Origin of the sequence: Shewanella indica, assembly GCF_002836975.1 — a bacterium.
Classification (GTDB): domain Bacteria; phylum Pseudomonadota; class Gammaproteobacteria; order Enterobacterales; family Shewanellaceae; genus Shewanella; species Shewanella indica.
In genome coordinates, this window is sequence record NZ_NIJK01000027.1 from 288,357 (window position 1) to 346,027 (window position 57,671).

The 57,671-nt window shown below is 52.5% G+C and carries 51 protein-coding genes and 1 riboswitch (2 of these 52 cut by a window edge); of the genes, 25 read left to right on the forward strand and 26 right to left on the reverse strand.

Going from position 1 to position 57,671, the window contains the following annotated elements; translation table 11 throughout:
* Positions 1-130, forward strand: partial view of a formate dehydrogenase subunit alpha gene (fdhF, locus tag CX650_RS08295; protein WP_101095544.1) — the end only. The gene continues 4,118 nt to the left of window position 1, outside the view; only the last 130 of its 4,248 coding nucleotides appear in the window; its start codon lies off the left edge, out of view; the stop codon is at positions 128-130.
* An 86-nt stretch (positions 131-216) separates the two neighbouring features.
* On the opposite strand, the gene CX650_RS08300 is transcribed toward fdhF, so the two are convergent.
* Positions 217-1,875: a methyl-accepting chemotaxis protein gene (locus tag CX650_RS08300; protein WP_101095545.1), complete on the reverse strand. Its 1,659-nt coding sequence runs from the start codon at positions 1,873-1,875 to the stop codon at positions 217-219.
* Positions 1,876-1,977: 102 nt separating this feature from the next.
* On the reverse strand, positions 1,978-3,126 hold the full coding sequence (gene chrA, locus CX650_RS08305; RefSeq protein WP_071476547.1) for a chromate efflux transporter: 1,149 nt from the start codon (positions 3,124-3,126) through the stop codon (positions 1,978-1,980).
* 617 nt (positions 3,127-3,743) lie between these two features.
* On the opposite strand from chrA, the gene CX650_RS08310 reads away from it, so the two are divergent.
* Genes CX650_RS08310 through CX650_RS08325 form a run of 4 tightly spaced genes read left to right on the forward strand, consistent with a single transcriptional unit; the run spans position 3,744 to position 6,874 of the window.
* Positions 3,744-4,595: a MipA/OmpV family protein gene (locus tag CX650_RS08310; RefSeq protein WP_101095546.1), complete on the forward strand. Its 852-nt coding sequence runs from the start codon at positions 3,744-3,746 to the stop codon at positions 4,593-4,595.
* A 7-nt stretch (positions 4,596-4,602) separates the two neighbouring features.
* Positions 4,603-4,977: a DUF3019 domain-containing protein gene (locus tag CX650_RS08315; RefSeq protein ID WP_037436155.1), complete on the forward strand. Its 375-nt coding sequence runs from the start codon at positions 4,603-4,605 to the stop codon at positions 4,975-4,977.
* Positions 4,974-5,684, forward strand: a complete 711-nt coding sequence (locus tag CX650_RS08320) for a winged helix-turn-helix domain-containing protein (RefSeq protein ID WP_101095547.1) — start codon at positions 4,974-4,976, stop codon at positions 5,682-5,684. Before CX650_RS08315 ends, CX650_RS08320 begins: the two co-directional genes overlap by 4 nt.
* Positions 5,681-6,874, forward strand: a complete 1,194-nt coding sequence (locus tag CX650_RS08325) for an ATP-binding protein (protein ID WP_101095548.1) — start codon at positions 5,681-5,683, stop codon at positions 6,872-6,874. The genes CX650_RS08320 and CX650_RS08325 overlap by 4 nt, the downstream gene beginning before the upstream one ends.
* A gap of 11 nt (positions 6,875-6,885) precedes the next feature.
* On the opposite strand, the gene rlmC is transcribed toward CX650_RS08325, so the two are convergent.
* The 3 genes from rlmC to ohrR all read right to left on the reverse strand — a co-directional run bounded on the left by rlmC (position 6,886) and on the right by ohrR (position 9,725).
* A complete protein-coding gene (rlmC, locus tag CX650_RS08330; protein ID WP_101095549.1) occupies positions 6,886-8,019 on the reverse strand; it encodes a 23S rRNA (uracil(747)-C(5))-methyltransferase RlmC in 1,134 nt (377 codons plus the stop codon).
* A gap of 73 nt (positions 8,020-8,092) precedes the next feature.
* Positions 8,093-9,280: an FAD-dependent oxidoreductase gene (locus tag CX650_RS08335; protein WP_096140974.1), complete on the reverse strand. Its 1,188-nt coding sequence runs from the start codon at positions 9,278-9,280 to the stop codon at positions 8,093-8,095.
* Between the two features lie 13 nt (positions 9,281-9,293).
* Positions 9,294-9,725, reverse strand: a complete 432-nt coding sequence (gene ohrR, locus CX650_RS08340; protein WP_101095550.1) for a transcriptional regulator OhrR — start codon at positions 9,723-9,725, stop codon at positions 9,294-9,296.
* 113 nt (positions 9,726-9,838) lie between these two features.
* On the opposite strand from ohrR, the gene CX650_RS08345 reads away from it, so the two are divergent.
* Positions 9,839-10,255 (forward strand): organic hydroperoxide resistance protein, encoded by a 417-nt coding sequence (locus tag CX650_RS08345; RefSeq protein ID WP_025008945.1) that lies wholly within the window; start codon positions 9,839-9,841, stop codon positions 10,253-10,255.
* Positions 10,256-10,851: 596 nt separating this feature from the next.
* Positions 10,852-11,271: an OmpA family protein gene (locus tag CX650_RS08350; RefSeq protein ID WP_044735148.1), complete on the forward strand. Its 420-nt coding sequence runs from the start codon at positions 10,852-10,854 to the stop codon at positions 11,269-11,271.
* A 119-nt stretch (positions 11,272-11,390) separates the two neighbouring features.
* Here CX650_RS08350 and CX650_RS08355 read toward each other — a convergent pair whose 3' ends face one another.
* Positions 11,391-13,283: a methyl-accepting chemotaxis protein gene (locus CX650_RS08355; RefSeq protein ID WP_101095551.1), complete on the reverse strand. Its 1,893-nt coding sequence runs from the start codon at positions 13,281-13,283 to the stop codon at positions 11,391-11,393.
* Positions 13,284-13,572: 289 nt separating this feature from the next.
* On the opposite strand from CX650_RS08355, the gene CX650_RS08360 reads away from it, so the two are divergent.
* Positions 13,573-14,973 carry a cytochrome C biosynthesis protein gene (locus tag CX650_RS08360; protein WP_101095552.1) on the forward strand — a complete coding sequence of 467 codons (1,401 nt, stop codon included), beginning with the start codon at positions 13,573-13,575 and terminating at the stop codon, positions 14,971-14,973.
* 165 nt (positions 14,974-15,138) lie between these two features.
* Positions 15,139-15,339 carry a hypothetical protein gene (locus CX650_RS08365; RefSeq protein ID WP_039035045.1) on the forward strand — a complete coding sequence of 67 codons (201 nt, stop codon included), beginning with the start codon at positions 15,139-15,141 and terminating at the stop codon, positions 15,337-15,339.
* A gap of 73 nt (positions 15,340-15,412) precedes the next feature.
* On the opposite strand, the gene ahpF is transcribed toward CX650_RS08365, so the two are convergent.
* From ahpF to CX650_RS08385, 4 genes are all read right to left on the reverse strand, one after another.
* On the reverse strand, positions 15,413-16,972 hold the full coding sequence (ahpF, locus tag CX650_RS08370; protein WP_071238453.1) for an alkyl hydroperoxide reductase subunit F: 1,560 nt from the start codon (positions 16,970-16,972) through the stop codon (positions 15,413-15,415).
* A gap of 104 nt (positions 16,973-17,076) precedes the next feature.
* Positions 17,077-17,646: an alkyl hydroperoxide reductase subunit C gene (gene ahpC, locus CX650_RS08375; protein WP_028779456.1), complete on the reverse strand. Its 570-nt coding sequence runs from the start codon at positions 17,644-17,646 to the stop codon at positions 17,077-17,079.
* 189 nt (positions 17,647-17,835) lie between these two features.
* Positions 17,836-19,374: a leucyl aminopeptidase gene (locus CX650_RS08380; RefSeq protein WP_101095553.1), complete on the reverse strand. Its 1,539-nt coding sequence runs from the start codon at positions 19,372-19,374 to the stop codon at positions 17,836-17,838.
* Positions 19,375-19,463: 89 nt separating this feature from the next.
* On the reverse strand, positions 19,464-20,207 hold the full coding sequence (locus CX650_RS08385; RefSeq protein ID WP_028779458.1) for a spermidine synthase: 744 nt from the start codon (positions 20,205-20,207) through the stop codon (positions 19,464-19,466).
* Between the two features lie 93 nt (positions 20,208-20,300).
* Here CX650_RS08385 and CX650_RS08390 point away from each other — a divergent pair, with 93 nt between their 5' ends.
* Positions 20,301-20,846, forward strand: coding sequence for a mechanosensitive ion channel family protein (locus CX650_RS08390; RefSeq protein WP_045283018.1), 546 nt, complete (start codon positions 20,301-20,303; stop codon positions 20,844-20,846).
* Here the strand turns inward: CX650_RS08390 and CX650_RS08395 are convergent.
* The 3 genes from CX650_RS08395 to fccA form a co-directional block, all read right to left on the reverse strand.
* On the reverse strand, positions 20,843-21,580 hold the full coding sequence (locus tag CX650_RS08395) for a dienelactone hydrolase family protein (RefSeq protein WP_101058615.1): 738 nt from the start codon (positions 21,578-21,580) through the stop codon (positions 20,843-20,845). The genes CX650_RS08390 and CX650_RS08395 overlap by 4 nt on opposite strands.
* Before the next feature lie 182 nt (positions 21,581-21,762).
* Positions 21,763-22,752, reverse strand: coding sequence for a 2-hydroxyacid dehydrogenase (locus CX650_RS08400; RefSeq protein ID WP_096140977.1), 990 nt, complete (start codon positions 22,750-22,752; stop codon positions 21,763-21,765).
* A 198-nt stretch (positions 22,753-22,950) separates the two neighbouring features.
* Complete coding sequence (gene fccA, locus CX650_RS08405) at positions 22,951-24,735, reverse strand: fumarate reductase flavoprotein subunit FccA (protein ID WP_101095554.1); 1,785 nt, start codon at positions 24,733-24,735, stop codon at positions 22,951-22,953.
* A gap of 397 nt (positions 24,736-25,132) precedes the next feature.
* On the opposite strand from fccA, the gene CX650_RS08410 reads away from it, so the two are divergent.
* The 3 genes from CX650_RS08410 to CX650_RS08420 are packed head-to-tail and all read left to right on the forward strand — an operon-like array spanning position 25,133 to position 26,382.
* Entirely contained in the window at positions 25,133-25,543 is a 411-nt protein-coding gene (locus CX650_RS08410) for a hypothetical protein (RefSeq protein WP_101095555.1), read from the forward strand.
* Entirely contained in the window at positions 25,540-26,058 is a 519-nt protein-coding gene (locus CX650_RS08415; protein ID WP_039035055.1) for a class I SAM-dependent methyltransferase, read from the forward strand. The genes CX650_RS08410 and CX650_RS08415 overlap by 4 nt, the downstream gene beginning before the upstream one ends.
* Positions 26,059-26,091: 33 nt before the next feature.
* The gene (locus CX650_RS08420; protein ID WP_028779462.1) at positions 26,092-26,382 is read left to right on the forward strand and encodes a hypothetical protein; all 291 of its coding nucleotides are present in this window, start codon (positions 26,092-26,094) and stop codon (positions 26,380-26,382) included.
* Between the two features lie 204 nt (positions 26,383-26,586).
* Here CX650_RS08420 and CX650_RS08425 read toward each other — a convergent pair whose 3' ends face one another.
* A complete protein-coding gene (locus CX650_RS08425) occupies positions 26,587-26,778 on the reverse strand; it encodes a hypothetical protein (protein ID WP_039035056.1) in 192 nt (63 codons plus the stop codon).
* A 184-nt stretch (positions 26,779-26,962) separates the two neighbouring features.
* Entirely contained in the window at positions 26,963-29,071 is a 2,109-nt protein-coding gene (locus tag CX650_RS08430; protein WP_101095556.1) for a winged helix-turn-helix domain-containing protein, read from the reverse strand.
* A 208-nt stretch (positions 29,072-29,279) separates the two neighbouring features.
* Here CX650_RS08430 and rluA point away from each other — a divergent pair, with 208 nt between their 5' ends.
* Positions 29,280-29,957 carry a bifunctional tRNA pseudouridine(32) synthase/23S rRNA pseudouridine(746) synthase RluA gene (rluA, locus tag CX650_RS08435; protein ID WP_039035058.1) on the forward strand — a complete coding sequence of 226 codons (678 nt, stop codon included), beginning with the start codon at positions 29,280-29,282 and terminating at the stop codon, positions 29,955-29,957.
* Between the two features lie 108 nt (positions 29,958-30,065).
* Positions 30,066-30,527 carry a transcriptional regulator AsnC gene (gene asnC, locus CX650_RS08440; RefSeq protein WP_039035065.1) on the forward strand — a complete coding sequence of 154 codons (462 nt, stop codon included), beginning with the start codon at positions 30,066-30,068 and terminating at the stop codon, positions 30,525-30,527.
* A gap of 161 nt (positions 30,528-30,688) precedes the next feature.
* Here the strand turns inward: asnC and CX650_RS20540 are convergent, their stop codons facing one another.
* The 4 genes from CX650_RS20540 to CX650_RS08460 form a co-directional block, all read right to left on the reverse strand.
* The gene (locus CX650_RS20540) at positions 30,689-34,558 is read right to left on the reverse strand and encodes a S8 family serine peptidase (RefSeq protein ID WP_101095557.1); all 3,870 of its coding nucleotides are present in this window, start codon (positions 34,556-34,558) and stop codon (positions 30,689-30,691) included.
* Between the two features lie 188 nt (positions 34,559-34,746).
* Positions 34,747-35,853: a succinylglutamate desuccinylase/aspartoacylase family protein gene (locus CX650_RS08450; RefSeq protein ID WP_101095558.1), complete on the reverse strand. Its 1,107-nt coding sequence runs from the start codon at positions 35,851-35,853 to the stop codon at positions 34,747-34,749.
* Positions 35,843-37,210 (reverse strand): lysine-sensitive aspartokinase 3, encoded by a 1,368-nt coding sequence (gene lysC / locus CX650_RS08455; RefSeq protein ID WP_039035541.1) that lies wholly within the window; start codon positions 37,208-37,210, stop codon positions 35,843-35,845. The genes CX650_RS08450 and lysC overlap by 11 nt, the downstream gene beginning before the upstream one ends.
* Before the next feature lie 136 nt (positions 37,211-37,346).
* A riboswitch (Lysine riboswitch) is annotated at positions 37,347-37,524 on the reverse strand.
* Between the two features lie 82 nt (positions 37,525-37,606).
* The gene (locus CX650_RS08460; RefSeq protein WP_101095559.1) at positions 37,607-38,041 is read right to left on the reverse strand and encodes a DUF3293 domain-containing protein; all 435 of its coding nucleotides are present in this window, start codon (positions 38,039-38,041) and stop codon (positions 37,607-37,609) included.
* A 560-nt stretch (positions 38,042-38,601) separates the two neighbouring features.
* Here CX650_RS08460 and arcA point away from each other — a divergent pair.
* Positions 38,602-39,318 (forward strand): two-component system response regulator ArcA, encoded by a 717-nt coding sequence (gene arcA, locus CX650_RS08465; protein ID WP_039035539.1) that lies wholly within the window; start codon positions 38,602-38,604, stop codon positions 39,316-39,318.
* Positions 39,319-39,655: 337 nt separating this feature from the next.
* Here the strand turns inward: arcA and fusA are convergent, their stop codons facing one another.
* From fusA to CX650_RS08480, 3 genes are all read right to left on the reverse strand, one after another.
* The gene (gene fusA / locus CX650_RS08470; RefSeq protein ID WP_039035538.1) at positions 39,656-41,746 is read right to left on the reverse strand and encodes an elongation factor G; all 2,091 of its coding nucleotides are present in this window, start codon (positions 41,744-41,746) and stop codon (positions 39,656-39,658) included.
* Between the two features lie 261 nt (positions 41,747-42,007).
* Entirely contained in the window at positions 42,008-43,441 is a 1,434-nt protein-coding gene (locus CX650_RS08475; protein WP_229799888.1) for a diguanylate cyclase, read from the reverse strand.
* 51 nt (positions 43,442-43,492) lie between these two features.
* Positions 43,493-43,678: a hypothetical protein gene (locus tag CX650_RS08480; RefSeq protein ID WP_101095561.1), complete on the reverse strand. Its 186-nt coding sequence runs from the start codon at positions 43,676-43,678 to the stop codon at positions 43,493-43,495.
* A 327-nt stretch (positions 43,679-44,005) separates the two neighbouring features.
* Between CX650_RS08480 and CX650_RS08485 the strand changes: the two genes are divergently transcribed.
* Entirely contained in the window at positions 44,006-45,913 is a 1,908-nt protein-coding gene (locus CX650_RS08485) for an ABC transporter ATP-binding protein (protein WP_101095562.1), read from the forward strand.
* Positions 45,914-45,957: 44 nt separating this feature from the next.
* Positions 45,958-46,410, forward strand: a complete 453-nt coding sequence (locus CX650_RS08490; protein ID WP_039035535.1) for a DUF2390 domain-containing protein — start codon at positions 45,958-45,960, stop codon at positions 46,408-46,410.
* Here CX650_RS08490 and CX650_RS08495 read toward each other — a convergent pair.
* Together CX650_RS08495 and CX650_RS08500 are read right to left on the reverse strand one after the other, a co-directional pair.
* Positions 46,370-47,983: a GMC family oxidoreductase gene (locus CX650_RS08495; RefSeq protein WP_101095563.1), complete on the reverse strand. Its 1,614-nt coding sequence runs from the start codon at positions 47,981-47,983 to the stop codon at positions 46,370-46,372. The genes CX650_RS08490 and CX650_RS08495 overlap by 41 nt on opposite strands.
* A gap of 19 nt (positions 47,984-48,002) precedes the next feature.
* Positions 48,003-48,509: a hypothetical protein gene (locus CX650_RS08500; RefSeq protein WP_039035533.1), complete on the reverse strand. Its 507-nt coding sequence runs from the start codon at positions 48,507-48,509 to the stop codon at positions 48,003-48,005.
* Positions 48,510-48,631: 122 nt separating this feature from the next.
* Here CX650_RS08500 and CX650_RS08505 point away from each other — a divergent pair, with 122 nt between their 5' ends.
* The 3 genes from CX650_RS08505 (at position 48,632) to CX650_RS08515 (ending at position 50,841) form a co-directional block, all read left to right on the forward strand.
* Positions 48,632-49,609 (forward strand): hydrolase, encoded by a 978-nt coding sequence (locus CX650_RS08505; protein ID WP_039035550.1) that lies wholly within the window; start codon positions 48,632-48,634, stop codon positions 49,607-49,609.
* Entirely contained in the window at positions 49,593-49,850 is a 258-nt protein-coding gene (locus CX650_RS08510; protein WP_039035532.1) for a YheU family protein, read from the forward strand. Before CX650_RS08505 ends, CX650_RS08510 begins: the two co-directional genes overlap by 17 nt.
* A 103-nt stretch (positions 49,851-49,953) precedes the next feature.
* On the forward strand, positions 49,954-50,841 hold the full coding sequence (locus CX650_RS08515; protein ID WP_039035531.1) for a phosphoribulokinase: 888 nt from the start codon (positions 49,954-49,956) through the stop codon (positions 50,839-50,841).
* 333 nt (positions 50,842-51,174) lie between these two features.
* Here CX650_RS08515 and CX650_RS08520 read toward each other — a convergent pair whose 3' ends face one another.
* Entirely contained in the window at positions 51,175-51,957 is a 783-nt protein-coding gene (locus CX650_RS08520; protein WP_039035549.1) for a tetratricopeptide repeat protein, read from the reverse strand.
* A 356-nt stretch (positions 51,958-52,313) separates the two neighbouring features.
* On the opposite strand from CX650_RS08520, the gene crp reads away from it, so the two are divergent.
* The 4 genes from crp (at position 52,314) to CX650_RS08540 (ending at position 55,367) form a co-directional block, all read left to right on the forward strand.
* Positions 52,314-52,949: a cAMP-activated global transcriptional regulator CRP gene (crp, locus tag CX650_RS08525; protein ID WP_025011303.1), complete on the forward strand. Its 636-nt coding sequence runs from the start codon at positions 52,314-52,316 to the stop codon at positions 52,947-52,949.
* 84 nt (positions 52,950-53,033) lie between these two features.
* The gene (locus CX650_RS08530) at positions 53,034-53,381 is read left to right on the forward strand and encodes a PepSY domain-containing protein (RefSeq protein WP_039035548.1); all 348 of its coding nucleotides are present in this window, start codon (positions 53,034-53,036) and stop codon (positions 53,379-53,381) included.
* Positions 53,362-54,036 (forward strand): response regulator transcription factor, encoded by a 675-nt coding sequence (locus CX650_RS08535; protein ID WP_039035530.1) that lies wholly within the window; start codon positions 53,362-53,364, stop codon positions 54,034-54,036. Before CX650_RS08530 ends, CX650_RS08535 begins: the two co-directional genes overlap by 20 nt.
* Positions 54,036-55,367, forward strand: coding sequence for an ATP-binding protein (locus tag CX650_RS08540; protein ID WP_101095565.1), 1,332 nt, complete (start codon positions 54,036-54,038; stop codon positions 55,365-55,367). Before CX650_RS08535 ends, CX650_RS08540 begins: the two co-directional genes overlap by 1 nt.
* Before the next feature lie 92 nt (positions 55,368-55,459).
* Here the strand turns inward: CX650_RS08540 and CX650_RS08545 are convergent, their stop codons facing one another.
* A protein-coding gene (locus tag CX650_RS08545) for a zinc-dependent metalloprotease (RefSeq protein WP_101095566.1) crosses the window boundary here: on the reverse strand, positions 55,460-57,671 show its 3' portion. It continues 1,247 nt past the right edge of the window; the window shows 2,212 of its 3,459 coding nt (coding positions 1,248-3,459); its start codon lies beyond the right edge, outside the window; the stop codon is at positions 55,460-55,462.

Here is a 57,671-nt window from a genome sequence, read left to right on the forward strand (position 1 = left end):
GCCATTCCATTTCGTGGAAGCCGCGGCCAACAAGCTAACCATCAATGCGCTGGATCCCGTGGCTCACATTCCCGAGTTCAAGGTATGTGCCGTCAAGGCTGAGCGCGCCGAGGCGCCTCCGGCAGCTTGAAACTGAGCAGTAAAAACGGCGCCTATATAGAGCGCCGTTTTTGTTTTCTTCTTTTCCCAATTATTGAGATTAGAGGGCTATAGGTATTAAACCCTGAATTGATTCACCAGTTGTCCCAGATTATCGCCACTGTGGGACACTGTCTGGCTGACTCTGGCCGCTTCTTCGCTGGAATGCAACAGCTCGGCGACTATCTCCTGAATCGCATAAACATTACGGTTAATCTCCTCAGTCACCGAACTCTGCTCTGTGGCAGCTGTGGCAATTTGGGTACTCATGTCATTGATGGAAGTAACTGAGCTGGTCACCGCCCCCAGACTTTCGGAAATCAGTCTGGAAGACTCGACACTGCGATGGCAGCTTTGCTGGCTCTCTTCCATGGCACTCACCGCCTGGCTTACCAGACGATGTAACTCACTGAGCATCTCGTTGATCTCCAATGTGCTGGCCTGAGTGCGGCTCGCAAGACTGCGTACCTCATCGGCGACCACGGCAAAGCCGCGCCCTTGCTCACCGGCACGAGCTGCTTCAATGGCAGCATTGAGTGCCAATAGATTGGTCTGCTCGGCTATGCCACCTATGACAGACAGCACGCTGTTAATTTTCTGCGACTGTTCGTTGAGCGACTGAATATGATCGGCGGCGCTGTTAATCTCTGCCATCAGGGTAGAGATTTCGGTCAGCGAAGTATCAACACACTCCTGGGCCTTAGCCACTTCATCGCTCGCCACATGGGTCGCCTCCGCCACCTGGGTGGTGTTCATCGCCACTTCCTGGGCAGTGGAAGACATCTCGGTAATAGCGGTCACCACCTGATCTGTTTCATTGTTATGGTTGGCCAACTGCGCCGCTATCGCCTGAGTCTGGGCATGAATAGAACCAGAGGCATCCTGCACCTCGTGGGTAGCGGTAGTCACGTCACGAATGATACGTTGCAACTTGTCGACAAAGCGGTTGAATGCCTGCCCTAACTGGGCAATCTCATCATCACCGCGCACCTGCAAACGCTTGGTTAAATCCCCTTCTCCCTGAGCGATATCGTTGAGGTTATCCAGCATGTGGCGAATAGGAGTCACTGTTCGCTGCGCAGCAAACAGAATAAGCATAGCGGTGATCAGGGTGATGATTATGACTATCATCAGCGTCAACCATAACTTTTCTTCCATATCTGCCAATGCCGTTTGCCGATACTCGGCTACAGAAGCCTCAATATCATCGACATAAGCGCCGGTACCTATGATCCAGTCGGTGCCTGGAACCATGGCGGCATAACCTATTTTTTCCACCAGTTCGTTGGTGCCGGGTTTTTGATAGTAATAAGTAAGGATACCGTCACTATTGCGGGCTGCATTCAGCAAGCCCACTATGATCTTGGTTCCCTTGGGATCTGTCATCCCTATCTGATCTGTCCCTTCCAGATTAGGCAGTAAGGCATGAAACAGGTTTTTACCTTTACCATCATAGACAAAGAAATAACCTGCGCTGCCAAAGCGAACATCCCGTAAGGCCGCCTTATAGTCTCCACCCTGACTGCGCTGAAAGCTGACAATCTCTTTGGCGACTTCGGTCACATGCATCAACTCCTGACGACGCTCGTTAAGCAGCTTTTCTCTGAAGTTGGTAATTTCGCTTTCAAGCGCATCCGATTCTACTGTCCAGGACGCCAGCATCAAAACAATGGAAACCGTCAACAATGGTAACAGAGCAAGTAAGAGTAACTTATTTCGTAAACTTAAACTGGACACTTAGGTTTTCCCCCAGGAAATGAAATCTCTACAAATTATAGTAACTTTGTTTACCTTAAGTTCGGATAAATAAATGCCCGAGATCAAAGTTAAACCATTTGCTTACATAAAGAGAGTCAAAACAGCACCCATAGCCGCAAAGCCGAATACCAAAAATACCAAAGATAACCGCCACAGTTTAAGCAGCATAAAGCCGGTCAACACCATGGCGATATCAACCGGACGGGTCACGGCACTGGTAAATACCGGCTGATAGAGAGCGCTCACCAGCAAACCTACGACTGTGGCATTAATCCCCATCACCATAGCCGCCATTTTCGGGCGTTCGGCAATTCCCTGCCAGCCGCGGATCACCGCCAGCAACAACAGGAAACCGGGCAGAAAAATGCCCAGCGTTGCCACCAAGGCGCCAATAAGGGCATTTTGCGGCCACAGTTCAGCCCCAAGATAAGCAGCCAAACTGAACATGGGACCGGGAAGAGCTTGCGCCAGGGCATAGCCTGTAAGGAACCTGTCATGATCTATGCTGTTTGCCAACTGACTCTCAAGCAAAGGCAGTACCACATGGCCGCCGCCGAATACCATAGCGCCGGTCTGATAAAACTGCTTAAAGAGTTCAGCCAAAGGGTGAGCAAGTAAGGGACCTGTAAGCAGCAATAAAAACAGAAATATCAATAAAGCACTCCAGTTTAGCTGCATGCTTCCCGGCTTGGCCGGCATTGGTGCATCACGATTGAGCCAGAACAATCCACTAATGGCACCGACAAACAGCAACAGCAACTGAGTCAAATTCCCCGGCCATAAAAGCAGGATCACTGTGCTCAACAAGGCCAATACCTGAGTGGTGCGGTTGCGACAAAATTGCTTGAACATCCCCCAGGCAGCATCGGCGACCACCACCACAGCCAATAACTTGAGCCCGGCAATAACCCCCTGAAATAAATCGCTGGAGAGATATTGATAGCTGCTGACAGCCAACAGAAACATCAATAGAAACGAGGGTAAAGTAAAGCCGATAAAGGCCAGTACCGCCCCGGGAAGGGCTCCGCGGCGGTAACCTATGGCAAAGCCGACCTGGCTGGACCCAGGGCCGGGCAGAAACTGACTCAAAGCCACCAAGGACGCATAATCTTTATCATCAAGCCAGCCCAACTCTTCGACAAAAGTCTTGCGAAAGTAACCTATATGCGCCGCTGGGCCACCAAAACTCACCAGTCCCAAAGAAAAGAAACGAACAAAAATCTGCCACATCTGTGTTAGCTCTATACTTGTTTGATCTGGCTCCATTGTATGACATAAGTGTGACACTTATCTTATATTCATAGGCTTAGTCTTTAGGCGTACGGCAAGACAAACAAATGAACAGGCAACTGAGAGTCAGCCATAGCCTCTCAACTAGCTGTATTTATGACAAAATAGCGGTAAATCCCCCCCTGAATCTCGACCTTCCCACACGCAGGCAAGTATATCCGTTCGGAATCAACCACAGTCTCTTGGCTGTCTTAACGCCATCGCCAGGCGCGGCCCAGCAACATAAGCAAAACATTTAATATTTATTCAATGACGGCTAACACCGAGTATGGCCATAAGCCCAAAGCTACTTGGCTAAAAATAAACCACAACAAAAACAACGACCAATAATAGTAATACCCACAGTAAACCAACCAGCATTGAGCTGACTACCAACACTTTTGACACCTGTCAATTTTAATTGCATAGATATTCACAAAAACATCAAATACAATCACCACAAAAGAACCAAAAACATAATACTTTTGTAGCATTTTGTAACTTGGTTAAATTTTTACAGACTTTTAACAATTGTTTATTTAGATTCAATGAAAGTTCGCAGGAAGTAGAAGTAAGCTATGAAGCTTTGGTGGTACGCGATATTGATGCTTGGCCTTCAGTTGCCCCTGACTGCAGCAGCTGAAGAAAATGCGGCGGAAACTGTCCCTGTGGATGAGTTCAGACTCGCCCTCGCCCTGGGATATGGTCGGCTGGACAATCCCAGAGTGCATGCCAAGCCGATAGAAACCTTCCTGCTGCCATCCTGGAGCTACTACTCAAAACGCTTCTATCTGGAAAACTTCACACTGGGCTACAGCCTTCATGAGTCGGACAACTTGCTATTCGACCTGCAAACCAAGCTCAATGAAGATGGATTCTTTTTCGAGTTTGATGGGCTTAACAAGTTGTTTTTAAGCGACATCATAGGCTTCTCTCCCCACAAGGGACAGGTCGTACGCCCCAACGGTAACAGCGAACCTATCCTTGACGAAATCCAGCGTCACATCTCCTATCTGGGCGGAGTTTCCGTCACTTGGGTCACGCCCTACACGGATATCAATCTGGGCTTGTTTCAGGACATTTCCGGGGTACATGACGGCAATGAGCTGCAGCTCAGATTGAAAAAGAGCCTGCTCTACTCCTGGGGTGCTTTAGGATTTGAGCTAGGCGCGATTCGCAAGAGTGAATCCCTGGTGCGTTACTACTATCAGCTTACGCCGGAAGAAAGCGGACCGCTGAGACTGAGTTACACCCCCTCGGCCAGTAGCAATTATCACGCCCGCCTGCTGGTTAATCTGCCACTGTGGCAGGATATCAACCTGGTGATGGTAACCGAATACACCTGGCTTGACTCGGGGATCACCAACAGTCCCATGATAGACAAGGATGGCTATCTCTCAGGTTTCATCGGTTTGAGTTATCGGTTTTGAGGGCTCTATGAATCGATGGCTACTGTGGTTACTCATGCTGATAAGTCCCTGGGCAAGCGCCTTGGGAGAAGAGCTTTGGCTGGCGCCGGATACCTGCGCCATGACCAATCAGGAATCGGAATGCAAGCTGCAACTGCAACTCGAGTTTCACAGCCAACAGCCTCGCTCTCTGTGCCTTTGGCTGGCCAACAGCGCAGCGCCTTTGACCTGTTTTCATCAACGCCGTGACTTCAGTTACAAGCTGCAATTAAGCCTGGTCAGGGATACGCTTATCGAGCTCAGGGATCAGCAAAACCGCACAGTTGCCAGCCGCTTGCTCAGAGTGGCTATCTACGAGCCCGTCAGTCGCAGACGGCGGGGCCTGAGTTGGGATCTGCTATGAAAGAAAAAATACTCCTGATTGAGGATGATCTGCCGCTGGCGGAACTTATTTGCACTTATCTGGCCAATGAAGGCTTCGAGCTGGTTCATCTGGACAATGCCGAAGCCGCGCTTGCCCGTCAGGACAGTGACAGTTTCAGCCTGATCCTCTGCGATGTGATGCTTCCCGGTGAAGATGGCTTTGGTATCTACCCCCGTTTGGCGGCCTGTTATCCCTGCCCGCTTATCTTCCTCACCGCCCGCGACAGTGAAGGCGATCAGATCCTGGGGTTGGAGCTGGGCGCCTGTGATTACCTGCTCAAGCCCGTGGTTCCCCCCTTGCTGCTGGCACGAATACGTACTCAACTTCGTAACAGGCAACAGCTGCCCGGACGCAAAACCTTGTGTCTGCACGATCTGCAGCTTGATCCCAATCAGCAGCAGGTGCTTCTGGCGGGCTCGGCATTGGCCTTTACCACCAAGGAGTTTGAACTCCTGTGGGTGTTTGTGCTCAACGCCGGGCGGGTATTGTCACGGGAGTATCTGTTCGAGCAGTTTATCGGCCGCGCCTATGATGGCCTGGACAGAGCCATAGATCTCAAGGTCAGCAGGCTGCGCAAACGCCTCGATGAGCTGGAGATAAGCGGCCTGCAGATCACCACAGTGCACGGCAAGGGCTATCTGTTCAACTACCAGCCCAATCAAGCCATGATCAGGATTCAGGCATGAAGTTTCAGTTTTACCGACTGTTTGGGTTTCTGCTGCTGTCCTGCTCCCTGCTGCTATGGAGCTTTGGCCAGTTAACAGAACAATACCGCAGCGAAGAGGCCAGCTATTTGATCTCGGTGGACGACTTATTGCAGACCCGGGGCCAGGGCGCGCATCTCTCAACTCTTGCCGCCGGCAGTCTGGCACTGCCCACTAGCCTGAGACAGCTACTCAATGAGGGGCAGACTTTAGCGCTGCGTCACTCCAGCGGCGAGCTCTATTACTACAAGCAAGTCTCAGGCACTGAGCTACTCAGATTTGGCCCGGTAACAGAGAAGCAAGACAGGGAGGATGTCACCAGTTTGATCTTGCTCGGTTTCTATTCCAGCCTGGCCCTGGTCGCCATCTTGCTTATCTGGCCTGTGTTTCGCGATCTCCATACCCTGCAACAGAGCGCCATTCGCTTTGGCCGTCAGCCTTCGCTGCAACCGCTGACCATACGTAAAAGCTCGGCTATCTTTCCGCTGGCTCAGGCGCTTTATAGCATGAGCCACCAGATAGTGAGTTTTGTCCAAATGCATAAAGAGTTATCCCATACCATCTCCCACGAAGTACGCACTCCGCTCGCGCGGATGCGCTTTGCCCTTGAGCTGAGCAAGCAGCAGATGGAGCCTCAATACGCAGCGCGCCTGGCCCAGGACATAGATGAGATAGAACAGTTGGCAGCCAACTATCTCTCTTTTGCCCGCCTGGAACATAAACAGGGAGAACTATGCCATTCGCCTCAATCCATCGCTGACTTTATTCAGGCGCTTGAGCAGAAATACAGCCTCTATAGCCGTGACTTCCAGATAGGATTTCACTCTGTGCCGGGCCAGGCACAATTCGATAAGACGGCAATGAATGTGGCCTGCCAGAACCTGATCCAAAATGCCATGCGTTTCGCCGAAAAAGAGATACAGGTGAGTTTCGAGCAAAGCGAAAGCCATAACTGCCTCAGAGTCGAGGATGATGGCCCGGGCTTTGAAGATAAAGGCAAAAAACTACTGGCGGCCTTTGCCAGAGATGCCAAACAGAGTGATGGCAGCGGCTTTGGCCTGGGACTTTATATAGTGCGCAAGATTGCCATCTGGCACGGCGGCAGGCTGGAGCTGAGCCACTCGCAAACTCTGGGCGGCGCCGCCATCAGTCTGTGTTGGCCAAGAGAATAAGCGCCACTGTCTTAGCCTCGACTCAGCAGTACCAATACCTCGTAGTGATCCGTGTGCGGAAACATATCGAACAGCTGCACCTTGCGCACACGATAACCACTGATGGCCGCCAGATCTTTGGCCAAAGATTCAGGGTTACAGCTGGAATAGAGCAGATGCGGCGGCGCAAAAGTCGAAATGGCCTGGCAAAGCTCGGCGCCTATGCCGCGTCTCGGCGGATTGACTATCATAAGATCCGGCACTTGTCCCGAGGACTGCGCCGCGGCAAAACTGCCCGAATCCAGCGCCTTGAAGTTCACCCGCTCAAGCCCCAGCTTTTCGGCGGATAACTTGGCGCAGGCGATGGCTTCAGCCTCGATTTCAATCCCTGTAAGCTCTGTGTCTTTATTGGCACAGTGCAGCCCAAAACCGCCGACACCACAGAAGAGATCCCAAATCGACTCAGGCTTCAGCTCACTGACCCAGTCTTTGGCGCTCTGATAAAGGGCTGCCGCCACTTGTGGGTTGGTTTGAAAGAAGCTCTTGGGGCGGATATAGAGAGGCACGCCATTGAAGGACTCCTCCAGACGCTGCGCCTCGGTAAGAAAAATCTCCTGCTCACCTTCGAGCCTGGCCATATGAACCGGCTGCAGATTCACAGATACCAGCTTGATGGCAGGAAACTCGGCCAGCAGCTTTGGCAGTTCACGCTCAATCCGTTCGATGGATTGCCTGGAGCGCAACACAAACCTGAGCATAAAGTCGCCGCTTGTCTCGGCGCGGGTCAACAACACAAACTTGAGTTCGCCCTTGGCCTTATCTACCCGATAGGGTGGGATCCCGGCCTGACGCACAAACAGCTCAAGCCGATGCAGCAAGGCCTGCATATCGGCAGGATAAAGAGGACAATCGCACAGGCTCACGGCCTCACCACTCGGGGAAACTATCCCCAGAATGGGTTGATGGGCGGCCCCGAGAGCCACCATCTTGGCCTTGTTGCGAAAACCCAGGGACGGCCCGCTGACAGGGGCCAAGAGTTCAAAGGGCGTAAAGGGGCTGAGCAACTGCGCCAACTGCTCACTCTTGGCGGCCAGTTGTTGCACCATTGGCGTTTCTATGTGAGTACAGGAGCGGCACTTGCCCTGCGCAAAAAAGTCACATCTCACTCTGATATATCCCAAGTTTCCAATTCAGCCCGGCGGCAAAAGCGGCACACTTTAGCCTGTTTCACCCTAAAAATCATCCCAGCATCAGCTTGTCGACATCCGCTTTGGGGCTGCGTTTGCCAAGTACCTTGCTTATCTCTGCCGTCACCGCCTTGGCAGTGGCACGAAAGGTGGTTAACTTGCCGCCGTAGAGCGTCAGCAACCTGGGATGGGAATAACGCTGGTACAACTGTACCTCCCGCGGCCGACCAAAGGCATCGCCATCGCCCTTGGGCAGCACCCGCATGCCACTGAAATGCGCCAATACCTTGGCTTCAAGCGCCTCTTTACTTACAGCACCCGTAAAACTGCCAGAGCCTCCAAAATAGTGCCGATAGATCCCCAGCAGATATGCAATCTCCTCTCGGGTGATCTGCGGAACCGGTCCCTGGCAGAGGGTTTCCGTGGTGCCTATCAGCGTCTTACCGTACCAAGGCATCACGAATACCACCCGCTCATCGAAGCAGGATTCCAGATAGAGCACCCCGGGCGGCGCTGGAATGTCCAGAAGCAAATGACTCCCCTGCACCCAGTCTATTGCCGTCTGGGCTATGGGCGGTGTCACCCGCGCCAGCAGTTCGTTGACAAAAGCGCCGGCGGCGTTGACCAGAAAGCGGCAGTGCAGCATTTTGTCGCCATCCGCATCCCGGTAACTCAGCTTACATCCCTGAGGCTCATGCTCTATTGTCAAACACTCGGCGCCCTCGCGGATATCGGCACCGAGCAGCCTGGCGCTGTCGGCCACCGCCTTGGTCAGCAAGGCATCATCCGTCTGGGCATCCCAGTATTGGAACATATGGGTCATTCCCGCCAGCTTGAGTCCGGGAAAGCTCCCCCAAGCCCTGGCGGGCAGGCTACGAAAGCGCCCCAGGCGGTCAAACTCGCTCAGCAAGCCGTAGAGGCTGAGGCCGGCCCTGAGGGTCAAGGCGCCGCGGCGACTGTCACGATAAACCGGGATAAAGAAAGGGACGGCCTTGACCAGTGTCGGCGCCAGACGCAATAACTCGCGCCGGGCCCGCAGCGATTCGCGCACCAGATCCAGTTGCCCGGATTCGAGATAACGTAAGCCGCCATGGATCAGTTTGCTGGACTGGGAGGAGGTGCCTGCCGCCAGAGTGGACTTTTCCAATAGCACCACGGAATAACCGGCTGCCGCCGCGCACTGCGCCACCGCCACGCCGGAGATGCCGCCACCTATGATTGCCAGATCGACCTGTTCCATCAGCCTCTTTCCATTAGCGTTGCAATTGCAGCCACAGGGTGTCACACAAGCTTTTCAGTTGTTGCAGCTCCGCCTGCGGCATGGCGCTGCGACACAGCATCTGCTCGGGCACATCGGCGGCGCGCGCTTGCAAAGCCAGCCCGGCATCGGTGAGCGTCAATACTCGCACCCGCTCGTCCTGTTCACTGCGGCCTCTTAACAGCAAGCCTTTAGTTTCCAGGCGTTTGAGCAAGGGTGTCAAGGTCCCTGAGTCCAGATGCAAACGCTCACCCAGCGCCTTGACACTGATGCCCTTGTGTTGCCAAAGCACCAGCATGGCCAGATATTGCGGATAGGTAAGATCCAGGGCATCCAGCACAGGCCGGTAGGCCCGCACCATAGCATTGGCGGCGCTGTATAGCGAAAAGCAAACCTGGTTTTCCAGGCACAGGGGCTCGTTTGACATATGCAAACCCTAAACACAATTTAATTGCGCACAATATACTTGCTTTTGTAACAAATATCGATCTATCATTGCCAGCAATTAGATTGCGCACAACTTAAATTAAGGAAACTACTATGCTCTATCACACTCAAGCCACAGCCAAAGCCGGCCGCAACGGCGAAGTAGCCACTCATGACGGTGCCCTGTCATTGACCCTAAGCTATCCCAAGGAGATGGGCGGGACAGGAGCCGGGGCCAATCCGGAACAGTTGTTTGCCGCCGGTTACGCCGCCTGTTTCTCCAACGCCATTTTACATGTGGCGCGCCTGGGCAAAATTAAGCTTGCCAGTGCGCCTGTCACCGCCGATGTCGGCTTGGTCAGTCAAGATGGTGGGTTTGCGCTGCAGGTATCTCTGGCTGTTACTCTGCCGCTTGCGCAGGCCGAGGCCGAAGCCTTGGTACTCAAGGCCCACAGTGTTTGCCCCTACTCCAATGCCACCCGCAACAACCTTGATGTGGGGCTCACTGTGAATGACATTAAGATCAACTGAAGCTCTGATATTATTTAGAGCTAAGGAAGGTGCGAACAAGTCCCATGTGTGCTCTGCGTCGGCTTACAGGCCTGGATGCAAGGCGTGATTCGCAGCAAATGGCTCTAGTCCTTTGCAAGAAGCACAACACAGCAGGCTGGCCCGTAAGCCACGCCCTTCGGGGCTTTCACAGCAACCGGCTCTCTGCGTTATCCGACTTCGACAGGCCCCGGCATGCCTTCAGTCAGATGCCTTGAATGCCAATTGCTGTGTAAGCCAGAGTGCCACGAGGACTTATTCGCACCTTCCCTAATATTCAGTCAATTTATTGGCAAGAATATAAANTGCCAATTGCTGTGTAAGCCAGAGTGCCACGAGGACTTATTCGCACCTTCCCTAATATTCAGTCAATTTATTGGCAAGAATATAAATAAATGTCGCAACAATTGAAATTATATTTGTTGCGACATTTTTCCGTCATTCATTCTGTATTATGACGCTGTCATTCAGCAAAGGTTGATATTCATATAAAATTGATTTTTCCTGGACAATCGATTAAATTTGCGCCTCAAAAGTGGACGTAAGCAATAATAAAGTCATAGTCAAAGGAGAATGATATGCGCGCCCTGATTCTGGGGTTACTGCTGTTTACCGGCGCGACCCAAGCCACCTGTGAGAAAAGCGTTTTGCTTGGCAATGTCGATTATGCCAAGAACAGCTCTTATTTCAGTACCCAGGATTCTTTGCAACTGGATAAAATTGTTGCTGATAATAGCGATAATTCAAGCGGCTATCTGTTATTGGAATTCAATATGGATAAGTCTATCGGCGATGAAGATTTACAAAAATATAATATGTGGCTTGCCAATAGACGAATTGAAAGGGTTAAAGAATATTTAACCGCAGCACACTTCTCTCACCCCATAGTCACTCGTATCCGCACGGCAACCCATAAAGACAATCGCGAAGTGAGTCTGCATTGGTGTAATAACCAACAGATGATGGCGACGATTGAAAAGCCAAGCGCCGCCGAATAACTAAGTACTTTCAAGATCCACAAATGAATGCCCCTTAGGGAAGGAGCGAAGTGGCTTACAGGCCCGTAAGCCGATGCAGGCACACATGGGACTTGTTCGCACCTTCCTTAGACATTGCGCTAGAGTTTAAAACGGCCGACTTCACGGCGCAGCGAATCTGACAACTCCGCCAACTCCTGCGCTTTGACAGTGGCGCTGTTGGCCTCCAGAGATAGGGTTTGAGAAACCTCACGAATCGACTCGGTATTACGGTTGATTTCGCTGGTGACAGAGGTTTGCTCTTCGGCCGCTGTAGCTATCTGGCTGGCCATATCGGATATCTGGGTGATCGCTTGGCTTATCTGCTCCAGACTGGCACTGGCCGATTCGGCATCCATCACACTGGTTTCGGCCATCTGATGACTCTGAGCCATGGAATTCACTGCCTTGGAAGCGGTTTTTTGCAAGGTCTCAATCATGGTCTGGATCTCTTGTGTCGACGCATGAGTGCGCTGCGACAGCACCCTGACTTCATCGGCCACCACGGCAAAGCCACGCCCCTGCTCACCGGCTCTGGCGGCTTCAATGGCGGCATTCAAAGCCAACAAATTGGTCTGCTCGGCAATACCGCTGATGGTCAGCAAAATGCTGTTGATCTTCTGTGAGTGCTCGTTGAGCTCGCCGATGATCTGACTGGCGGTATCCACTTCCTGCGCCAGGCTACGAATCGACTCCTGGCTCTGCAGCACCTGCTGTTGTCCACTGCCGGCCAGACCGACCGCCGACTGTGCCGTCTGTGCCGTCAGTTCGGCATTGCTGGCGATCTCCTCGGTGGCACTGGCCATTTCGGTCACAGCGGTTGCCACCATAGTGACTTCGTCCTGCTGCACTTCGATGCTCTGGCTGTTACTCTCGGCCGAATGGCGGGTCTCCTGTGCCTGGCCTCCCAACTGCTGGGCTATATCACTCATACGGGAAATCATGCCGTGCAGGCGTTCAACAAAACGATTAAAGCCGGCGGCGAGCATGCCTATCTCATCGTGCTGATTACGGGTCTCGATGCGAACTGTGAGGTCCCCCTCCCCTTCGGCAATATCGTTGAGCGCCTTGGCCAGACGTTCCAGATCGCGGAACTGGCTCTTGAACACCAATACCAGCAACAGACCAAAGCCCACCAAAAACAACACGCCCACCGCCGACATCCACCATGCCAGCTCAGTGGCCTCGGCCATGATGCTGGCCTTATCCATCACAAACATCAGAGCCCAATCTGTGTGAGGCACAGCCGCCAGGTAAAACAACTTGCTGCTGCCGTCGAATGCCATCTCATCCAGGGTATTGGCGCTGATCCTGGTGCTGAGCCACTGCGGATTGAAGGCACTGCCAAGACGGCTGAACTGCTGGCCGTTCAGCTCCTTGTCCGGATGGCTGATAATCAAGCCTGAGCGCTCAAGCATCACGGCATAGCCGTCACCCGGCACCTTGAGGGTTCGCACTGCATCTGTCAGTTGATCTATGGTGAGGTTAGCCGCTGCCACGCCCTGCAGGCGACCGCTGTTCATTACCGGCTCGGCTATGGTAACCACCAGCTTTTGCAATGTGGCACTGACATAAGGCGCCGTCATTATCATGGCTCCTTCCCGCTGGGCATCCTGATACCAAGGGCGAACCCGGGGATCATAACCAGCCGTATTCAGGTTGGGATCTTGACGATACATGTTGCCCTGCTCATCGCCGTAGTAGGTCAGCGCAAAACCGCTGGCCTCATGGACCTGCCTCAAAAAAGGGGTAATATTAATCTCAGGGTGCCTTTGCAGCGTGCCCTTGAGACTGCTGACCGCCTTTTGTCTATCATACATCCACAGCCCTATGCCGCTGGCAAAAGTGGTCGCCAGTTGATCGACCTCATGCTGGGTTCGCTGCATGGCATTTTCGCGAATAAAGGAAGAAGAAAGGCTAACCAGGGCGGCAACCGTAAGCAAAACGGCGCCCAAACTGACCAGCAGTAAGCGGGTTTTAAGCGTGAATTGCATAAGAGGTCCTATAAAAATTGTTATGGGCAATAAAAGTGTAGCGGCAAAAAAGTAAATTACTGAAGGCGCCAGGCGAGTTGGCATAATGCGAATGCGGTTTTATTACTCAATGCTTAACAAATGTCCATGTGTCTCACTTTAGGGACTTTTTCGAGTCTGCTAACAGTTTTGATGCTGCTTTTTCATGAATACCAAGGCCTTGGAGTAAAGTATTCCTAGGGCACTTGTAGCCTGAACCGGGCTATGGGTCATTCAGATACAATTTAATCCCTCTTGCACAGGTAAGCTTATGTTAAGAACCTTCTTTCTCTGCCTGTTACTGAGTTTCAGCGCAGGCCTTGCCGCAACCGAGAATTCGGCATCGCAGATCCAGTGGCAACAGGTGGATCAGCAAGGGCAGATCAAAATTCCTTTATATTTTGTCTGGTCCAAGACCTGCCCCCACTGCGCCGAAGCGCATCCATTCATCGACTCTCTACCGAAGCGCTATCCCTGGATAGAGCTGCACTCTGTGATGGTGGGCGCCGAAGGCACTCAGGATCTGTGGCAACAGCTGGCCACAGAGACAGGAACAGAAGCCCGCTCAGTGCCCTATATGGCTACCTGTGGCAAGGCGATAGTTGGTTATTCCAGTGAAGAGGTGACGGGCCAGTTCCTACTCAACCGCCTCAAAAACTGCTATCTGCAGGCGGGCGGCCAGTTGAGCCCGGAAGATATGCCGGGGCAAACAAGCACTCAGGCAAGCACAGGTTCACCCCAGGCGCCGCTGTTCGGCACCTGCGCCAATGACGGTGGCGACGGCACCTGTGATGCCACGGCTCTGGCGGCAGAGCCCGAAGTTCAGCCGGTAGAGTTGCCTCTGGTTGGGGTGGTGACACCTGAAACCATGTCGCTGCCAATCCTGACGCTGGTTCTGGCCGGTGTTGATGCCTTTAACCCCTGCGCCTTCTTTGTGCTTTTGTTCCTGCTGTCCATCATGGTCAATGCCAAGAGCCGCGGCCGTATGCTGCTGGTTGGTGGCATCTTCGTGTTCTTCTCGGGCTTTATTTACTTCCTGTTTATGACCGCCTGGCTCAACATCTTCCAGCTGTTGGGCGCCGGCAGTGATGGCGGGATGATTATTCTGGCGGCGGGGATCCTGGCACTGATAGCAGGCACTATCAACATCAAAGACTACTTCTTTACCAAGGGGGAAGTGACCCTCTCCATGTCGGCGGAAAACCGCAGCGGGCTTATCAAGCGCATGGGTAAGCTATCCAGCGCCTCCAGTTTGGCGACCATGATAGCCGGCACCACAGTACTGGCGATTCTGGCCAACGCCTATGAACTCTTGTGTACTGCGGGCTTCCCTATGATCTACACCAGTGTGCTCTCCATGCATAATCTGCCAAACTTTGAGCGCTATATGTACCTGGTGCTGTACAACATCGTCTACGTTATCCCACTGGCCATCATAGTGATCGCCTTCAGCATGACTCTCGGCAAGCGCAAGCTGACCGAGAAAGAAGGCCAGACCCTGAAGCTGATGTCCGGCATCATGATGTTGGGATTGGGCGGCACCCTGGCGGTCAACCCGGCGGCGCTGCAGAGCGTCAGCCTGGCATTGGGGCTGATTATCGGTGCCATAGTCGTCACCATACTGATTGTCAGCATTAGAAAACTGTTGGAGCGCCGCCGTAAGGCCGCTTGATAGGTCACTCCTTGAGGTATAGACCCGCAGCACAAAGCCGAGTCGCCCATTGGTGGCTTGGCTTTTTGCCCAACAAACGGGAATTAGGCTAAAGTCAAGGCTATTGACGCCGATAACAGTATCATGCCCGAGTCCCAACGTGACTCATTAACCCAGAGGAAAGCCATGACAGTTTCTCTCAACTCCCAGCCACTGCCGGTCAATATGGATACCGGCGCTGTCGGTGTTAAAGTCGCGCAACTGGCCAAACAGCAACAGGAAGCCGAAGGCGAAATCGCGCTGCAACTTATTCAGGCCGCCACACCGGCACAGGAACCAGCCGCTCCGGTTGGTAACATAGGCCACAACATCAATACCACAGCCTGATATTCCCAAGGTTCTGGCGATAAAAGCAAAAAACCGGCAAAGCCGGTTTTTTATCGTGCTGAACAATTACCCATCAAGCCGCTGCCGATTCATCCTCTGAATGGCGGATCAGGTAGTCAAAGGCTCCCAGAGAGGCGGTCGCACCGCTACCCATAGCGATGATGATCTGCTTGTAGGCCGAGTTAGTCACGTCACCAGCAGCAAACACTCCTGGCAGTGAAGTCTGACCGCGTTCATCGACAATGATTTCACCGCGCGGAGTCAACTCCACAGTACCACGCAACCATTCAGTGTTGGGCACCAGACCTATCTGCACAAAGATACCTGCCAGCGCAATATTATGCTGCTCGCCACTGGCTCTGTCCGTGTAGTTAAGGCCGATAACCCGACTGCCATCACCAAGGACTTCAGTCGTTTGCGCCTGGGTGATAATGGTGATGTTACCCATAGATTTGGCCTTGCGCTGCAGCACATCATCGGCGCGCAATTTACTGTCAAACTCAAGTACAGTCACATGCTCGACTATGTTGGCCAGATCGATAGCCGCCTCGATACCCGAGTTACCACCGCCGATCACCGCAACTCGTTTACCCTTGAACAGCGGGCCATCACAGTGAGGGCAATAAGCCACACCACGGCCACGATATTCCTGCTCACCGGGAACATTCATTTCCCGCCAGCGAGCCCCTGTGGCCAACAGGACAGTACGGCTCTTGAGTACGGCACCATTTTCCAGTTCTACTTCATAGAGACCATTGCTGCCAAGGCGAACCGCCTTCTGATTATCCATCACATCCACTTCATAGTCGCGAACATGCTCTTCCAGATTTGCCACCAACTTGGGGCCTTCAGTCGCCTTGACCGAAATAAAGTTTTCAATGCCTACGGTTTCGCTGACCTGACCACCGAACTTGTCGGCCAACAGCCCAGTGCGCAGTCCCTTACGGGCGGCATAGATGGCGGCTGATGCACCTGCAGGCCCGGCGCCAACCACCAGTACTTCGTAGGGCTTACGCTGGTTAAGGCTCTCGGCCTGGCGGGCAGAGGCATTGGTATCCAATTTACTGAGTATCTCTTTCAGGCTGATGCGGCCGGCAGAGAAAGGCTCGCCGTTCAGATAAACCGAAGGCACGGCCATGATGTTGCGCTGCTCAACCTCATCCTGGAACAGGGCACCATCTATCATGGTATTGCTGATCCGCGGGTTGATCGCCGCCATCATATTGAGCGCCTGCACCACATCCGGGCAGTTCTGGCAGCTCAGAGAAACAAAAGTTTCAAAATGATATTCCCCTGGCAGGCTGCGGATCTGCTCGATCAGCTCGGCCTCCAGCTTGATGGGATGCCCACCTGTGTGCAGCAGAGCCAGCACAAGTGAGGTAAATTCGTGCCCCATGGGCAAACCGGCAAAGCGTATGTCAGAACCCTTGATTGAGGTAACCTGCATCGCCGGGGTACGGGACAGTGACTGCTCGGTCACACTGACCAGGGAAGAGAGCGAGGCAATATCCTGTGCCAGAGCCAACAGCTCTTTGGACTTTGGGCTTTCATCTGCAGATACGACAAGTTCAACTGGTTGCTTGAGGTTCTGCAGATAGGTTTGCAGTTGATTTTTCAGATTCGCATCCAACATGATGACTCCAGAATCAGACTAAAGGAAAACAGAAACAGTGCGGGGAAAGAGGCTCCGAACCCTTGCAGGGGGAGGTTCGGAGCCTTCTGGGTCAGACTGGCAGTTTAGATTTTGCCAACCAGGTCCAGAGAAGGAGCCAGAGTTTCGTCGCCTGGCTGCCACTTGGCAGGGCAAACTTCGCCGTCGTGAGTGGCAACATATTGAGCAGCTTGGATCTTACGAACCAGCTCGCTGGCGCTACGTCCGATACCCAGGTCATGGATTTCCGCGACTTTGATTTCACCTTCAGGGTTGCTGACGAAAGTACCGCGCAGGGCGACACCGTCTTCCTCAACCAGCACGCCGAAGTTACGGCTGATTTCACCGGTTGGGTCACCTATCATTGGGAATTGGATCTTGTTGATGGTGTCGGAAGTATCGTGCCATGCCTTGTGAGTGAAGTGCTTGTCGGTAGACACAGAGTAAACTTCAACGCCCATGGCCTGCAGTTTTTCGTAGTGGTCAGCCATATCACCCAGTTCAGTTGGGCAAACGAAGGTAAAGTCGGCTGGATAGAAGAAAACTACAGACCACTTGCCCAGCAGATCCTGTTCGGTCAGCTCAACGAATTCACCTTTGTGGAAGGCGGTAGCTTTAAAGGGTTTGATTACAGAGTTGATGATTGACTGAGTCATTGTATGCTCCCATTTTCAGTTTGAATTGTCCGGGTCAACTTCATTGCTGCCCGTCGATGGAAGTCATATTAACCAAAGGGTTTAAAATAAGATAACGGATAAAAGCTGTTGCCTTAATCGGTTTTTCAGAGGAACTTGTGTCGGGAGCGAAAAAAGCGATTACCCTTCGCTCCCGGGCAAGTTATTGATCTATTGGTTCTCGCTGAACTTATGCTGTTCCAACCAATGGCTCAGCAGGCGTACACCATAACCGGTAGCACCGGCCGGAGCCAGCTGAGTGTCGCTCCTGACCAGGGCATTACCGGCAATGTCCAGATGAGCCCAGGGTTGATCACCGGCAAAACGCTTGAGAAACATCGCCGCCGAAGAAGCCCCGGCGCTACCTTCACGGCCTGTGTTGGTTAAGTCCGCTATGCTGGAATGCAGCTCTTCGCCGTAGGCCGGATCCAGCGGCAGGCGCCACAGCTTTTCCCCCACCTGCTGTCCCGCGTATGTCAGTTGCTGCACCAAAGGTTCCGAGTCACTGAACAGGCCGGCATACTCCACCCCAAGGGCACGCACCTTGGACCCTGTGAGGGTCGCCACATCCACTATTACTTGTGGTTGGTATTTCTCGCGGGCATACCAAAGACCGTCGGCCAGCACCAGGCGTCCTTCAGCGTCGGTATTGAGGACTTCAACCGTCAGCCCCTGGGCAGTCTTGATCACATCCCCCGGGATCATCGCACGGCCCGAGACCATGTTTTCCGCCAGCGGCATGATACCCACCAGATTAACCGACGCCTTGGAGGCGGCCATCGCCTTGACTGTTCCCAACACTGTGGCGGCACCGGCCATATCTGACTTCATCCGCGCAATCGAAGTGCCGGTCGCCTTGATGTTATAGCCGCCCGAGTCAAAGGTAATCCCCTTACCCACCAGCGCCACCGGAGCATCATCACTACCCTGCCAGTGTGCGACTACCAGTCTTGGGCCTCGCTCGCTACCTTTGCCCACGGCCAGCAACGCGCCCATATTGAGTTTGGCCAAGTCTTTGGGTTCCAACACCTTGACCTTGACGCCAAGACGCTTGAGTTCCTTGGCCGCATCGGCAAAGGACTCGGGATAGAGTTCGGCGGCCGGTTTGTTGGTCAGATCCCGCGCCAGCGCCACCCCATCAGCAATCGCTGCCGACTTGAGGTGATTGGTCTCGGCTACCTTGGGCTCGGCGACCGCAAAATGGTACTGTTTTTCGGTGCGCGGCTTGGCCGTGAAGTCACGATAGCGGTAGCTGGCCAGGGAAATCCCCTGGGTCAATTCGGCGATAAACCCTTGGCTATTTGGGATATCAGCGGCCCATACCGCCACCTTGGGTTGTTTGACGGCTTCTAGGTGATTGGACAGCTTGCCCCCCAGCAAGGCTGTCTCCCCCGGCGTCAGTTCAGCATCCCCAAGCCCGAGCAGCAGCAGGCGCTCTGCTTGGGTACCAATGGGGGCCAGCAATTCGAGCAGCTCGCCCTCCTGGCCTTTGAAGTTGGCGGCCGCAATGGCGCGCAGCAGTTGTTTGCGGGTATCCGCCTGCAATCCGGCGGCCGAGTATAGGGTGCCATCCTGATGCTGGAACATCACCAAGGTGTTGGCCGGGGCGACTTGAGTGGCAAACTCATACTGTTCGGCCTGTGTCGTCCCAGCGCCCATAAGGCAGGATAGGGTCAGAAGTTTTACTGCTAATCTTTTGTTTTTATTCATTTGTACTGCTTATCATTATTGAGGGGCAGACAAATATAACATCAGGGCTTTTACGGACTAGTGCCCTTAACAATCCCTTACAAATTAGCCTACTGCCAGAGTTCGAAGCGACTGAGAGAGCGGCCGAGATCGCAGTCCAGCACAGCAGACAAGCCGGCGGCGCCCTGTTTGAGCCCGGCACTGGTAAAGTTTTTCGGTGTCCTTGAGGCAAACACTACCCAGTTGCCGCCCCCCGTGAGGCAGGCCCGCACATCGGGGAAATGTTGCTGCAGGCGAGCCAGCAGGCCTCTGTCCTGACTGTGCTCTTTCCAGCAGTTGAGCACCAGCAAACCTTCACTCTTGAGCAGTGCCAGGCTCTGCTCGATAAAGGCTTGGCTCAGCTGACCGGCATCCACCCCTTCAGAGCCGTAGAGATCGGCGAAGATAATATCTACCTTCTTGTGCTCGGCACTGGCCAGAAACTGATTGGCATCCTGATTGATAAGGTTCAGCTTTTTCGACAGTGGCAGTTGAAAATGGCTCTTGGCCAACTCAAGCACCAGGGGGCGCAACTCAACCGCGGTCAGCTTGATAGCGGCATCAAAATGCCTCAGAGCATGCACCAAGGCGCCGCCGCCCAACCCCAAAATGATGGCACTCTTGGGTTTGAGGTACAAAAGCGCCAGCAGCATGGCCTGCACATAGGTGTGCTGCGGCACATGGGGGGCCTTTTTCAACAGTTTGCTCTGCTCGTCGTGTTCGCCGAAGGCCAAGATCCGACAGTCGCCATCATCGAGGACAGCGACGCTGCCCCATTCATCCTGTTGCTGCACTAAGGTGCGATAATCTGCCATGCTTGAATAATTCTCGGTTAGGGAGTTTATCCCCTGTGACAAAGTCGCTAGTATGCCAGCAAATGCCTTATTTCTCACAGAAGCATACGCCATATGACTCACAATATTCTGATTGCCTGCCTCTATCTCGGGGTGTTTTTCTTTCTGCAGCGAGCGCTGAAAAATGCGGTGCAAACCCTGGCGGACAAGAAACAGGTCAGCGCCGCCCGAACCAGCCTGGTGACCCGCTTTATCAGCTATCTGTTGTTCTTTGTCACTCTGTCGTTGATGGCCGTTTCTCTGGGACTCGGCTATCAGGAGGTTTCACTATTCGTGTCTTCGGCATTTGCCGTGCTGGGGGTGGCTTTGGTGGCCCAGTGGTCGATACTGAGTAACCTTACCGCCGGGGTGCTGATCTTTTTTGTGTTTCCCTACAAGGTCGGTGAGCGGATCAAAGTCGTCGACAAGGATGAGGATATTACCGGGGTATTGTTGGAAGTGGGGCTGTTTCACGTGCTTATCCGCCGCGACAACGGCGATACTGTTACCTACCCCAACAACCTGATACTGCAAAAAGCCGTGCTGAAACTGGCACCCGGCAATGCCTCGGCACCGCAGGCACAAGAGACAGAGCCGGAGCAACTGACCAAGCAGGATTAATTGAGCCTGCGCTGAAACAGCGCCAGCGCCTGCTGATACATCTGCAACGCCAATGCCGGGTCATAACGGGGATCGCCATCCCTCATAAAGGCGTGCTGGGCATTGAGCTCCTGCCAGCTGTATAAGGTCTGGCATTGCTCCAGCCTTTGCTGGATGAGACGGCGCCCTTCACTCGGCACATGGGGGTCCTGTTTGCCCCAGATCATCACCAACTCGGCGCGAATATCCCGGCAGCGGCTCAGAGAGTCATTCCCCGGCGCACTCGGGATAGCGCCGCTGTGAATATCTGTGGCATAGAGACAAAATGCCGCTGCTATGTCGGGGTTAAGGGCGGCGCGAAATGCCAGGTGACCGCCAATGCAGACGCCCATGGCACCAATCCGGCCGCGGCTCCAGGGCTGAGCCCGGATAAAATCCACCAACGCCTGAGTATCATCATCGTGGGCTTCCAATGGCTTGCTCAGCTTATCGCTGTTGCCTTTGTCCTTGCCACTGTCATCATAACCAAGCACAGTGCCCGGCGGATTGAGCTCGTGGAAAATCTCCGGCACCAATACCACAAAGCCATGACCGGCCAGCATACAAGCCATGCGGCTTATAGGTGCGGTTTCCTGAAAGATTTCCGAGTAAAAAATGATGGCGGGAAAACAACCCTCGCTATCGGGACGATAGACCCGGGTTTGCATGCTGCCGCTTGCCGTCGGCAGTTGATGAAGACTCTGTGTAACCAGCATGACACCTCCCTATGAGCATCTCCCCGATGCGGTAACCTCAATCTAGCAATCGAGGAGTCGGGTGTCAGTATTTATCTTTAGGGAATTCTTGCAAAGGACTAAGGCCATTTGCTACGAACCACGCCTTGCATCCAGGCCTGTAAGCCGACGCAGAGCACACATGGGACTTGTTCGCACCTTCCTTAGAAAAGCTCGTTACCCGAACGCTCACCGCTGAGGAGTTTCTGTACATTGGACAGTGTGGTGTGGGCGATGGCGCCCAAGGCCTCTTCGGTCAAAAACGCCTGGTGACCGGTAAAGATCACATTGTGGCAAGCCGATAAACGCCGGAATACATCGTCCTGGATCACTTCGTTGGACTTGTCTTCAAAGAACAGCTCTTTCTCGTTCTCATACACGTCCAACCCCAACGAACCTATCTGTCCGAGCTTGAGCGCTTCCATGGCATCTATGGCGTTGAGCAAGCCGCCACGACTGGTGTTAATCACCATCATGCCCGGCTTCATCTTGGCAAAGCTGTCTGCGTTGAGCAGATGGCGGTTTTCCGCCGTCAGCGGGCAATGAAGACTGATGATATCGCTCTGTTGGTACATCTCATCCAGTGTGACATAGCGAGCCCCCAGCACCTCTACTTGCGGATTGGGATAAGGGTCAAATGCCAATACTTTACAGCCAAAGCCCAGCAAGACCTTGATGGTAGCGATACCGATTTTCCCTGTGCCGACCACGCCCACAGTCTTACCGAACATGTTGAAGCCCACCAACCCTTCGAGAGAGAAGTTGGCATCCCGGGTGCGTTGATACGCCTTATGGATCTTGCGGTTCAGGGTCAACATCAGGGCGACCGTATGTTCGGCCACAGATTCTGGAGAGTAAGCAGGGACATTGACAACATTCATTCCCAGACGCTTGGCCGCATCCAGGTCGACATTATTAAAGCCTGCACAGCGCATGGCGATGATCCGGGTGCCGTTGGCGGCCAGTTCTGTCAGCACCTCGTCATTGAGTTCGTCGTTGACGAAGGCGCAGATCACTTCGAATCCGTAAGCCAGTTTCACTGTTTGCATGCAAAGGCGCACGTCGAAGTACTCTATTTGAGCCCCAAAGGCCTCGTTAGTACGGTTGAAATGCTGCATGTCGTAACGCTTGGCGCTGAAAAAACCTATCTTCATGCTGTTTATGACCCGGTAATTGGAATGATAGCTAAAAGTGTAAGTGAATTACCTAAACTTGTCTTTGCCTGGCACAGACAATCTCACCGGAAACATGATGCAGCGCAACAAAAAGAAAAAAGCGGACTCCTGACAGTCCGCTTTTTTGATGAGGGGCTCAAGCGCCCCGACTCCGTGCTATCGGAGAATTAGTTTGGCCTAGTGCTCTTTAGCGTACTTGGCAGCTTCAGCACCGGCGATACGACCGAAGGTTACGATATCAGAGATAGCGTTACCGCCCAGACGGTTGGCACCGTGAACACCACCGGTTGCTTCACCGGCAGCATACATACCCTGGATCAGATGACCATCTTTGGCTTTCACTTCTGCCTTGGTATCGATCTTCACGCCACCCATGCTGTGGTGTACAGCTGGCTTAACTTCGATAGCGTAGTAAGGGGCAGTACCCAGTTCACGAGGCAGGTTAGGACGCTCGAATTGAGTGTCTTTACCAGACTTCACGAAACCGTTGTAGCTGGCGATAGTCTTGGCCAGTTCGGCACCTGGAACACCAATTTTCTTGGCCAGTTCTTCAGGGGTCTTACCTTCATCAACAATGCCCAGGTGGACATAGTTTTCAATCTTCTTCAAGCTCTTGCGAACTGAGTCATCGAACACCAGGAAGGCGCTGGCACCTTTCTGTTTCAGGATGGCCGCAGAAGCCTTGTCACGAGTAGTGATTTCGTTGACGAAACGGTCACCTTCACGGTTAACCAGGATAGCACCGTTACCGCGTACGGCTTCAGTTACCATCACACCACCACGTGGAGACAGAGTTGGGTGAGCCTGTACCCATTCCAGATCGCGGGTATCGGCACCGGCTTGCATGGCAACATCCAGACCGTCACCGGTTGCACCTGGGTGGTTGGTAGCAGCAAAACCTTTCAGCTTAGGATCGTACTTGGCAACGCGGTCGTTGTTCTTGGCGAAACCACCGGTAGCCATAACCACGGCATCAGCCTTGATCACGTAGTAACCAGTGTACTTACCTTCAACCAGAACGCCGGTCACTTTGCCTGAATCATCTTTCAGTACGCGTACAACGCGGCTGTTCAGACGGATATCGGTACCGCGCTTAACAGCGTTGTCCCACAATACTTGGGCAACGTGAGCACCTACACCGGCACCACCGGTTGGACGGTGACTACGGTTAACACTGGCACCACCCATACGACCTACATCAGTCATATCGGCGCCCATAGAAGTCAACCAGTCGATAGAATCGGAAGAGTTGTTGGCCAGAACTTTAACCAGCTCAGGATCGTTGATGTTACGGCCACCTTTCATGGTGTCCTCAATCATGATCTCTTTCTTGTCTTTAATACCCAGAGCCGCTTGAGGCTTGGTTTCAGCAGCGTTCATACCGCCGGCAGCCAGCTTGGTGTTACCACCAGGGATAGGCTCTTTTTCCAGCAGAATGACTTTGGCGCCATTGTCGCGAGCAGATACTGCGGCGGCCAAACCGGCACCACCAGAACCTATGATAACCACGTCAGTGGTTTCACGAGGACCGGCTGCGATAGCTTTGTCTTGAGCATCTTTCTGCACATCGATAGGAACGAACTTACGCTCCCACTTGCCGCCGAATGGCATATCGAAGCCGAAGCTGTGGCAAGCATCACAGTAAGCAACTGATTTTTCATGGCCTTTGTGGCAAGAAGTACAAGCGATTTCACCGATCAGGTGAGACTTGTGTGGAGAAATCTTCAGATCTTTTTCACCGGCAGCGATCTCATTCAGATCACCGTGGCAGCTAACGCACTGAGCGTTCTCATGGGTCAGGTTGTCATCGGTTGGGCCTTTCTCGGAAACGTGGCAAGTATCGCAACCGCCCATCTCACCATGAAAATCCGCCAATACATCTGCGCCGGCATAAGCTGTACCGGCCATCATGCCGGAAATCAGAGCAGCCAGTGCTGTTTTTTTAAGTGCTCCCGTGAACATAAAGTGTTCCTCCACCATATTATTTCACATACTCATATATAGCTATTTCGTACTACAGTACTTTTTAGTTTTTTATACCAATTACCAAGGCTGTAGCACGTCATATCTCCCACGGCAGAAGATATCACTACCCCTTTAGTCATATATTTAACTGAGTCACAAAAAGTTTCCTGCTGCAGACTGCTATCCGCATTTCTGTGCACTTTTGCAGATTAGCTGGTCACATATTGATACAAATCACGGCCAGCGTACCGTATAACTGACGAAGTTAACGTTTTGATGTTCTGTATTTCCATGTGAGAAGACTCGACAAATACAAGATCAAGCATAGTCGCCAATCAGTGAATACTGCTAAGCTAACGAAAAATTTGTACTCTGGATCACAAATATCATCGCCATGGCAAAAACACAGATGTCAGAAAAGCAGTTTTGGCTACAACGCCTTTGTAAGACCAGCCTCAGAGCCCTGCACATTTTGGGAATAGTCGGTGCCGGTGGCGGTATTTTGCTGTCGGTCCCCAGAGAAAGCTGGCAGCTCTATTGGATCATGGCCATGGCCAGCGGCAGTTGCCTGATGCTGTGGGAGATAGTCCGGGATTGGCGCTGGCTTATTCAACTAAAAGGGGTGTTGACCCTGATGAAGCTGCTGCTAATCCTGTTGTTTATTCCCCTGGCAGCCTACAAGAGTGAGTTACTTGTGACTGTGGTTTTACTTTCGGTCATAATGTCACACGGGCCTGCGGGCTTGCGGCATTACTCTATAGTTCATAGACGCAGAATCGACAGTCGCAAGGAGATCAAAGGATGAATACCGCAGAACTGATCACCGCCTTTGACCGGCACACTGAGATAACACCTGAGCTCAGAGTGCTGGACCTGGCCTGCGGCTCAGGGCGCAACGGTCATTGGTTTGCCAAACAGGGTGCCGAGGTCACCTTCATCGACCGCAACCCCGAGAGCTTCGATGAGCTCTGGCGCCAGTTTCCTCACTGCCAATACCTGGAATGGAACCTCGAGCAGGGTGACAAGCCCGATCTGCGCCCTTTCGACGTGGTATTGGTGTTCAACTATTTACATCGTCCTTCGCTGCCCTGGATTGCCAAACAACTCAAGCCTGGAGGCCTGCTGTTTTACGAAACCTTTACTCGAGAACAGGCCAAGTTCGGCCGTCCCAGCAACCCGGACTTTTTACTGAATGAGGGTGAGCTACAACACAGATTTGCCAAATTCGAGACTTTACATTACTTTGAAGGCCATATGCCCGGCGGAGAAACGGGAATGCTGCAAGCCAAGGCGCAATTGATTGCCAGAGCCGTCCGCTGATCCGCCTTTATTCAGCTGTATCAAGGACCTTTAATGTTTCCCTATCCCGAGCAGTATCGGCTTGCCCTGCCCCCGCTGATCACCGCCTTTATGGTGCTCTGGTCACTGTTGACCCGGCCTCTGCTGGGAGATGCCAGCCCATTCGCCCTTTATCCCTTGTTGCTACTGTTTCCCCTGGTGCTGGGGCTGCACCTGCACCTTATCTGGCAAGCCGCCGGCTTACGTCGCCTGGATCAGGCTTTTTACGCTTTGGTACACGGCATTCTGGCTTTCGTGGTCTGGACCTTTTGCATTATGCATGTGGGCGGTCACAGCTTCTCCTAAGCTTGCAGATGAATAAAAAGGGGCGCGGTTAATACCGTGCCCCTTTAGCTTGGAAAGGGAGGGTTATTTGTCCTTCGGGTCGAGCAACCTTGATTCTTCGGACGCAAGAACCAAGTTTAAAAACAGGTAGTACACCAATACAAAAGCGCTCAGTGAACCGACCAAATAGAGAGTTACCTGCAACATGATGGCCTCCATTGATGGTTATAGATTGATGGACTCATCGGGGATCTTGTAAATCACACACTCTGGATACGGCTCACACAGAGATGGCGTATTGACTTCATCCTTGCCCTTGGTGGGTGTCGACGCCAGCAGTAGCGGTAAAGCAAACAGAGTAGAAAGCAAGGCAAACCCAATCGCATTTTTCACAAACTGATTCAAACTTTTCATCATCTTTTCTCCTGCTGGGAAGGGGTGGGCGCAAGCTGCGCCCGAGATTGCTTTAACCGTTTAGCTCGGTACTCAGGGTAAAAACCAAGCGCTTTGGTGGTCAGGCAATCAAACTTGTCCCTAAAGCTATCTCAGGCAGAGAAAAGCACCATAATGAAAAGGTGACGGAAAGGTGATGTCTTATAAATCAGTTAATTACTTCAACTATATCGGTATTGGCAGGCCCCAGTAACGCCAGCGATATCTGGCCGTCATCTGTCACTGACAGCAATCTTGGGGAAACTTTCTCCATCGGAATGTCGCGCTCCTCTCTCTTACCTGTATGGAGATCTATCTTGAGGATGCCCATAGCATTGTCGTTGGGCCGCAGCAACCAGAGTGCCTCGGAAGCCAGTTGCCAACTGCTGCCGAAGTGAGGAGTATATTGGTCATAAAAGAGTTCTTCGACGCCCTGCTTCAGGCGCCAAATCCCTTTCTTGTACAGGCGGGTAAAATAAAGAGTACCGTCGGCGGCGTATTTGGCAGAAAAGCCATCTGTCAGTAAGGATTGCTGCTCACCACTGTCCAACAGCAGGCTGTTTATCTGCCAGCGACCATCAACACTAACCGCTGCCAGCAATTCATTACTGCTGCGCCCCCAGCTGACATTCCGGACATTGCCCAGTTGAGGGAAAAACTTGAGTTCACCGTTTTCAGGGTTAAGGACAAACACCTGTTGGTTGAGACTACCGGCAACCAGCTTGTCGTCGGCTGAATAACTGAGTTCATCTATATGGGAAAAAGTGCTCAGGCGACTCAGCTGTTTCTCGGTGCCCTGTTCATCCCGACGCCATAGTTGTGGCAAGCCGCTGCGATTGGAAACAAAGATCAACTCCTTGCCATCGTGGCGCAAGGTACCGGCGGTATCACGGCGACTGGACGCCACAAAGCGCTGCGGCTTGGAAGCCTCATCGAAGGGCGAGGACCAGAACCAGATCTCCTCTTCAAACAGTTCGCCGACAACTGCCGCCATGCGTCCACCACTATTGGCCGAGGGAGAATTGATTTCCTGCAACACACTCGTCAGCCGGGTTAACTTGCGGGGTTTGAGTTGCAAACGGTGAAGTTGCCCCTCCTCACCTCTGTATACCAAGGCGTTGCCGCCTTTATCCCAGGCGATACTACGCAGTGGATACCCCACCCGCTGCAGGTTTTGCCAATCACCGGATTCAATATCAAAGAGTAAGATCTGAGTATCAAACCAGTTGATACTGCGCAGCACCGCCAGACTGTGACCGTCGGGAGACAAAGCCAGCGCATAGTCGCCGCGCCCCACCACATGAGGTTGACTCAACTGCTGACGCCGGCCATCGCTGAGGCTGAGCAGAAAAATGCGTTTGAAGCCTTCGACCCCATCGGCATCGACATAAAACAGCGAGCGGTTCGATGGGCTCCAGGCGATGCTGGTAGACTGTGTCGTCTGATGACACTGGCTGACTATGCGGCTGCGCATCCCTTCGTCAGTCAGCTCTGTCAACATGATACGGCAGCCCTGAGTTTCACTGAACGCCAAATAAGCCAAGGCCTTGCCATCGTGGCGCCAGGCCGGGTAGCGCAGACTGTAATCACCCACAACAGGAATGGTTTTGATGACCCTGTCGCCGAGTGACATCAGCTCAATATGCCATTTATCGGCGTTCAGTTCCCGATAGGAAAACGCCAGCATACTGCCATCGGGGGACAGACTGGGGTCCACCTCCTGACCATTGAGTGAAGTCAGTGGAGTCAGACGCCGGATGGCCACATCGGTCAACTCAAGCTGGGGGTTTTCCTGGGCCGGTGCCAGATAGAGCCAACTGGCGATACCCGCTGCCAGCACTCCGAAGGCGCCGCCCCAATAGCCCCACTTGCTGCCGCCTGCTGCTATCTTTTGCTCAGTCTCGGCACCTATCGGTTTTATTGGCAAAAGTTCGTCCGGCGAATCGTCATTGAGTGTCGTTTCACGCACTTTCGCTATTAGTACATAGCCCTGTTTGGGCACAGTCTTGATAAAACGTGGCGCTCTGGGATTATCCTGCAGATGCTGGCGCAGCAAACCGATAATGCGGTTGATGGCGTTATCCGTGATAATACCGCCGTGCCAAACCTCCTGGATCAACATCTCTCGGGTCACCAAGGTGTTGGCATGATGGATAAGACACAGCAATACCTGCATCACCCTGAGTTCGAGCCGTACTTGAGCCTCTTCGCGGCTCAACGTACTCATCTGAGGGTCAACCAACCAATCTTCCAACAGGTAACCTGAACGCCTTCCCATACCAATCCATTTCCAATTCAAACACTAAGATACTAATTGCCGCGGTTGTAAAAGAGAAGTAAAGCACTCAAATTAACCCAGGTAAGATATGGACAAGCCCCATGATGCTCTGCGTTGGCTTACGCGCCTGGATGCAACAACGCCCAAGAGCTTGTATCTGCCGACAGCCGCGGTTATCTTTGCCGTCCATTTTCATTGAGGCCATGACATGTCAGATTTTGTCTACAATCCACCAACCGAGCCTTGGCTGGATATTCTCTACCAGGACAAGGACATCATAGTCATCAATAAACCTTCGGGACTGCTCTCGGTTCCCGGACGGGATCCGGCCCATCACGACAGCGCCTATGCCAGAGTGTTGGCCGAACATCCGCAAGCACAAGTGGTTCACCGCCTGGACATGGCCACCTCGGGCGTACTCTTATTGGCACTGAGGCGCAGTGCCGAGCGTGAGCTGAAACGCCAGTTTCGAGACAGGGAAACCCAAAAGAGTTACTACGCCAGAGTCGCCGGTCATATCAAGGCCAACCAAGGCAGTATAGAACTGCCACTCATCTGCGATTGGCCCAACAGGCCCAGACAGAAAGTCGACCATCAAGTGGGTAAGCCGTCACTGACTCACTATGAGGTGATCAGCAAGGGACGCTATTCAACTCTGGTCAAGCTGATCCCCATCACAGGGCGTTCACATCAACTCAGGGTGCATATGATGGCGCTGGGCCATCCCATTCTGGGCGATGGTTTCTACGCCGACTCCTGGGCAAAAAGATTGGCTCCCAGATTGCTGCTGCACGCCGCCAGCCTCAGCATCCAGCATCCCTACTCGGGTGACCCCATGAGCTTCAGTGCACCTGTGCCTTTTCTCACGCCCGAAGGCGAACAATAACCGCTAACATCACCCTAGATGTTGAGCCAAAAGTCGCCTTAAGACTGGCAATTTTACAATAAAACACGTAAATTCATGCCTGATTATAAGCAATTTAGGCGTGATGCTGTGGATACATCATTTCAAAGAGATCAACTGGACAATCAGATCCTGGAAGCCCTGATGCAGGATGCACGAACTCCTTTTGCCGAGCTGGCCAAACGCTTCAGCGTCAGCGCAGGCACAATTCATGTCAGGGTAGAAAAGATGAAACAGGCAGGTATTATCACCGGAGCCCAAATATCGGTAAACCCCAAAGCTCTGGGCTATGACGTCTGCTGTTTTATCGGCATCAATCTCAAGAGTGCCGGTGACTACCCCGCCGCCATCTCAAAGCTCAATGAGCTGGAAGAAGTGGTCGAAGCCTACTACACCACAGGCAATTACAGTGTGTTTGTCAAAGTAATGTGCCAGTCCATCGATGCCCTGCAACACGTGCTGATTAATCGTATCCAGTCGATAGATGAAATTCAGTCCACCGAAACCCTGATAAGCCTGCAAAACCCAATTGTCAGGGCGGTAAAACCCTAACAACAGATAAAGAAAAGGCTGCCAAATTGGCAGCCTTTTTCAGTTTAAGACTCGGGGAAGTGCTTACTGCAAAGGACTAAAGCCATTTGCTGCGAGCCACACCTTGCATCCAGGCCTGTAAGCCGACGCAGAGCACACATAGGACTTTGTTCGCACCTTCCTTAGCTCGATTTCCTGCGCAGCCAGCCTAAAGGCAGCAACAACAGTGACAACCATCCCAGTGAACCACCACTGTCACGCTCCCAGTCAAACACCACTATGCTGACCGTTTCCATGGTGCTATTACCCTTGGAGTCACTCACCTTCAGATTGAAAGTCAGCAAATCGCCAGGACCACCCACTTCAGGCGCTGTCAGCTCCAGCTTGGCCGCCGAGCTGTCAAACTTCAGCGGCGCGCCGGCGATCTGAGTCCAGTGATAGCTGACCGAATCACCATTGGGATCGGCCGAGGCTGATGCATCGATAACAAAGCTATTACGCTCTGCCACTCGGTCGGGTGCATTGACTTTGATAACAGGAGCACCTTCTTTGACATCAAACAGATACTCCTGAGTCAATACCTCGGCGGTATCATTGACAACGGTATTGCTCAGTATCAGCTTATTCCCCAGCCCCTGTTTACGCGGGATAAACTTGAAACTCAGTGTTTTGGCCGGATCGCCAGTTTGCATCACATGAGTCCAACTCAATACTCCTTGAGCCAGCTCCCCTTGGTCGCTGATAGCCGTGACTTCATGCCCTTCCGGCACCATGGCCTTGATCTGATACTCCCGAGCCTCAAGGGAAGTATTGGCAGCGATAGTTACAGTCATGGTTACTGGCTGCCCAGGGGTCATCTCACCACTGAGTACACTGGCCGCAGGCATCTGCACATCATCAACGACCCGGTTGAAAGCAACCGGCAAGTTCTTGGCGGCGACATTGGCATCACTGGACGTCAGAGTTACCACAGCATAACCCAGGTCGCTAGCGGCAAAATTATCCTTCCAGGCGAACTTCAGTGAGAAGTCCTCGTTGTCACCTGTCTTGGTCAGAGTAAAATTGTCCTGAGCCGGACCTGCCTCTACCACAGAAGTTTTCAGGGTGAAGGGATCTTCGGCATTGGCGGCTGAAGCCTCATAGTTTTGCACAAAGATATAATAGTCACCGGTTTCTGGATTACTGATACTGACAGATTCATCAGAACCAGCTCTGGCCGATTGGCCGACAAGGGCATCCAACGCCCCGTCACTGTCTCTGTCTATCGCCACATAGAGATCCAAATCCGGGGAATTGGTGGCAGTAATAGTCGTATTAAACAGCTTTGCCCCCTCTTCAACCCTGTAGGCAACGAAGGCGACACCATCGGTAATGTCGTCCAGGAAGCTACCAACATTTGAATCTTGCTTCAATACCGCCTCAAAACTGTCGGCCAGTGCCAAGGCAGAGACTTCTGCATCCAGTCCAGTCATATCAAGCGATTTAAGCTCGTTGAAAGTCAGCTCGTCAGCATCTCGTCCCGCCCTGATGGTAAAGCTGTCCGGCAAGTTATCACGGGCAGCTTTAACCGCCACAGGCATAGCCGCATCAGGGTGGTTGCTCGAGGTCAACAGCAGGTTACCAAACGCCCAATCACTTGAGCTCACCCCAGTGATATCGGCGGTGACAGTCACCACCTGCGACTGCCCTTTGGTCAGAGTGAAGTTTTCTGGTGAAACCGTTATTTTCAACCCTTCAGTCGTCGCTACTCCGGCAGCGCTCCATACGCCATCTTTGGTAGCCGTGACTTTTCGCTTCCAGCTGCAACTATTAACACATTGGCTACTGGACATACTGGGAAGATTCAAACGTCTTGGATCACCACCGAGCTCTGGGTTGGCAAACTCATAATTGTCCGCCAACTCATCCATGACAAGCCCAGTCTTGGCGGCCAAATCCACCCGTATCCGTCCGGCTCCCACATCAAACGGATCCGCGGTAGTTTTACCATCTGCCTTGGTCATGGCACTGGCTGTTGTTGCTGTCAGCATCAAGGCTGAACGGATATTATCCGGCGTCCACTCTGGATGAGCCGACTTCAGCAGCGCCCCAGCGCCCGCCACATGAGGACTCGACATAGAAGTACCGGACATCAGGGTATAATCAGCAGGATCAGTACCTGTCACTTCATGGCCATACTGTTCATCGGCGTAAGCGGCATAGATGTCCACACCCGGAGCTGAAATCGACGGCGCAATCACGTCGAAGTAACGGTTTGGTCCAAGTAGAGAGAAACTTCCCAACACATCGGCCTGACGCTCAACGGCCGATGGAGTGGCATTGATTTTGGCCACCAAGCCTGGCGTAGCCGCCAGCGCATCCACGACGGCCAAACCGTCAATATTGCCGATGAAAACAGAAGGGATACTGGTGTTACCAAGTCCGGACATCTTGTTTCTGACGTTGCCTTCACCGTCTTTGTTAAAGACAATAACCCCTACTGCACCCGCCTCTTTGGCATTATTGACCTTGTCGGCGAAGTTACAGCCGCCGCGCTTAATCAGCGCCAACTGCTCCTTGAACGCATCGGCGGCAAAGGCGTTGCAACCTTCGAAATTATCAGCAGCCAAGTCACCGGCGTACACCAAAGGTGCGCTGATGTCTGTAGTAATCACCGGCCCGGTTCCCTGAGTGTAATCCAGCAGGTCACCGTTGAATTCGAGAGTGGAGCGCACTTCCCGGTTATGGGTTGATGCCGCGACTGAGGTATACCAAGGCGCATTCTTGGGTGAAGAAAAGGGAACTTGATTAACCGATGCAGAGGTATTTCCGGCCGATACGGCAGAGAAAATGCCGGCATTACGGGCTGCCAGGAAGCTCATTTCAGTGGAACTAGCCCAAGGGAAACCACCGCCGCTGATGGAATAGTTGATCACATCCACTCCATCAGCAATGGCATCATCCAAAGCCTTGAGAATCGCCGATGTGGGGCAACCTGAGTATCTATCGCCATTGTTGCCCGGACGGCAGATCTGATAGGCAACAATATTGGCATGGGGAGCGACCCCGGAGATTTGTGTAAACTCGAGTCCGGTCTCAATGCCATCCCCTTGAGCCTCACCGACCTCACCGACAACATAAGGGACATTCTTAAGGATATTTCCCGCTGCAGTACCGGCAGTGTGAGAACCATGACCACCATAATCCTCACCATTCTTGGCAGGAGGTGTTGGACCAAAGACCTCCCCATCATCATAACTATCGGTAATCTCAGGATAACTTCTGACTCCGATCAGCTTATCGTTACACATGTCAGAGAACTCTACCGCACAGTCACCGACGTAGACACCTTGTCCCCAGGGATTGGTATGGTCATAACCATCACCCCCAATATCCGCAAAGGATGGATGATCACTGTTGATCCCCGAATCGATCACCCCGACTATGACCCCTTCCCCCATAGCCTGAGTCCCTGTAGCGCTGCCGTCCCACACTTTGGGAGAACCTATCATGTTCTGGCTGCTGTCGGTATCCATTGAATAAAGGCTTTCCCGCTCAATGAAAGCTACTTCGGGTAACTTGGACAGGGCTTCTGCCTGCTGCTGATTCATGGTGACCGCCAGCCCATTAAAGGCATAGTGATACCTGACCTTAGCCTGTAACTGAACCCCTTGGGCCGCAGCACTCATTAAAAAGTTCTGTTGCTTGGCATTCAAATACTTCACGTAGGACTTCACCGCCACACTGGCGGTATTCAGCTTGGGAGCCTTTTGGGACGCCAACCCTTGACTTCGCTGTGGACTGGTGGCTTCAAGCCCGGCAATACCACCGGCATAATTCGCCACAGAGGGAGCTTTAAGGCGCACTATATAAGTGTATTTCCCCTCAGCAAGTCCTGGTTCCCTGACAAACTTATGTTGCCCCATCTCTTGCTGTTGTCCTTTGCGACCGCTGGATGCACTAAGCAGATCTGAAGAAATAAATGGATCTGAAACGCTCAACGGCGCGGCCTGGGTATGGCATGACATGGATAACAGCGCTGCTGAAACAGCTATTGCAACTTGACTCTTCAATTGTCTACTCCCATTAAGACTGTTTATTGTTGTTTTATGTTTCCGTTTTAAAAACACCCTAAACACAAGGATGCTCAACATTTGTAACACCTATGGATACAATTGAAAAACAAATACACAAAAAATTACAATTTATCAGCCATTTACAGAATGATAGACGTTAAATTCCGGCTCACACCGGACCTAACTTAATCAGAAAGAGTAAAGTAGTTGGTCATCACCTTGTAGAGCTCAGTCCCTTGGTGCACAGACGCCGAGGCAAAATGCAGCACGGGGATCACATCTTCCTCAAGTGAGAGCTTGGTAACCTCTGTGCCAACATCGACTCGGTCGAGCCTGAGAATATTGACCAGAGGCACGCCGGCGGGCAAAGGCACTCCCGGCTCGGCCAGATACTCCACCATACCCGCCATGGGTGCGTGAAACTTTCGATAGTCTTTCAGCAAACAAGCAAAACGTGGCATCACCTGCGGCAGTACGCTTTGGGCTATCACCTCTCTATAACTCAGATAACTTAATATCCCTTCCGCATCCCGACTGGCATCGGCAAGATCGATACGCTCCTGACTGCCAAGCTCCAAAGTAAAGGCCGATACTGCGACTTTTAGATCTCGCCCCCTACTCTTGGCATAATCGCTGAGTTGCCACCAGGGATTAAAGGCCGCTTCATCCATGGCACCGCCAAAGCCTTTAGGCATCACCAAGGTGTAGGGAATATGAAAGTAGCCGGCAGCTGACAGCTCATACTCGGGGCAATAAAGGTGTTTACAGGACTTGGGGCCGGTGTGCAGATCCAGCACTATGTCAGCGCCATGTGCCAGTTTCTGCAGATTGAGCGCCAATCTCTGGCCGGTCGTCACTCCCCAGGGATTGACCAATGCCTGCTCACAGTTGGCAATGAGAAGCTGACGAAAAGCATCAAACAGTGCTTGCTCCGGCAGCTCACTATACTGCGGATACCAGTCATCCAGATGGACGACCTGCTCAAGATAGGCTCGGTTCCAGTTAATACCTGTGATGGGATCGAAGCGGCCCAAGGTAAACTCACCGCTTTTCTGGTTGATCCCCAAGGGGTTGGCCAAAGGCACCAGAGTGACATCTCCCAGAGGCGGATGCGCCTTGAAGTACTGCAACAATTGCAAAATCACCGCATTGCCCTGTACCTCGGCGCCATGCACATTGGCCTGAATATAGACGCTGGGCGCCGAGTGACCGGTGCCTTTGAAGCGATATATGGGGATGGTCAGAGGCTGACCTGCGGCCAGCTCCCCAACCTGCAGGTGTTCAAGCTGCATCCTGAGCACCTTCAAATAAGTTACGATGCAAAGCGGCCACCACATCACCGGCTTCGGCTTCAGACACCAAGACACAGAGATTGTGTGGACTGGCGCCCTGACAGATCATTCGGACGTTATGGGGTTCGAGCACTTCAAATACCCGGCGACAGATCCCGGCGGTAGTGGCTATCTTGTTGCCAATGATCGCCACCAGAGCCAGCTTGTCTTCCACCCGCACCCGGCAGTTTTGCGATAACTCCTGCAGCAGAGCTTCCGTCAGAAGCCCCTTACCGGCTGAATCTGAACCTGTTTTGTCCAGGGTCAGCGACACATTCACCTCTGAGGTGGTAATGAGATCGACACTGATCTTGTGCCGCGCCAACACAGCAAAGGTCTCAGCCAAAAAGCCCTGGGCATGCAACATCTGCAAACTATGCAAGTTAAGCAGGGTCTGATCTCGTCTCACGGCAACGGCCCTGAATACCGGCTCATCTTCCACTTGATGGCGGATCCAGGTGCCGCCTTTTTCCGGCGCCCGACTGGAACCGACAAACACTTGGATCTGTTGGCGCACCGCCGGCAAGATGGTGGCAGGGTGTAACACCTTGGCGCCAAAAGTAGCCATCTCCGCCGCCTCATTAAAACTGATTTCTGCGATAGGCCTGGCGTTGGGAGCCAGTCTGGGATCTGTGGTGTAAATCCCTTCTACATCGGTCCAGATCTCAACCGCATCGGCTTGCAAAGCTTCTGCCAACAGAGCCGCGGAATAATCACTGCCGCCACGCCCAAGGGTAGTGGTTCGCCCCTCGGCATCGGCACCGATAAACCCCTGGGTCACCAACAGTTGCTGCTCAAGCAAGGGTTGTAATTTCTCTGTCGCCAGTCGCTTCAGTTCGGCGATTTGTGGTTCGGCCTTGCCGAAATGGCTATCGGTACGCATCACCTGACGCACATCAAAGGCGCTGGCCTTGGCACCGCGTTCTCTCAATACCGCGGCAAACAGCGCTGAAGAGCATTGCTCACCAAGGGACAGGATCTCATCAACCATAGCATTACTCGGCCCCTGCAACAGCTTGGCACTGAGCGTTGCCATACGGCTGAGCAAGGCATCCAGCGCCGCGGCAACAGCAGCAGGTCTACCAAGTTTGTCCAGAATCGCATATTGAATGCTGGCAATATCCTTCAATAATTTGAGACGGCGCTCATCCCCCATGTCTGCCTGAGACAACTCCACCAACAGATTGGTTACGCCACTGGATGCACTCACCACAACCAGACGAGTAGCCGAATTTCCAAGCACTATATCGGCACAGCGATTCATCGCCTGATAATCGGCAACTGAGGTACCGCCAAACTTGGCAACAACAAGAGACATCAGCGCATTCCCCCACAGGCAGGTGACAGGGAAAGGTCGACAACGAGAATAGACTTCATGAGTTAAGCTCCGAACAGATAACGTTCGAAGAGCCTGGTGCTGAGATAACGCACCCCAAAGTAGGGACAAAGCGATCGTCACCAGAAGCTCTCCACCAAAAACCAGGTGACAGCCGCCAGGATTCAGCCTGACCAACCGACCGGAGAGCGTTACCAATACGCATCCCGACCTCGGCGTTAATCTCCCTCATGAGCCGTCATAGGAAATTGGTTTCCTCTGACTCACTACCTAGTTAACGCTCCTCTTCTGTTCCTTTCTTGCGAAAGGGATGAAAAAATTAGCAATAAAGCCCTTATGAAGTCAATGCTAATTTGCATCTGATGAAATATCCTCAACTTATTTATCACTAAGTTCAGGTAATTCATTGACCAAACGAGCTCGGCTTGCAAATAATCCAAGCTCTATTTCATGCTTGCCTTTATGGCAGGGCACTAATGTCAGTAAGCCTTTATCCACATAATAAAGTGCATTCTGACGGTACTTGAATGCCAGTTCGATTGCCGCAGCCTTATCCAAAAACAGGGCCCAACTTTTTTCCATATGACTGAGATCCTCAGCCGCACCTATAATGGCCCGATAGGGTATGCCGAGCTTATCAATATCACCTTGTAATTGCCGATCGAGAAGACGGTTCTGGCAGGAAGTCAATTTTTGCCCCAGAGGGTTATGGGCGGTGATAATGGCAAAAGGAACAGCGGAAGAAAACGACTGAGTCAAAAAAAAGCATGCGCTCTGGTAGTACTGCCAGAGACTTTCAAATGCAGCATCCATTGTAGTATCTGTCTCTAATGAACCGGAGTTATTCTAGCAAAGGCTTACGAAATCCCCTAGCCCCGTGAGCAAGCTCACAGTAAGACAAAACACAAAACGCTTAAGTTTCAATATCTAACATAAAAACTTGTGACTTAGATCATAGTTAAACATTAATTTGTTAACATTTCATTTGTTAACAAATGCCTAATCCTAGTACAATGGATTGTATCGACAGAGACCTAGAGTTAAGCGTGTGACCAGGCTAGCGCCATTACGCGACAGCATAAGTCTCTAATGATAACGACTCTGTACCAAATGTAATCTGGTTTTAAGATCGCATTTTCTGGATTTTCCATGTCTTTCAGGAACTAAATCCCGCCACTGGGAATCCTAGAGAGTACAGTTCGCGCCTCTCCAGGTGGAGAGCATACTTTTTGCTAATCATGAAGTGTGTTGCCGTTTCATTTCAGTTTTGAACAGCACTTACGTGAACCCTGTGAATGTTGGCGTTTTAGAGAGTATAGCGGAGCGTCACCCGCGCTCATGGTTAGATAAACTGATTTAATTAGGTAAATAACATGCAAAACCCGCACATTCTGATCGTTGAAGATGAAGCCGTTACCCGTAACACGCTGAGAAGTATTTTCGAGGCAGAAGGTTATGTGGTAACCGAAGCCAATGATGGCGCAGAGATGCACAAAGCCTTGCAGGAAAACAAGGTGAACCTGGTGGTTATGGATATCAATCTGCCAGGTAAGAATGGTTTGCTGTTGGCGCGGGAGTTGCGCGAAATCAACAATATCGGCCTCATCTTCCTTACCGGTCGTGATAACGAAGTAGACAAGATCTTGGGCCTGGAAATCGGTGCCGATGATTACATCACCAAACCGTTCAACCCTCGTGAGTTGACTATTCGTGCCCGCAACCTGCTGACTCGTGTCAACAGCTCAGGTGCTGAAATTGAAGAAAAGGCCGCCGTGGAACATTATCGTTTCAATGGTTGGAGCCTGGAGATCAACAGCCGTTCACTGGTCAGCCCTCAGGGTGAGTCTTACAAGCTGCCGCGTAGCGAATTCCGCGCCATGCTGCACTTTGTGGAAAACCCAGGCAAGATCCTCAGCCGCGCCGAGTTGCTGATGAAGATGACCGGCCGTGAGCTTAAGCCACATGACCGTACTGTTGATGTGACTATCCGCCGTATCCGTAAGCACTTCGAAAGTGTGCCTGATACACCGGAAATCATCGCCACCATCCACGGCGAAGGCTACCGTTTCTGCGGTAATCTGGAAGACTGATAAACACGCGTTATCGGCCCTGAACAAAGCCAGCTTATCGAGCTGGCTTTTGTTTATCTGCTATCACCACTCCCCCTTCTACTGATATTTGCTGTGATTTCCTCACGGTAATGCTCTGCCAATCCCAGCGCCTTTATCTTAGATGGCTCCTTTATCTTAGGTAGCTCCTTTGCCACATATGCCAGTTTCGGAAACAGTTGCCATCCGATTGCCCATTGATATTCAGCGGCATCCGCCGAACTGAGTACAAACTTGATTCTGCTGGCTTAGTGGCACTGGATATTCGCCCATAAAAAAACCCGCCATCAAGGCGGGTTTTTATCAGGATAATTAATCCTTATTTCTTGGCTGCGTTACGAGCCTTGGTTTCTGCGATAACAGTCTCAGCCACGTTGGCAGGACATGGAGCATAGTGAGAGAACTCCATGGAGAACTGACCACGACCAGAAGTCATGGTACGCAGGTGACCGATGTAACCGAACATTTCTGCCAGTGGCACGTCAGCCTTAACACGTACGCCAGTCAGACCAGCTTCCTGATCCTTGATCATACCGCGACGACGGTTCAGGTCACCGATAACGTCACCAACGTGATCGTCTGGAGTGAACACGTCAACCTTCATCACAGGTTCCAGCAACTGAGGCTTGGCCTTAGGCATAGACTGACGGAATGCACCCTTGGCAGCGATTTCAAACGCGATCGCTGAGGAGTCAACTGCGTGGTAACCACCGTCGAACAGTTCAACTTCAACGTCCAGTACTGGGAAGCCAGCCAGAGGACCTTCGTTCATCATGTCTTCGAAGCCGCTTTCAACTGCTGGCCAGAATTCACGAGGTACGTTACCACCAACAACGCTGGAGGTGAACTTGAAGCCACTACCAGCTTCGCCTGGACGGATGCGGTAGTCGATCTTACCGAACTGACCAGAACCACCAGACTGCTTCTTGTGAGTGTAGCTGTCTTCAACGGCTTGAGTGATGGTTTCACGGTAAGCTACCTGTGGAGCACCAACCGTCAGTTCAACACCGTGAGTACGCTTCAGGATGTCTACTTTGATGTCCAGGTGCAATTCACCCATACCCTTAAGGATGGTTTCACCGGTTTCCTGGTCGGTTTCAACCTGGAATGATGGATCTTCTGCAACCATCTTACCCAGAGCAACACCCAGCTTCTCAGAAGCGCCTTTGTCCTTAGGAGTTACAGCGATAGAGATTACTGGATCAGGGAAGATCATAGGCTCAAGAGTACATTCGTGCTTAGGATCACACAGAGTGTGACCAGTCTGAACGTTCTTCATACCTACAACGGCGATGATGTCACCGGCTTGAGCAGAGTCGATCTCTTTACGATCGTTAGCGTGCATCTCAACCATACGGCCGATACGCTCGGTCTTACCGGTAGCAGAGTTCAGGATAGTGTCACCTTTCTTCAGCTTACCAGAGTAGACACGGATAAAGGTCAGGGCGCCGAAACGGTCATCCATGATCTTGAACGCCAGAGCGCGCAGTGGCTCATCGGCAGATACAGTAGCGACTTCACCGGTTTCTTCACCAGTTTCTGGGTCAGTCAGAGGCTGAGGCTCAACTTCTGTTGGAGATGGCAGGTAGTCAACAACCGCATCCAGAACCAGCTGCATACCCTTATTACGGTAAGCAGAACCACAGTAAGTGGGGAAGAATGACAGATTGATGGTACCCTTACGGATACAACGCTTCAGATCTTCGATAGAAGGCTCTTCACCTTCCATGTAAGCTTCCATCAGGTCGTCGTCCTGCTCAACGGCAGTCTCAACCAGGTGCTCACGGTACTCTTCAACCAGATCAACCATGTCTTCTGGAACTTCTTCTACAGAGTAGTTTTCTGGCAGACCAGAATCATCCCATACATAAGCTTTACGGTTCAGAACGTCAACAACGCCCTTAAACTCATCTTCAACGCCGATAGGCAGAGTCATAACCAATGGAGTCGCAGCCAGAACGCGCTTGATCTGACCTACAACACGCAGGAAGTCGGCACCCATACGGTCCAACTTGTTTACGAAGATGATACGAGCAACTTCAGATTCGTTAGCATAACGCCAGTTGGTTTCGGACTGAGGCTCAACACCACCGGAACCACAGAATACACCGATACCGCCGTCCAGAACTTTCAGAGAACGATATACTTCAACTGTGAAGTCAACGTGTCCGGGTGTGTCGATGACGTTGAAACGGTGATCTTTCCAGAAGCAACTTACCGCAGCAGACTGAATGGTAATACCGCGCTCGGCTTCCTGCTCCATGAAGTCAGTAGTAGTGGTACCGTCGTGGCTGTCACCCATCTTGTGGATTTTGCCGGTCAGTTTCAGGATACGTTCTGTGGTAGTGGTTTTACCCGCGTCAACGTGAGCAAAAATACCAATGTTTCTGTATTTTGATAAGTCAGTCATGATTCAACTTCAAATGATTAGTTAATAGGAGACGGAGTATGCCACTTCAAAGCTGCGACAGACGGAACCCCATAAATAAGGCGCGTATTATAACACCGAAACCCCCATAGGCTGCAATCAACAGTTTCAATTTTCACCAGTTTGTCACCGCTAACGAATAAAAAAAATAAAACACCATAAATTCAACATCTTGAGCACACATACTTTCACTATTCGGGTCATAAACACGGAAATTGACTTCATAAAAGTGCGGCTCTAACCTCAAACCGATGAATTTGGCCCGATTTTATTGGCTCGATCATATTCAGGATCGCAGCAAATTCTGTTACGGCCTTCTGACTTGGCCCGATACAAAGCCAGGTCAGCCCGATCAAATGCGCTCCAAATAGACTCTCCGGGTTTCAGCTCTGTCAGGCCAAAACTACAGCTAAGGCTAACACCGGCAGAAAAGGGATAAACAGTCATCGCCGATGCCAAGCGCTCACACAAATGCCTTGCCTGAATACAATCAGTATCCGGGCAAATAATCATAAACTCCTCACCGCCCCAACGGGCCACCAGGTCGATTTCGCGGGCTCCCTCCATGAGCAGAGAAGCCAGATCACTGAGTATGGAATCACCCACGCTGTGACCATGGCGATCATTGATATCTTTAAAGAAATCTATGTCTATCACTATCAGTGATGTATGCCCTTGCGCTGCGTCACTGCGATGTTCTGGCGCAAAATGTCGATGAAAGTAGTGACGGTTATACAACTTGGTTAAAGGATCGTGGGTCGAAATAAACTCAAGTTCCTTATTGGTTTCCAATAGCTGATTACGCAGTTTCTCCAACTGTTGATTCTTGGCTGTCAGCTCCCGGTTATACTTACTAATCCAGCGGTAGCGCGCCAACAAAGCGCCGAAGACCAGTGTTATCACAACCATAAGCTGCCAAGTCAGCCCTCTATTCGTCTGCTCCAACACCGCCATATTGCTCCACTGACGATACAGCCTGGCCCTGTGGTCGTCAGAAATCTGCGCCAACAAACGATTTAGATCGGGCAGCATCCACTTGCTATTCTCAGTCACCGCCATCCGGAACTGATCCTCAGGCCCGGCCCAACCGGCGATTTTGAGGTTAAACAAGCCGCTCTGCTGAATGCGGGCATTGATGGAATACATAGAACCAATAAACAGATCAGCCTCACCGCTGGATACCATCTCCAGCCCCTGCTGCTCCGTCTCGGCCAGCATAATGTGGATCTTGGGATAGTTCTGACGCACATAATCCAGCAAGCGGTAACCTCTGGGGATCACCAGACTTCTATTCCCGACCTGTTCCATACTTTGTAGAAAGGGTTGCTCGCGGCGGGAAACCAACACATTGGGAGAGCGACTATAGATATCAGTGAAGGATAAATATTCGGCGCGCCTGGAGGTATAGTTGAGCATGGGAGTAAATACGCACTGTTGTTGCTTCAAATATGTCAATGTCTGCTGCCAACTGGCGGTGGGCACTAACTGAAACTGCCAATCAGTCTGCTCTTCAATGAATTCAAGAAAGCCGGATGAAATGCCCACATGTTTGCCTTGGTCTATGCCTTCATAGGGCATCCAGTCGGGGTCGACACAATAGGGAATCGTGACTGCATTGACTGCGGCCGTTGCCAGTAAAAGGTTGCCAAACAATATGGGCCGCAAAAATGTCAGCAAAGTGTTTACTCTCAGGCGAGTCAGAATACATAGAATTTTAGTCCATAAACTTTACTCTCTCATTCTGAGGAGCACTCTACTGCTATCGGCCAGTTCCCGCTTGAGCTGCTCAAGCGAGCACCCGGACGGCGCCAAAGATACCAGCTGTTCATTGCTCAAGCTTTGCCAGTTGGCCTCAATCTGCCCGGCATGGCTGAGATGCAACTCAGCCATGCTGACTACGCGGATCACGCCCATCTACGACTCTCCCTGTCCGCCCCAAGGTAATTAGGCTCCCTTGGTAAAACTCCTTGTTGCCTGTGGCGCTTTTTTTGCGCGCTTGGATGGTACTGCACGTTTTTACAAACAGCAGTTCAGAAATATCTGAAACTTTGGCTTTTTCCGATGTTTTTCGCGTCGTTAGCCGTAAAGCCATACTTTTGAGGGGGGGCTTTCATTCGAAATGATGACCGTCATTTACCCCCAGGTGCCAGCTCACAGCAAAGTGTTGCTGCTATAGCCTGAGACCGGGGTTCTGGGCTATCATCTGGCCCCATAATTTCAGCGTATTCCAAAGCAGTATTCATGATCACCATTTCCGATGCCCAGTTGATCCGTGGCACCAAGACCTTGCTTGACGAGGCCTCATTGACTATTTATCCCGGCCACAAGGTGGGATTAGTCGGCGCCAACGGTACGGGCAAGTCCTCATTGCTGGCCCTGATTTTAGGGCAACTACACCTGGACAAAGGCGAGATCAGCGTGCCATCCCAGTGGCGCATTGCAACCGTTGCCCAGGAGACCCCGGCGCTGGAGGTATCGGCACTGGAATATGTGCTCGATGGCGATAGTGAGTTTCGCGAGCTCGAAACCCAGCTGGCCAAGGCTGAAGCCGAGGATAATGGCCACAGGATAGCCGAACTGCACGGCAAGCTTGATGCCGTAGGCGGCTACAGCATACGTGCCCGTGCCGGTACCCTGCTGGCAGGTCTTGGCTTTACCGAGGCCCAGCAGAGCCATCCGGTGAAGAGTTTCTCCGGCGGCTGGCGGATGCGCCTCAATCTGGCGCAGGCACTGCTGTGTCGCTCAGAATTATTGCTGCTCGATGAGCCCACCAACCACCTGGATCTGGATACCATGTACTGGCTGGAAGGTTGGATTAAATCCTATCAAGGCACGCTGGTGCTGATCAGCCACGACCGTGACTTTATCGATGCCATAGTGGACGAAATCGTCCATGTGGAACACCAAAAACTTAACTTCTACAAGGGTAACTACAGCGCCTTTGAACACACTCGTGCCGAACGTATGGCCCAGCAACAGGTGGCCTATGAACGCCAGCAGCGAGAGAGAGCGCATATGCAGTCTTTTGTAGACCGCTTCCGTTACAAGGCCAGTAAGGCCAAACAGGCCCAAAGTCGCCTGAAGGCACTGGAAAAGATGACTGAGCTGATGCCTTCCAAGGCCGACAGCCCTTTCTATATGGAGTTTCGCGAGCCGGATGCGCTGCCCACCCCCTTGGTGAAGATGGAAGATGTGTCGGTCGGCTACGGCGACAAGGCTATTCTCAACAAGGTGCACCTCAATCTGGTGCCCGGTGCCCGCATCGGTTTATTGGGTCGTAATGGTGCCGGTAAGTCCACCCTGATTAAGTTGCTGTCTGAGCAACTCTCGCCCATGCGCGGCCTGTACGAGCCCAATCCCGGGCTCAATATCGGCTACTTTGCCCAGCATCAGATAGAGTTTCTGCAGCTGGATGATACCCCGCTGCAGCATCTGCAGCGCCTGGCCCCCAATGCCCGCGAACAGGAGTTGAGAGACTTCCTCGGTGGCTTTGGATTCCAGGGAGATATGGCGCTGGCCCAAGTGCGTCCCTTCTCCGGTGGTGAAAAGGCCCGTCTGGTACTGGCGCTGCTGGTTTGGCAACGCCCCAATCTATTGCTGCTCGATGAGCCCACCAACCACCTGGATCTGGAGATGCGCCACGCCCTGACCGTTGCACTGCAGGGCTTTGAAGGCGCCATGGTGATAGTGTCCCACGACCGTCACCTGCTGAGACTCACCTGCAACGACTATTACCTGGTCGATGGCGGCGAAGTGCGGATGTTCGATGGCGATCTGGATGACTATCACCAGTGGTTGCTGGATGCCGCCAAAGCTGCAACGGCAAGCGTGTCTCAGGTTGACGAAGCCTCACCGGCCCAGGACAAGAAACTGCAAAAGCGCCTGGAAGCTGAATTGAGGCAAAAACTATCACCACTGAAGAAACGCCAGGCCAAACTGGAAGCCGAGCAAAGCCTGGCTACCGACAGATTGGCGGAGCTGGAAAATCTGCTGGCGGATACTTCTCTCTACGAAGCCGAACAAAAGCCCAGACTGACGGAGATCCTCGCCGAGCGCACCCAACTTTCGCAGGCGCTGGAAGAGAGTGAAATGAACTGGTTGGAACTTCAGGAAGAGATAGACACCATCGAAGCCGAGTCAGGCCTTTGAGCCGGGGAAACCCGGGTGTTGAGATTGCAAGCAAGGAGAAAAGCGTGCCACATACGAGTCTGTTTACCTCTAGTCTTTGGCAGGAATGTGAAACACTTTACCCGGCGCTGGAAAGCCTGCTGATAAAGCTGCAGGACGAACACGGCCTGATAGTCAACCTCTTGCTGCTGGCGCTGACCCTGGACAACAAAGGCGTTAGCCTCAACCAAGGCTCGTGGGCCCAGCTCCACAGCGAAGTGGAGCAATGGGAAAGCGGTATTCTGCGCCCCTATCGGCGACTGAGACGCCTGGCCAAACCCAACCTGGGACAAACCGAGTACCAACAGATGTTGGATGTCGAGCTGATGATGGAACGCAGAGGGCAGCAGCTGATATTGCACAAACTCAACGGCCTGCCTCGCAGCGTCACTGAAGACAGGCAACACAATCTCAGTACCTATCTGGCGCAGTTCAACCTCAGTCCTCAGCAATATCCTGCACTGCTGGCTCAGGCTTGAGCCTCCGGGCCAGCAAGCTGGCGTTGCGCGCCGTCAAACCATAGATGCTCAATTGAGGATTGGCTCCCAAACTGCTGGGAAATACAGAGCCATCCATCACCGACAGATTGCTGTAGTAATGCGCCTGGCCTTCGCTGTTCACCCAGGATAACTGCCTGTTTTCACCCATGGCGCAGCCGCCCATCACATGCGCTGAAGCCACTATGGTCTTCAGTGGCGCCAGCAGCATCTCAGCAATAACCTGTTTGGCCTCTTGCCAGGAGGACAAAATTCCGGCGCCCTCATTGATGGGCATAACCTGCTCGGCGCCTGCGGCAAACTGCAGCTCGGCCATGCTGGCAAAGGCCCTTCTGGCGGCGGCAAACAAGGCCGGCGTCAGGGGGTAATCCAGGGCAGTGCCTTTATCTGTCAGCAATACCTGACCACCGGGCAATTCCGGCGAAAAGCCATCCCGGATCAGGGCTATGGTGACCTGCAGATGATTGAACCAGGACATCAACTCGGCATGCTGTGGCCCATAGCCCAAGGTCTTGGAGGCGATAAGCACAGGGTGCACCGGCGGTACTTCCAGCTTATATCCAGGTTGACCAGTGGCACCATCTTGCCAAACAAACTGATCCGAATATATCGACTGCGGTGCCCCGGAGTGGGCATTGATTGCTTCCCGAAAGCGGGCGCCGCTGAGTACGGTTGGGTGTAAACAGGTCTGCTTGCCGAGGCGCTGATAGGGATCTGTCATTTGTGAGCGCAGCAGCAATGCCGGAGTGTGGATTGCCCCGGCCGCCACCACATAATGACGGGCGCGGATCATCAATTTGACACCTGTAGGCTTGTTATAGCCATCGAGCGCCTCGGCTCTAAGGGCAAAAACCCGCTCACCATGATGCTCGAAGCGTTCGGCGCGAACATGGCTGTATAGCTCTGCCCCGGCATTCAGGGCAGCAGGTATTGTGGTGACCAGCATGGATTGCTTGGCATTCACCGGGCAGCCCATGCCGCAGTACCCAGTGTTCCAGCAGCCCAGCACATTGCGTTTGATAACTGTGTAGTCCCAGCCAAGCGCGACACAGCCATCCCTGAGGGCCTGGTTGTTGCGGTTGGGATCTATCGGCCAGCGACTGATATTGAGCCTTTGCTCCATCTTGTCGAACCAGGGATCCAGCTCGCTGCGGGACAAACCTTTAACCCCAAGGCTTTGCCAATAATCCAAGGTGGCTTTGGGGGTTCGAATCGAAGTAGTCCAGTTGACTGTGGTGGAGCCGCCGACCGACTTGCCCTGAAAAATACCTATCCCCTTATCCAGGGTCTTCATGGCCGCCGCTTGCTGGTAGAGTTCTGGATAGGCGCGGCGCTCCTCCATCACAAAGTCAGACGATGACTTGAGCGGCCCGGCCTCCAACAGCAAGACCCTGAGCCCAGCCTGAGTCAATATTTCAGCCGCCGTACCGCCACCGGCACCTGTGCCTATGATGACGACATCAGTCTCCAGTTCAAGATCCTCGGCCAAAGAGGCACCATCTGTATGTTTCCAACCTGTGGCCAGCCCGGCCAAAATGGGATCAGCTATCGACAAATGTGTCTCCAGTCGGGTATCAGAGTGCCAGTTTTGGCTTGTTATAGTTGAGTCTGTCCCAATGCTCAGGGCAGGCATAATAGCTTGCCATCAATAATTCTCTGAGACCGAGATAAGCTTGTTGCAGCAGCGCCATCCAAGCGCTGCGCCAGGACTCCAGCATGTCGACCAATTCGTTGGGGCTGCGCAGCATCAGAGGCGTCATGCTGCCGCTCAGCAAAAGTAAGCCAAAGCGGTTTTCCAGCAAGTCGAGCAGCTGTTCCAGCTCCTGACGCTGGGCCTTAGGTAGCCATTTCAGGGTTTGATTGACCGCATCCAGAGTGCGATTGATGGCATCGACTCTATGCTTGCTAATCTCAGGCAATGCGCCTTCAAGCAACACAGGGATCAAGGCACCAAGCAGAAGATCATGGGGCTTTTCCCGCTCACTCAAGCTGGCAATCTCCTCATCCACATAGAGGCTGACACCTAACGCCAGCGCCGTTGTTCCTCCCAAAGCCCACAATAGAAACTGCCGTCTTTGCATGCCTGTCCTCCTGTCATTTCCCTGCACTCGGCTGTGCTGACATCTGTGTTACAATCCGGCCGATAACCAATTAACCACAGCAAAGCGCCCACGGCAATAGGCCATTTTGCATGCGAGATCCCATGAGCAGCAGTTTTCGTCCGCCCTGGTGGGCCAGAAGCCCCCATTTTCAAACTATCATTCCCGTGCTGACCAAAGTGGCGGGGTTGCCGCTGCGGCGTGAGCGTCTGGAACTGGAAGATGGTGACTTTATCGATCTCGACTGGCTCAAGACGCCAACCCCGGGTAAGCCCTTATTGGTAATACTGCACGGGCTGGAAGGCAGCGCCGACTCCCACTATATCCGCCGCCTGCTGCGTGAGTGTCAGAAGCAGAGACTGGCCGCCGTAGTGCACCATCACAGAGGCTGCTCGGGTGAAGACAATCGCCTGGCGCGCAGTTACCACAGCGGTGATACGGCCGATATCAGCCATAGCCTGCAAACCCTGAAGCAGCGCTATCCCCACTCGCCTCTACTGGCGGTAGGTTACAGCCTCGGCGGCAATGTACTGGCCAAGTACCAGGGAGAATTTGCAGATAAAAGCCTGCTCAGCCGCGCCGCCGTGGTATCGGCACCGCTGGCGCTTGCATCCTGCGCCAAGCGGCTGGAGAAAGGCTTCTCCAAAGTTTATCAAAGTTATCTTATCCGCCAATTGCAGCAAAAAATGTTGCTGAAACTCGAGCGGGGCAACAGCCAGTTGCCGCTGAATGGTGAAGCCATCAAACGGCTGAACACCTTTTATGATTTTGACCATCAGGTGACTGCACCGCTGCACGGTTTCAACGGTGTCGATGACTATTATCAAAGGGCCAGCGCCTTGCCTTTATTGGGTAAGATAGCCAAACCGACCCTGATAATTCATGCAGCAGACGACCCTTTTATGACTGACGCCGTTATCCCATCATTGGCACATCTGCCCGCCTGCGTCGAATATGAACTTCATGCCAATGGCGGCCATGTAGGCTTTATTGAGGGTGGCACACCGTGGCGACCACGCTATTATCTGGAGCAGCGATTGCTGCGTTATCTGACGGAGTCAACTCATGCTGATACCCTATGAATCCCTGCTGCAACTGCCCAAGGAAACCCTGGATAACCTGATTAAGGAATACCTGCTTTCCCAGGTGGAAGACGGCAGTTTCGATTCCCTGGGTGACAAGGCGTTGGAGCAGGCCATCGGCAAGTGCCATCTGGCGCTCAAGAGCGGCCATTTACTGGTAGAATTCAGCGAAGATGACGAGTCCGTTGCCATCCGCTCCCGCGAGGAAATCATGCGCCGAACTCCACTTGCCCATGATTGACCCGTCCCCCTGCATTCCTTTATAAGTAGTTAACTAAAGGTTAACGGGCCAGATAACCACAGTGTTGGCCTGCGGCCCAAGTTCTTTGAAACAGGTAGGAAAAATGTCTGCAAAACATCCAATTATCGCAGTGACAGGTTCATCGGGGGCCGGAACCACGACTACCACAACCGCCTTCAGTCACATCTTCAGACAACTGGGGATCAATGCGGCCATGGTGGAAGGGGACAGCTTTCACCACTATACCCGCGCCGAAATGGAAGTGATGATCCGCAAAGCCAAGGCCGAAAACCGCAACATCAGCTATTTTGGTCCGGAAGCCAATGACTTTGCCCGTCTGGAGAAGTGTTTTGCCGACTATGCCGGCACGGGACAAGGGGAAACCCGCTCCTACCTGCATACCTTCGATGAAGCCGTGCCTTACAACCAGATGCCGGGTACCTTTACCCAATGGCGGCCGCTACCGGAAGACACGGATATGCTCTACTACGAGGGGCTGCACGGCGGTGTAGTGACCGGCGAAAGCAATGTTGCCCAACACGTGGATCTCTTGATTGGCATGGTACCCATAGTCAACCTGGAATGGATCCAAAAGATCATCCGCGATACCTCTGAGCGCGGCCATACCCGTGAAAAAGTGATGGGCTCAATCGTGCGTTCAATGGACGACTATATCAATCACATGACGCCGCAATTCTCCCGCACTCATATCAATTTTCAGCGGGTCCCTACGGTAGATACCTCCAACCCCTTCAGTGCCAAGGATATTCCCAGTCTGGATGAAAGCTTTGTGGTGATCCGTTTTCGCGGCATCAACAATGTCGACTTTCCTTACTATTTGAAGATGATCCAAGGGGCTTTTATGTCCAGGGTAAACACCCTGGTCGTGCCGGGAGGCAAGATGTCATTGGCGATGGAGCTTATTCTGACGCCGCTTATCAAAGACCTGATGGATAAGCGCCAAGCCCTGCTGGAGCAGGATATTGAATAAGCTGGTTGCAGATAAATTTTGGCTTCAGACTCGATTAAGTTTGATTTAAGTCTAAAGGGGTAAATTACAGTCATCGGGATTTCAGGCGAAATACTGATGGTTGACATACTCTTGGGGATAGATTCCCCCATCTTGATCTGTTTGTTCCCTCGAGTATGTCAACAACCTACCCTATTTTATATGCCCATAATGGGCATTTTTTATTGCCCGAATTCTTGCTCCCCATGCAAGCGCCCTTATCTTCTTCTGACGCAAACACAATCAACCACAGCGAAAAACCCAGCGTTCAGCAAAGGAATTATCCGTATCGGCTTGAAGCATTCACAATGGGCGTTATTCCATCAAGGGCACCACTTCACGGTAAGGCTTGTGACTGCGATAACTCTCCAGCCGCTGCCTAAATTCAAGCGCTTTACTGAAATCCTGTGACTGCTCAAGCGCTGCAATGGCCTGCTGCTGAGTCGCCACCGCAGCGGTAAAATCTCCCAATTCGGCGTAAGCTGCCGCCAGGTTATCGAGATTTGTGGGGTCCTGATTGTTAACTTCCAGTAGTTGCTTGGCAAGCGCCAACGCCCGACCACCATCTCGGTACTTGGCTTCCGGGCAAGTGGCCAGGATCCAGGCGGCATTGCCAAGAGAGATGTCATCACCGGCCGAGCTGAAAAACGCCACAGCCTTGCCGCAATGGCGGTTAACCCCTTCGCCGCCGGAAGCATAGAGGAAACCCAGTCTGAACTTGGCCCAATGGTTGCCCTGTTCAGCCAACGGCAGATACCAACGCTCGGCCAGCGCCAGATCCCGCTGCATTAACTTGCCTTCAAATGCCAGGTCTGCCAGAGTTTGCTGCGCCTTGGTCTCGCCCCCTTCGGCAGCTTTGGTCAACCAGGCGAGACCGGCAATTTTGTCCTCGACGACGAAACGGCCGGAGAGGTACATCAAGCCAAGCAGGTACTGAGCTTCCACTTCACCATTGGCGGCATTGAGCTGAATATAAGCCAGTTTGCTGGCGGCAATTTCCTTGCTTGGCTGGGGAATGGCAAAGGCCTGTAACTGTCCACTGAACAAACTCAAGGCCAACATGGCAGCCGCTGCAATTAAGGGGGTCTTCACTCTGATACCCTGTGGTAATCTATGCATACAGACTCATAAATTAGCCCGAACCCGGCGTGAAAGTCGAGGTGAATTCAACAATAAAATGCTAATAATAGCCCTCAATGTGCTTGGCGAATTGTGAGCAAGGCTGAGAAGATGTGATTTAACCTACAGACTCGAGCGAATCCAGAGGCTTTTAATCTGAATTGGTTGACATGTATCACTAAAGTATCAGAATGATAACCAAGATTAGCGATTTAATTGCGTTGATTCACTTAGTCTAAACTAAGACCAGGTTCAAAGTTTACTCTTTGATATTGACGTAAAATCCTTATTTAGAATATCCTTACTTTCGTTTTAATCAATCGAGGAACATAGGCATGGCTCTGATTGGTAAGCCAAAACCAGATCCGACTTTGGAGTGGTTTTTATCACACTGTCACATTCATAAGTATCCAGCCAAAAGCACCCTGATCCATGCTGGTGAAGATTCAGACACTCTGTATTACATAGTTAAAGGGTCTGTTGCCGTATTGATTAAAGATGAAGAAGGTAAGGAAATGATCCTCTCTTATCTGAATCAGGGCGACTTTATCGGTGAACTGGGTCTGTTCGAAGAGCAAGCCGAGCGTACCGCTTGGGTTCGCGCCAAGCAAGCCTGTGAAATTGCTGAAATCTCTTACAAGAAGTTCAAGCAGCTGATCCAGGTTAACCCTGAAATCCTGATGAAACTTGCCGCTCAGATGGCACATCGTCTACAGAGCACCAGCCAAAAAGTGGGCAACCTGGCCTTCCTCGACGTAGCAGGTCGTATCGCTCAAACTCTGTTGCACCTGGCCAAACAGCCCGATGCCATGACCCACCCAGACGGCATGCAGATCAAAATCACCCGTCAGGAAATCGGTCAGATTGTTGGTTGTTCCCGCGAAACTGTGGGCCGCATCCTCAAGATGCTGGAAGAGCAGAACCTGATCCAGGCGCACGGTAAAACCATAGTGGTTTACGGTACCCGCTAAGCCAGCTTCAGCTTGATTTAAGCCTGATTCTATAGAGTGGCCAAGGTAATATCCTTGGCCACTTTTGTTTTTCGGGAGCATCAATTGAGAGGGCTATTTTTCATTAGCTTTATTAGCCTGACTTTGAGTACTGCAAAGGCTGAAGTGGCCAGTCCCCACCTGGAACCCGATCACGATATCGCCAAGGAATTAGTGAAATCCGGGACGATTCTCTCCTTGGATGCCACTCTCTCTCAGCTACAATGGGTGTGCCATGGCAAATTGATCGACGCTCATCTCTATCAGAAAGATGGTGAATGGCGTTATGATTTGCAGATAAAAGTCGAACATGGCCATATCGTCAACCTGAGCCTAAATGCAGGCACAGGTTTACCCGATAACCTAACCCCATTACCGAGCGAATGTCGTCCCAATGAAACTGCTACTCGTTGAAGATAACGCCCTGCTGGTTGAAGAACTGGCAAAACAATTAAAGCAAGCAGGCTATGTCACGGATGTCACCGACAAAGCCATAGAAGCTGACTATCTGGTCAAAGAAACCCAGTATGACTGCATCATTCTCGATATCGGCCTGCCCGATGGCAACGGCTTGCAGTTGCTGGAAAAATGGCGTCAGCAGGGACTGACCACTCCAGTGATCATGCTGACCGCTCGCAGTCAGTGGCATGAAAAGGTCGAAGGCTTCAATGCCGGCGCCGATGACTACCTGGGCAAGCCCTTTCATACCCAAGAGCTGCTGGCCAGACTGCAGGCAATTATCCACCGAACCCATGGCCGAGCCACTGTGCCCGGCAAACAATTGAACTTCGGCGGCGTCAGTCTGGATGAAGCCGAACAGACAGTAACAGTCAATGGACAAAGTTTCGACCTGACTGCCATGGAGTTTCGCTTGCTGCGAATTTTCTTGATGTCACCCAAGAAACTGCTTTCCAAGGCACAGCTCACCGATAAGCTGTATCAATTTGACGATGAGAAAGAGAGCAATGTGGTCGAGGTCTATGTCACCCATCTGCGTAAGAAACTGGGTAAGACGGCGATAGAAACCCGTCGTGGCCAAGGTTATATCTTTCACGGCAGCCAATCCTGATGATGTCCATCCGCACCAAGCTGAGCCTGTGGCTAACAGCACTGGTGTTACTGAGTACCCTGATAGGCCTGGCGTTTATGGAGTCCATGCTGCGTCAGGCATTTCACGACTCTATCATCAACCGCTTGCAGGAAGATCTGGAACAGGTGGCACTGGCGACTCACCTCAATGACGGTGAGATCCTGATAGATCAGAGCCTGCTTTCCGGCTTCTACAAACCCGCCTATTCCGGGCGCTATTACCAGCTCAACCTGCCGGATAGGGAGATCCGCTCCCGCTCCTTGTGGGATCAACGCCTGGAGATAGTGCAATTGGAGCCAGGGCAAACCCGAGCCTGGCAAACCAAGGGGCCACAAAATCACGATATTCAGTTGTTGTCACTGGGGCTGACCTCCAGCAGCAAGAAGATCAATGCCACTTTGACAGTGGCACAGGATCTCAGCATAGGCCGTAAGGTATTTACCGAGGTTTATGGCACTAAACTGAGTGTCAACCTGGCTATGCTGCTGGCGATGATCCTGGGGATATTTCTGGTATTGAGGCAATCCTTCAAGCCGGTTAAGCAGATAAAACAGGCGCTGGCCAAACTCAGGGAGGGGGAAATCAACTCGCTGTCACTGGAGACTATTCCTCCCGAAGTCAAACCTCTGGCCGAAACCTACAACGAGTTACTTGAATACACCAGTAATCAAATTCAGCGCAGCCGTAATAATCTGGGCAATCTCAGCCACGGTCTGAAGACACCACTGGCGGTGATGCGTCAGCAGGTCGAGGCGCTGGGGTTGAAAGATCCCGACACCGCCAGGGCACTGGAACAGCAGTTGGAGCAGATCCACAAGATGATAGAGCGTAAACTGGCGGCAGCGCGAATAACCGGCGATATGCTACCTGCGGCGCAGCTGGTACTGCCAAGGGATCTGGAAAGCCTGTGCCAAACCCTGGATAAGGTGCATAGATACAAACAAATCAGTTGGCGCTTCGATATCAGCGATGGCATTCCCAGGCTGCCAATCCACAGGGAAGACGGGATGGAGCTGCTCGGTAACCTGTTGGATAACGCCTATAAATGGGCCTCTAGCCTGGTATTGGTGAGGGTGTGGCAACATCAAGGGCTGGTATATGTCAGTGTCGAAGACGATGGTCCCGGGGTGGCAGAAAAAAACATGCAAACCCTCACCCGCCGCGGCAATCGTCTGGATGAAGAGATCAATGGTCATGGATTAGGATTATCGATAGTCAAGGATATTGCCGAGCAGTATCAGTTGGATATCGACTTCAGCAGAAGCCCGGCACTAGGTGGACTCAAGGTTTCACTGACCTTCAAGGCCTGAAGGTTAGCCTGGCTCCTCAAAGAGCCGCTGAAACAAAAATAAAGAACCCAGCCTAGGCTGGGCTCTTTGCTATCAAGCTGTCAGACCTTGGCTCAATCGAGCACAGGCAGGTAGCTCAGAGCCAGACGATCGCGGCTCAGTTGACCATTGAGTATCTCACCCACAGTGCCGCCCTTGAGCTGTTGCGCCAACAGTTCAGGAGAAGCCGAGGCGATAAACTGCTGCACTTCCTTGATGCGGGCAATCAGCGCCAGCGCCAACTTGTTCTCGGCGGTGGCGGCATAGATTTTACCGTTCAGGGACACTTGGGCCTGCATATCCAGCCCAGGGGCAGCCTGATGAATACCGACATATTCACGCCATACCCTGGCCTTCTGCTCACCCTGATAGTCGCTGTCCACCGAGGCCAACACCACTTGTCTCAGCATCATCTGCAGCAGGTTGCTCTTGCCTTTGGGTTGACCATTGACTGTATCAAAACCAAAGAAGCGTGATACTGTGCGGTCATAATTGGGCAGAGGCTCTATGCTCTGGCTGGCAAAATCACTGTAGTAAGGCAGATACGTTTCCAGCTCAGGGCTGCTGTTACAGGCATCGGCAAACAAAGGCTTGCCATTGCTGACCAGATCCGGGCCATTACCCAGCGCCATGCGGCAAAGCATCTCTTCGAACAGCTTGCCGGTTTGTGGCAGATCCACCAGCGCCTTGTGACCGCGGCTGGAAGTCGATCTCGGAGTCGTGCGGCTCACCAAGGCGCGCACTGCCAACAGTTTGTCAGGCCATACCCCAAGCACATCTCGCTCGTTGACATAAGGATGGTTGGGCGAGCCTTCAGGCGCCTTGACCCCGTTCAGCAAACGACCGGCGAAGGTAACATCGGCGCTCAGCATATCCCGGAACTCTTCCTTGATACCATAGTTGATGATCAGTTCCTTCAGCGCTTCTGGAGAGTCGGCAAACCGGCTGATCACTTCACCCGGAGCAAACCTCATGGTCATGTCGGCGCTCTTGAAACGATATTGCTCCAGCAACTTGGCAAAGTTGTACTGCTGTCTCAGCGCTGCCTGGCCATCTGCAGTGCGGAAGGTGACATCTACCACGGCATCATTTTCACCGGCAAGGCGCAGAAACAGGTCGGCCGCCTTGTTCATCGCCCTTTGGTTGGCACAATACCAGGTATCCTGGCCAGCTGCAGCTTTCACCTGGCAGTCGTTGGCGAAGAAGTTTTCCGGCAAGTCAAAGATCCCCTCGAGGAAGCTGACATCTTCGATAAACTGGCGGATCTCATCAAACTGGCGCTTGCGGGCAATGGTGTAACCCAGGCTGTGATCTTCATAAAGGGACTGACGGTTATGTCTGAGGTTACTGGTTTCATAGCTGTCCTGATATCTGTCGATATAGAACTGGGCAATGTCATCCAGCTTCTGACCGGCATCACTGCGGTTACAGTTGCTGTTGAGCGACACATGCTCGTCAGTACAGAAGGCATAGCTGCGCAGCTTGTGGTCGCGGGCAATGTTATAGAGCGCACCGAAACGAGTCTCGCCCTGGAGCACGCCCTTTTGCAGCTCCTCACGACGCTTGGCATCTTCCTCTTTGAGGGAAACAAAATCACCATTTTCGGCTTCAACTTCACGGGCATAACCGAAACGCAGCGCCGCCAGGTCATAGGGCTCAAAAGTGGTCGCAAAGCGGTTAACGTTATAGTCCATCTGGCTGGAAAATTCGGCGTTCACTTTCAGATCCGAATAACCGGCACCGGCAAAAGCCTGGTTCAGTGTTTCCATTTCCTGTTGGCTAAAGGTGTTGTCACCATCGCGGCTACCGGCGAAGTTGTGTCTCAGGCCGAAGTTATGGCCCAGTTCATGGGTCAGAGTACCGGCAAAGGCTTGGGCGGCCAGCGCCGTGCTCAGGCTATCTTGCAGATCCAGGCTCAGCTTCTCGAATGCCTGCAGCTTACCGCCAACTTCACCATTGGCCCACAATTCGGCATTCTGCCAATCAATCTTGTGGTCCTTGACACCGGTCGGCAACATTCTTTGCTGACCGCCTGCGGCAAACACAGTGTCGATATGCATCAAAGTATGCTCGGACCAATAGTCACGGCTGGCTTCATCGAAGTCGGCCAAGGCGTTGAACTGTTGCTCAACGGGTTTGAGTGGCAGAGTAGCCGGAGTGGCGGCTACCATCACATCGGCAGGCTTGTCCAGCGCGGCAGGCGCAGTTTCCAATGTTGCTAAAGCTGCAGGCTTAACCACGGCTTGCTGATAAGGCACGCCGGTGAGCGCTTCGACCGAAGCCGCA

Excerpts from the sequence above, each read along its gene's own strand:
- lysC (WP_039035541.1), bottom strand. The coding sequence starts at position 37,210 with ATGTCTCTTGTTGTTGCCAAGTTTGGCGGTACCTCAGTTGCCGATTAT.
- CX650_RS08420 (WP_028779462.1), top strand. The coding sequence starts at position 26,092 with ATGTTTCCCTATCCCGAGCAGTATCGGCTTGCCCTGCCCCCGCTGATC.
- CX650_RS08365 (WP_039035045.1), top strand. The coding sequence starts at position 15,139 with ATGACAGTTTCTCTCAACTCCCAGCCACTGCCGGTCAATATGGATACC.
- ohrR (WP_101095550.1), bottom strand. The coding sequence starts at position 9,725 with ATGTCAAACGAGCCCCTGTGCCTGGAAAACCAGGTTTGCTTTTCGCTA.
- rluA (WP_039035058.1), top strand. The coding sequence starts at position 29,280 with ATGTCAGATTTTGTCTACAATCCACCAACCGAGCCTTGGCTGGATATT.
- CX650_RS08320 (WP_101095547.1), top strand. The coding sequence starts at position 4,974 with ATGAAAGAAAAAATACTCCTGATTGAGGATGATCTGCCGCTGGCGGAA.
- crp (WP_025011303.1), top strand. The coding sequence starts at position 52,314 with ATGGCTCTGATTGGTAAGCCAAAACCAGATCCGACTTTGGAGTGGTTT.
- CX650_RS08400 (WP_096140977.1), bottom strand. The coding sequence starts at position 22,752 with ATGAAGATAGGTTTTTTCAGCGCCAAGCGTTACGACATGCAGCATTTC.
- CX650_RS08485 (WP_101095562.1), top strand. The coding sequence starts at position 44,006 with ATGATCACCATTTCCGATGCCCAGTTGATCCGTGGCACCAAGACCTTG.
- chrA (WP_071476547.1), bottom strand. The coding sequence starts at position 3,126 with ATGTGGCAGATTTTTGTTCGTTTCTTTTCTTTGGGACTGGTGAGTTTT.
- fusA (WP_039035538.1), bottom strand. The coding sequence starts at position 41,746 with ATGACTGACTTATCAAAATACAGAAACATTGGTATTTTTGCTCACGTT.
- ahpC (WP_028779456.1), bottom strand. The coding sequence starts at position 17,646 with ATGACTCAGTCAATCATCAACTCTGTAATCAAACCCTTTAAAGCTACC.
- CX650_RS08500 (WP_039035533.1), bottom strand. The coding sequence starts at position 48,509 with ATGCAAAGACGGCAGTTTCTATTGTGGGCTTTGGGAGGAACAACGGCG.
- CX650_RS08540 (WP_101095565.1), top strand. The coding sequence starts at position 54,036 with ATGATGTCCATCCGCACCAAGCTGAGCCTGTGGCTAACAGCACTGGTG.
- CX650_RS08380 (WP_101095553.1), bottom strand. The coding sequence starts at position 19,374 with ATGAATAAAAACAAAAGATTAGCAGTAAAACTTCTGACCCTATCCTGC.
- CX650_RS08510 (WP_039035532.1), top strand. The coding sequence starts at position 49,593 with ATGCTGATACCCTATGAATCCCTGCTGCAACTGCCCAAGGAAACCCTG.
- fccA (WP_101095554.1), bottom strand. The coding sequence starts at position 24,735 with ATGTTCACGGGAGCACTTAAAAAAACAGCACTGGCTGCTCTGATTTCC.
- CX650_RS08335 (WP_096140974.1), bottom strand. The coding sequence starts at position 9,280 with ATGGAACAGGTCGATCTGGCAATCATAGGTGGCGGCATCTCCGGCGTG.
- CX650_RS08480 (WP_101095561.1), bottom strand. The coding sequence starts at position 43,678 with ATGGGCGTGATCCGCGTAGTCAGCATGGCTGAGTTGCATCTCAGCCAT.
- CX650_RS08450 (WP_101095558.1), bottom strand. The coding sequence starts at position 35,853 with ATGCAGCTTGAACACCTGCAGGTTGGGGAGCTGGCCGCAGGTCAGCCT.
- CX650_RS08395 (WP_101058615.1), bottom strand. The coding sequence starts at position 21,580 with ATGCTGGTTACACAGAGTCTTCATCAACTGCCGACGGCAAGCGGCAGC.
- CX650_RS08460 (WP_101095559.1), bottom strand. The coding sequence starts at position 38,041 with ATGGATGCTGCATTTGAAAGTCTCTGGCAGTACTACCAGAGCGCATGC.
- CX650_RS08350 (WP_044735148.1), top strand. The coding sequence starts at position 10,852 with ATGCGCGCCCTGATTCTGGGGTTACTGCTGTTTACCGGCGCGACCCAA.
- CX650_RS08360 (WP_101095552.1), top strand. The coding sequence starts at position 13,573 with ATGTTAAGAACCTTCTTTCTCTGCCTGTTACTGAGTTTCAGCGCAGGC.
- CX650_RS08315 (WP_037436155.1), top strand. The coding sequence starts at position 4,603 with ATGAATCGATGGCTACTGTGGTTACTCATGCTGATAAGTCCCTGGGCA.
- arcA (WP_039035539.1), top strand. The coding sequence starts at position 38,602 with ATGCAAAACCCGCACATTCTGATCGTTGAAGATGAAGCCGTTACCCGT.
- CX650_RS08325 (WP_101095548.1), top strand. The coding sequence starts at position 5,681 with ATGAAGTTTCAGTTTTACCGACTGTTTGGGTTTCTGCTGCTGTCCTGC.
- CX650_RS08345 (WP_025008945.1), top strand. The coding sequence starts at position 9,839 with ATGCTCTATCACACTCAAGCCACAGCCAAAGCCGGCCGCAACGGCGAA.
- CX650_RS08505 (WP_039035550.1), top strand. The coding sequence starts at position 48,632 with ATGAGCAGCAGTTTTCGTCCGCCCTGGTGGGCCAGAAGCCCCCATTTT.
- CX650_RS08515 (WP_039035531.1), top strand. The coding sequence starts at position 49,954 with ATGTCTGCAAAACATCCAATTATCGCAGTGACAGGTTCATCGGGGGCC.
- ahpF (WP_071238453.1), bottom strand. The coding sequence starts at position 16,972 with ATGTTGGATGCGAATCTGAAAAATCAACTGCAAACCTATCTGCAGAAC.
- CX650_RS08385 (WP_028779458.1), bottom strand. The coding sequence starts at position 20,207 with ATGGCAGATTATCGCACCTTAGTGCAGCAACAGGATGAATGGGGCAGC.
- CX650_RS08430 (WP_101095556.1), bottom strand. The coding sequence starts at position 29,071 with ATGGGAAGGCGTTCAGGTTACCTGTTGGAAGATTGGTTGGTTGACCCT.
- CX650_RS08390 (WP_045283018.1), top strand. The coding sequence starts at position 20,301 with ATGACTCACAATATTCTGATTGCCTGCCTCTATCTCGGGGTGTTTTTC.
- CX650_RS08410 (WP_101095555.1), top strand. The coding sequence starts at position 25,133 with ATGGCAAAAACACAGATGTCAGAAAAGCAGTTTTGGCTACAACGCCTT.
- CX650_RS08535 (WP_039035530.1), top strand. The coding sequence starts at position 53,362 with ATGAAACTGCTACTCGTTGAAGATAACGCCCTGCTGGTTGAAGAACTG.
- CX650_RS08415 (WP_039035055.1), top strand. The coding sequence starts at position 25,540 with ATGAATACCGCAGAACTGATCACCGCCTTTGACCGGCACACTGAGATA.
- CX650_RS08425 (WP_039035056.1), bottom strand. The coding sequence starts at position 26,778 with ATGATGAAAAGTTTGAATCAGTTTGTGAAAAATGCGATTGGGTTTGCC.
- CX650_RS08355 (WP_101095551.1), bottom strand. The coding sequence starts at position 13,283 with ATGCAATTCACGCTTAAAACCCGCTTACTGCTGGTCAGTTTGGGCGCC.
- CX650_RS08310 (WP_101095546.1), top strand. The coding sequence starts at position 3,744 with ATGAAGCTTTGGTGGTACGCGATATTGATGCTTGGCCTTCAGTTGCCC.